Here is a 57671-nt window from a genome sequence, read left to right on the forward strand (position 1 = left end):
CCGCTGGCATGTACCGCATTCAACGCCGACTTCGACGGTGACCAGATGGCCGTCCACCTGCCCCTGGGCAACGCCGCCATTCTCGAAGCCCAGCTGCTGATGCTCGGTTCGCACAACATCCTGAACCCCGCCAACGGTGCCCCGATCACCGTCCCCTCGCAGGACATGGTGCTCGGTCTGTACTACATCACCAAACCGCGTAAAGGCGTCAAAGGCGAAGGCCTCGTCTTCTACTCGGCCGAAGAGGCCATCATCGCCCACAACGAAGGACGTGTGGACCTCCACGCACAGGTGAAACTCCGCCTCGAACCCGGCAAGATCATCGACACCACCGTGGGTCGAATCATCTTCAACCAGGTGGTTCCGAAGCAGGTCGGCTATATCAACATGCTGCTGACCAAGAAGTCGCTCCGCGACATTATCGGCGACGTGATGAAACAGTGCGGTGCCGCTATCACTGCTAACTTCCTCGACGACATCAAGTCGATGGGTTACAAGATGGCCTTCCGCGGTGGTTTGTCCTTCAACCTCGACGCCGTGATCATCCCGAAAGAGAAAGAAGAACTCGTTCAGGACGGTTACAACCAGGTGGCCGAAGTGATGGAAAACTACAACATGGGTTTCATCACCAACAACGAACGTTACAACCAGATCATCGACATCTGGACGCATACCAACTCGAAGCTGACCCAGACCCTGCTGAAACAGCTCACCGAAGACGACCAGGGCTTCAACCCCGTCTACATGATGCTGGACTCCGGGGCCCGTGGTTCGAAGGAACAGATCCGTCAGCTCTCCGGTATGCGTGGTCTGATGGCCAAGCCCCAGAAATCGACCGACTCCGCCGCACAGATCATCGAAAACCCGATTCTGTCGAACTTCAAGGAGGGTCTGAGCGTGTTGGAATACTTCATCTCGACCCACGGTGCGCGTAAAGGTCTGGCCGATACCGCGCTGAAGACCGCCGACGCCGGTTATCTGACCCGTCGTCTGGTGGACGTGGCTCAGGACGTCATCATCAACGAAGACGACTGCGGCACCCTCCGCGGTCTGCAGGCTACTGCCATCAAACGCAACGAAGAGGTCGTACAGTCGCTCTACGAACGTATCCTTGGCCGTACCTCGGTGCATGACATCTACAACCCGCTCAACAACGAGCTGATTGTCAAAGCCGGTGAAGAGATCACCGAAGATATCGCCAAAGCCATCGAAGAGTCGCCCATCGAAACCGTCGAGATCCGCTCGGTGCTGACCTGCGAATCCCGCAAAGGGGTCTGTGCGAAATGTTACGGCCGTAACCTCGCCACCGGACGCATGGTCCAGAAAGGCGAAGTGGTCGGCGTCATCGCTGCACAGTCGATCGGTGAACCGGGTACGCAGCTGACTCTGCGTACGTTCCACGTCGGTGGTGTGGCCGGTGGTTCGGCAGCCGACAACAAGATCGTTGCCCGTTACGACGGTCACATCGAGATCGACGAACTCAAGATGGTCGAACGCAAGGACGACACCGGACGCACCGTTTATATGGTGATCAGCCGAATGGCCGACCTGCGTATCGTCGACGACAATACCGGCGCCATCCTCTACAACGCCAACCTGCCGTACGGTGCATCGCTGTACGTCAACACCGGCGACAAAGTGGCCAAGGGTGACCTCCTCTGCGAATGGGACCCCTACAACGCCGTTATTATCAGTGAGTTCAGCGGTAAAGTCACCTTCGATAGCGTTATCGAAAACGTCACCTATCGCGAAGAGTCCGACGAAACGACCGGTTATCGAGAGAAAGTGATTATCGAATCGCGCGACAAGACCAAGAACCCGATCATCAAGATCCTCGACAAGAGCGGCGACGAGAAGAAACAGTATAACCTGCCCGTGGGCGCTCACATCGTCGTGAAGGAGAACGCCAAGGTCAACGCCGGCGATATCCTGATCAAGATTCCGCGTGCCGTCGGCAAAGCCGGCGACATCACCGGGGGTCTGCCCCGTGTTACCGAGCTTTTCGAAGCGCGTAACCCGTCGAACCCCGCCGTGGTTTCCGAAATCGACGGTGAAGTATCGTTCGGCAAGATCAAACGCGGTAACCGCGAGATCGCCGTTACCTCGCGTACCGGCGAAGTGAAGAAATACCTCGTACCGCTCTCGAAGCAGATCCTCGTACAGGAAAACGACTATATCCGTGCCGGTATGCCCCTTTCGGACGGTGCCATCACCCCGGAAGACATCCTGGCCATCCAGGGTCCGACCAAGGTACAGGAGTATATCGTCAACGAGATCCAGGAGGTGTACCGCATGCAGGGTGTGAAGATCAACGACAAACACTTCGAGATCATCGTCCGTCAGATGATGAACAAAGTGCGCATCGAAGATCCGGGAGACACCAAATTCCTGCCCGAACAGATCGTCGACAAGTGGGACTTCATGGAAGAGAACGACGACATCTACGAAAAGAAAGTCGTTACGGATGCCGGCGACTCGACCGTGCTGCACGCCGGCCAGATCGTTACGCTGCGTCAGTTGCGTGACGAGAACTCCACGCTGCGTCGCAAGGACCTGAAAGAGGTACAGGTACGTGATGCCGTTCCGGCCACCTCGAACCAGATCCTGCAGGGTATCACCCGTGCCGCACTGCAGACCAGCAGCTTCATGTCGGCCGCATCCTTCCAGGAAACAACCAAGGTGCTGAACGAAGCCGCCATCAATGCGAAGGTCGACCCGCTCGAAAAACTGAAAGAGAATGTGATCTGCGGTCACCTGATTCCTGCCGGGACCGGTATCCGCGATTTCCAGGATCTGATCGTCGGCCCCAAAGAATCGGTGGCATCGGCTGCTGAGGCTGCTGCCGACGGGCTGACCGTTGAATAGGACTTTCCCGAAACAGTTGAAATGCCAGCGAGGCGATGGTTTCCGTTACAACGGAACCATCGCCTCGCTTTTTTGCAGTGAGAGAGGGGTGATGCAGGGGATGGTACCGGGAAAATAACTTCTGCAGGCACGGCCTTATTTTTTATACGGGAATGTGGTGTCGGACGAGGGTGAAAAGAACCAGAGGATATGAAAAAAGTATGGGACAATATGCAGTACGGAGAGTATGAAAGGCTTTAAGGGGCATGGAGAGCGTGAAAGGCGAGGAGTCGGGTAAGGTGCGGAGGTAAAACGTTGTTTTAGCTATTGTTGTCCCTTGCCGATTACTCCCGCTGTTGTATATGTTTATCAGTTTTATTACAGATGCAACCGGTTGTTCTGTAACATCCGTGTCGTGCTTTATGCCGGAATGTTGGGATGGAGCTGTGTGTACAATGACCCCGCTTCCCCCGTCAGGAATGTGTCGTTAAAAAAGAGCGCGAGCCAGGTGCGTTTTAACGTACCTGGCTCGCGCTCTTTACAGGCTTATCTATGGACGGGGGATCAATCGCTCGGTGTCCGTCGGGTGGCAGAACGGAACTGTTGTTCCGCAAGATGCAACCCGTACAATTATTCAATCGCACTTTGGCGGACAGGTGGGAGTGATGGGTGTCCTCTTACGGCCCACTGGTTACCGGTCACCGCGTGGAGTCGCGCCCCCTGTCTCTATGCTTTCCCGAAGGTCAGTCGTTTCCCGCGGACAGATTCGTCGATTCCGTTTTCGGCCGAGAAGACCTGCTGGCCGTTGACGAAGGTGGCGAGGACTTTGGCCGTCAGGGTAATGCCCTCGAACGGCGACCAGCCGCATTTCGAGAGCAGTCGTTCGCCCGGAGCGTTGTTTTCACGTGAAACACTCCACGGCTGGCCCAGTCCGACGATTGCCAGATCGGCATAGTAGCCCGGGCGCAGGAATCCGCGTTCCTCGATGCGGAACAGTCGTGCCGGAGCGTGACACATCCGCTCCACGACCTGCGGAATCGTGAAGATTCCCTGTTCGGCGAGTGTCAGCATGGCCGGCAGCGAGTGCTGTACGAGCGGCCCTCCCGAGGGAGCTTCCAGGTAGCGGCGCTGTTTCTCGGCCAGCAGGTGCGGGGCGTGGTCCGTGGCGACCAGGTCGACCTGGCCGCTGCGGACGCCGGCGCGAAGGCTGTCGCGGTCGGCAGCCGACTTCACGGCGGGGGTCCATTTGATGAAGTTGCCCCGTTCGGCGTAGTCGCCTTCGCTGAACCAGAGGTGGTGGACGCAGACTTCGTTCGTGATGCGTTTTTCCGCGAGGGGTTTGTCGCGTTCGAAGAGTTCGAGTTCACGGGCCGTGCTGAGGTGGAGCACATGGAGCCGACCGCCGTATTTGTGGGCCAGTTCGACGGCGTGGGCGGTCGAACGGTAGCAGGCTTCGGCGCTGCGGATCAGCGGGTGCATGGCGATCGGGATGTTGTCGCCGAAGGCTGTGCAGGCCATGGCGAGGTTGGCACGGACCGTGGCTTCGTCTTCGCAGTGGGTGGCTACGAGGGTGGGGCAGAGGCGGAAGATGTCGGCCAGCGTCTCTTCGTTATCGACCAGCATGTTCCCGGTCGAGGAGCCCATGAATACTTTGACGCCGCAGATGCGGGCCGGGTCGACGCGTTCGATTTCGGCGATGTTGTCGTTGGTGGCGCCCAGGTAGAACGAGTAGTTGACGGCCGATACTTCAGCGGCGCGGGCATACTTCTCTTCGAGCAGGGCGAGGGTGGTTGCCGGCGGGCGGGTGTTGGGCATCTCCATGTAGGAGGTGACGCCGCCGGCTGCCGCGGCGCGCGATTCGGTGAGGATCTCGGCCTTTTCGGTCAGACCCGGTTCGCGGAAGTGAACCTGGTCGTCGATGACGCCCGGCAGAACTAGTGCGCCGTGAACGTCGAGCGTTTCGGTGGCCTGCGTGCGTATCTCGTCGGGACATTCGCCCGGGCCGACGGCGTGGATCCGTTCGCCGTCAAGGGTAATCCATCCGTCGAAAGTGAGACCTTCGTTGCAGATTTTTGCGTGATCTATCAGTATCATATCGGGGATCTTGTTTCAGGTGTCTGTCTGTGAAGCGTGTGTATGTACCGGGGGCGGTGCCTGTGACGGCTGTCGCGGCGATCGGCTCCCGTGCTCCCATCTGGTATGGTGCGCGGGCCGGGGGTGGGTATGTCCCCGGGGTTTCCGTCAGAAACTGCGTCCGACCACGTAGGCGGCGTACTCCTGCAGTGCTTTCCGAACCGGAGAGGCGGGATAGGCTTCCAACAGTCCGAGGGCTTCGTTGAGGTACCGCTCCATGGTCTGAACCGAGTAGGCGATGCCGTTGCTTTGTGCGACGAAACTGCGCAGCCACTCGACCGAGGCGGTGCGTTCGGCGGCGCGGCGCAGGTGTTTGAGGACGTTGCGTCGGTCGGCCGGGGCGGCTTCGTCGAGGGCGTGGATCAGGGGCAGGGTCATTTTCCGCTCCCGCAGGTCGTTGCAGAGCACTTTGCCGGTTTTCAACTGGCTGCCGTCTTCCGCGAAGCCGAAGTCGAGAATGTCGTCTTTGATCTGGAAGGCGAGGCCGAGCAGCTCGCCGAAACGGTACATGGCCGTGACCTGCGGAGCATCCGGCCGGTCGTCGCATACGGGTAGCACGCCGCATTCGGCGGCCGAGGCGATCAGGGCAGCGGTCTTGTGGCGGATGATCTCGGTGTAGGTTGCGTCGGAGTTGTCCAGCCTCCGGGCGTGTTCCATCTGCATCAGCTCGCCGTCGACGATCAGTTCGATGGCCCGCGTGGCGGAGCGCATGGCTCCGAAGCTGCCGGCGCGTGAGGCTTGTGAGAGCCCTTTCGAGAAGAGGTAGTCGCCGACGAGCACGGCGGATTTCGATCGGAGCAGGGTACCGGGGGTCCACTGTCCGCGTCGCACGTAGGCTTCGTCGATCACGTCGTCGTGTACCAGCGTCGACCAGTGGATCATCTCGATCAGAACGGCTCCGGCCTGCACCCGGGGATCGCGGGCATCGTCGTGGAGCGCGGCGACGAGCAGGGTCAGCAGCGGACGCATCTGTTTGCCGCCGCTGTGCAGGATGTCCCGCGTGATGGGGCGCATGAAGGGCAACTCGGAGAGGGTTACCTGGTTCAGCAGTTCCCGGAATGCCCGGAATTCTGATTCTACGGGTGCGATAATATCTTCTAATCGGGCCATATACTTTTGGGCGCCTGTTAATGTTATGTCTCCCGGTCTCTGGTCTTCAGTTTTTCCGCTCCTCCGCTCCTCCGGTTTTCTAGTTCTCCGCTCGTCTGGGGCTACCGGCCTGCCGGGCGACGGGGGGGCGAGAGGGACTCCGTGGCGGATCAGACCCGGTTTCGGCCGAAGACCTGCAGGCCGGCGATGATACTGCCAGTCGGACGGGGTGGCGGATGACGACCGGCCCCGGCTATTCGCGGGACTTGGTGTCGATGATGATCGTCACAGGGCCGTCGTTGACGAGCGATACCTGCATGTCAGCCCCGAAGCGTCCGGTGGGGACGGGGCGGCCGGTTTCGAGGGTCAGTTGCTCGACGAATGCTTCGTAAAGGGGTACGGCTGTCTCGGGACGGGCCGCGCCGATGAACGACGGACGGTTGCCTTTCCGGGTCGAGGCGTAGAGCGTAAACTGGCTCACGACCAGTGCCTGGCCGCCTACGTCGGTGATCGATCGGTTCATGGCTTGTGCTTCGTCGGCAAAGATGCGCATGCGTGCGATTTTACCGGCGAGCCACTCTACGTCTTCCTGGGTGTCGCCTTCGGTTACCCCCAGCAGGATCAGCAGACCGCAGCCGATGTGTGCGACCTGCTCGCCGTCGATGGCGACCGATGCCTGGGTTACCCGTTGGACCACTGCTCGCATGGTGAGGTTCGGTTTTGTGTAGGTTTCGTATCGTAAGGTTCCACTGCTGGTTCCGCTGTGACGCGGGAGGATATCGCCCGCCGCAGCGGAAGTTGGGCGGTTCAGGGTTCGATAATCATCAGTTCGACGCCGAGCATCGAGGCCAGGTTGGAGATGAACTCCATGTAGCGCATGTCGGCCTGGGGCGAAATGGTTCCCAGCGAGATCTTGGCCGGATGGAGGGCTTCGATACAGTCTTCGATGGCTGCCCGTACGAGCCGCATGCCTTCGACCGAGAAGTTCGAGTGTCCGAAGGTCGATCGGAAGGTGCTGTTGTCGGAGAGCAGTTCCAGGGTAGGGATGATTTCGATTCGGTTTCGTTGGGCTGCAGCGAGGATCTGTTGCAACTGTTCGGTGCGGTAGTAGCCGTCCGAGGGGTAGAGGGTACCGGCGGTGCAGGCTACTTCGAGCGAGGGGCTCTCCATGCGCCAATGGTTGTTGTCGACCAGTACGAGGTAGATCTCTTTCGAGCGGCTGCCTAGCCGTTTGATAGCGGCTTCGAGGTCGCCGACGCTTCGCAGACTGGTGGCAGCATCGATGATGGCTCCGTGGTCGTGGGCTGCGGTGCGGGCTCCCCAGTCAGCCAGCACACCGCCTTGCAGGCACTGAACGCCGTTCGCATCTTTTACAATTCGGTCCTGAAGGGTGCGGAGGGCGTGTTGGAGCGAGTTTTCGCTCGTGAACGAAACGGTGATGCGGCGGGATTTGATGGTGATCTGCCAGGCGTCGCTGCCCGATGCCCCTTCGATGGAGTGGACTTTCTGTAGAATGATGCGGTTACGGGCCTTGTTGAGTGCGTTCGAGGCGGCCACACCTTTCGAACGGAGCCATTGGGCCAGTTCGGCGGCGGTGTTGCTGTGTTCGAAGTCGGAGGTGACGTAGACGGTTTTGTCCAGCAGAAATTTCTGGCGGGTCTGTACGGCGTGGCGGGGTTGGTGCTGACCGGCCGAACTTTTGGGCTGTGCGGTAGCCGTGAGCGGCCCCCCCAGCAGGACGATGGCGCAGAAAAGGGCGCAGAACCAGTGCGGTATGGCGTGCGCGATGTGTATCTTTTTCGGAAAAATCATTCTCAAAGATACGAAAAAATTTTACCTTTATAGTCCCATATACAATTCCGCATACCGATGAAGAGACTCGTTATCATCCCCACGTACAATGAAATCGAGAATATCGAGGCCATGATCGAGAAGGTTTTTTCGTTGCCCGAGCCGTTCGACATGCTGGTGATCGACGACGGATCGCCCGACGGTACGGCTGCAGTCGTGCGTCAGGCCATGGCTCAACGGTATGCCGGCCGGCTGCATATGATCGAACGCAGCGGCAAACTGGGACTCGGTACGGCTTATATTGCGGGATTCAAGTGGGCGTTGCAGCAGGGCTACGACTACATCTTCGAGATGGACTGTGACTTCTCGCACAATCCGGACGACCTGCTGAGGCTTTACAAGGCTTGTCACGAGGGTGGGGCCGATGTGGCGATCGGGTCGCGTTACGTCACGGGGGTCAATGTCATCAACTGGCCCATCGGACGGGTGATCATGTCTTATTACGCTTCGGCCTACGTGCGGTGGGTGCTCGGCATTCCGGTGAAGGACTGTACGGCCGGTTTCGTATGTTTCCGGGCCGAGGTGCTGCGGACGATCGACCTGGACCAGATCCGCATGAAAGGGTACGGTTTTCAGATCGAGATGAAGTATTCGGCGTGGAAGTTGGGATTTCGGACCATCGAGGTTCCGATTATCTTTACGGACCGGACCAAGGGCAGTTCCAAAATGAGCAGCGGTATCTTCGGCGAGGCTTTCTGGGGGGTACTCCGGATGCGTTTCCGCAAGATTTTGCCCGCGTCGCGCAGTTAGCTTTTGGGTGAGTGCGTGCGGGAGGATGACAAGGAAACCGTGAGGAAGTCGGGATTCGTTGATTCTCCTCTTCAAATTGCTCCGGGTGAGGGTGATTTCTTAGGATTACAATCCTAACCATTATAAAACGCTGGTTTTACAGGCTTTAGTTGAGGAGGTTTCCGTTACGGAACCTCCTCCATTTATTTACACCATTCCCTCAAATGTTTCTCGAAGTATCGAAATGGCGTCGCGGGAGGAGGGACTTGGGGCTTTGTGTGTCGATACGAATGGCGGGTTATGGCCTTCGGAAATAAAGTGGTGGGTGTTGTGAAAACCGGGAAGCGCAGGGGTATGGAAACTGCATGTGTTGATAGCTTCTCGGTGGGGATGATGAAGCAAAAACGCCCTCCGTGCGGTTCCGCAGTTTGCGGAGGGCACGGAGGGCGAGTTCTTATCGGGCTATCCCCGGAGGGGGGAGAGTTATTGTGGCGGCAGGGCCGCTGCCTGTCATTAACAGGTAGCGCCTGGACCCGCACGTTCGGAGAAAATGGTTACAGCAGGTCGATTTCGGCTATGGCGGCGACGTCGCTGTTACCGGCAATTTCGGTCGCTTCGATCTGTACGTAGCGGGCCTTGACCGCATGTTTGAAGAAGAGGTAGCGCTGCGAGGGGTCGTTCACCAGGTTTCCGAACTCGAAACCTTCCACCTCTTTCCATTTCTTTCCGTCGTTGCTGATGCGGATGATGCCTTTGGCGATCATCCCCTGCGGACCGGCGGTCTGGGGCGTGTAGGCAAAGCCGGTCAGTTTCTGTTCGGAACCCAGGTCGAGCGTGAGGCTGTGCGGAGTGGCTCCCGGCTCGGACTGCCAGTAGGTGGCGGGATCGGCGTCGAGGGCCAGTGCAGCGTCGTGGTCGGATGCTGAACTGCTTGCGTTGACAACTTTCCAACCCTTTTTAATCAAACCGAAACGCTCTTCGAGCAGGGCGCCGTTTTCGCCGTTCAGGATTGCGACGGCCGAAAGGTGGCCGTTGGCCATGGTAAAGGGACCGGTGTATTCGGGCGATGCGGCGGTCGGAACGCTTCCGTCCGTGGTGTAGTGGATCTTGAAGCCGGCGCTCAGGTTGGCGGCGATGTCTTCGCCGTGGGCTTTCCACCCGAAGTTCTGTCGCATCGGTTCGATGGTTACGTTACCTTCCAGGTCGCGGCGGGCGCTCAGGCGCGGCGGACGGGCCTTGTAGTGGTGGGCCGTGACGGCGCTGATGGCCGGGGTGTGGCGCGAGCTGAGGATCCGGATTCGCAGACGGTCGGTCGTTACGTCGGGGAAACGCAGGATACGCTTGTAGCCGATGTTCGTGGCCTGGGCAATCTGGGTCCACTGGCCGTTGATCCAGGCGTCGAGGGCGTGTTGTTCGACTCGCTCGCCCTGTGTGGCGACCGCTTCCTGGATGGCCAGCCGGTTGAGGGTGATCGGTTCGGGGGTGGTGATGATGATTTCGGGTGTGGCACCTTCGAGCAGCAGGTAGGTGTCGGCATTGTGGTCGAGCACCTCTTTGGGTCCTTCAGCACGGTCGAGCAGATCGGTGCCGTAGGTCTCTTCGATGCGTTTCCCGGTCTCTTTCAGCACCTTGACGTCGGTGTCCGAGAAACGGCCGTCGCGGTTGGGCGGAATGTTCAGCATGAAGATCGAGTTGCCGCCCACGGCGCGTTCGTACATGTCGAAGACGTCGTCGGTGCTGCGTACGCGCTGGAGCGAGTCGTCGCGGTAGAACCACCCTTCGCGGATCGAGGTGTTGGTCTCGGCGGGTTGGTAGTGGAGGAATTTGCCTTTGCAGAGCTGTTCGCGGCTGCCGAGGTCGAAGTCGGTCAGGTCGGCAAAGTTCGACATGGTGTCGGGATTCTCCTGGTACGGGATGACGTTCCACTCGGTGTGGCGTGTGCCGCCGGCTTCGTTGCCGCACCAGCGGATATCCTCGCGGCCGAATACGACGGCCTGCGGGGCGAGGGTGTGGATCAGCTCTTTCCAGGCGTGGTAGTTGTAGCGCTGGCCTCCCTTGCGTTTGGGGTGGGCGCCGTCGAGCCACACTTCGTGGATGGGGCCGTACTCGGTGAGCAGTTCGAAGAGCTGGTTGAGGTAGTATTCGTTGTAGTCGTCGACGACGAACTCAAAGCGGGTCTTGTTGGCGAACGGACGGCCCGGAACTTCGCGCGGAATGGTCCGCTTGGTGTAGGGGCTGAGGTTGCCGTAGAGTCCTTCGGGATTTTCGATCTGGTAGAGGTCGGCCGGCGAGAGGTAGACGCCGAGTTTGAGGCCGTATTTCTGGCACGAGGCCGAGAGGTCTTTCAGAATGTCGCCCTTTCCGTCGCGGAAGTCGGTGGACATGATGCCGTGGCGGGTGTAGCGGCTCTGCCACAGCACGAAGCCGTCGTGGTGTTTGACCGTCAGCACGACCATGCGGATGCCGGCGGCTTTCATGGCTTCGCACCATTGGTCGGTGTCGAGCTCGCGCAGGGCGAAGATTTTGGGGTCTTCCTTGCCGCTGCCCCACTCCATACGGGTGAAGGTGTTGGGACCGAAGTGGATGAAGGCGATGAATTCGTTCCGGAGGGCTTCCATCTGGTTGGCCGTTGGGACCACGTGGGCAGCCTTTTCGATGATGGTTTCGGGAGTGTCGCCGGGTTCGATGGCGACGGTGTTCCGGTAGGTGACCGGGGGCTCTTGCGCGGCGGCCTGCATAGCAAACAGACCACCCAGCAGTGCTGCGAAGAGTGGTTTCATAAAGATTAGGTAGGGTTAATGGGGTGTTTAGGTAATTTAAATATAAAAACAGGCTAAAGTTAGTAATTAATTCCGGCTTTACAAGAGTGTTGAATCCGAAGCGTGTTGGCCGGACAGTGTGTTGGGATGTAGTCTCCTGATATACGGTGCGTTTACCGATGATGGGGCTGAGAACTTATTGTTTGCGGAGCAGGGAATTCCGAGCAGGGTAGATGGGCCGGTGGTGAAGTCTACTTCTTGTAGGATGGGCGTTGGTTCGTTAAACCGCGGTCTTCCATGCAGAAGATGTGTACGTCTACAGATTTTGCGTCGCCCGTACATAGACCCGTATATAAAAAAGTACCGGTTCTCGAGGGGAGAACCGGTACGGAAATATCGCAATTCTGTAAGCCTGTTTCAAAAATTGCCGATAGGGTGTGTGCGCTTACTTTTTGAAGTAGCGGTTGTAGAGGCCTTCGAAGCCTTTGCCATGACGGGCTTCGTCTTTGCACATTTCGTGTACGGTGTCGTGGATGGCGTCCAGGCCGAGTTCTTTGGCGCGGGTAGCGATGCGTTTTTTGTCTTCGCAGGCACCGGCTTCAGCTTCCATACGGGCTTTGAGGTTGGTCTTGGTGTCCCAAACCACTTCGCCGAGCAGTTCGCAGAAACGCGATGCGTGGTCAGCTTCTTCGAGGGCGTAGCGTTTGAAGGCTTCGGCGATTTCGGGGTAACCTTCGCGATCGGCCTGACGGCTCATGGCCAGGTACATGCCGACTTCGGTGCATTCGCCTTCGAAGTGGGCTTTCAGACCTCCCATACCTCTTTGTCAACGCCTTTGGCTACACCGATCACGTGTTCGTCTACAAAGTGCAGAGCGCCTTCCTGTTCAACGTATTCTTTGAATTTTTCTTTCGGCTGTTTGCACTGCGGGCAGAAGTCGGGAGCTTCTTCGCCTTCGTAGATGTAACCGCAGACGGTGCAGATGAATTTCTTTTTCATGGTGTTTCGTTATTGAAGGTTAGAGTTTTTCGTTTGTCGTTCGGTTTGCCGTTTGCAACACTGGGCACAGGTGCCGCGGTAGTAGATCTGGGTCGAGGCGACGGCATGACCTCCGGGGGGCAGGGGCAGCTGGGGCAGCGGGTCGAAGAAGACGTCGTACAGGGTGCCGCAGGCGGTGCACAGGAAGTGGCCGTGGGGGCTTGTGTCGCCGTCGAAGCGCGACTCGCGCGGGTCGATGGTGATGTGGGCGGCGGCACCGTGTTCCACCAGCAGGGCCAGTGTATTGTAGACCGTGGTCTTCGACAGGGTCGGGATGTGCGGAGCCAGCGCGCCGTATATTTCGTCGGCGGTCGGGTGGGTCCGGTGCGTAAGCAGGTAGTCCATCACGGCGATCCGTTGGAGCGACGGGCGGATGTTGTGTGCCCGGAGCAGTTCACTGGTATTTGCTGGTCTCGACACGATTTTTGTAATGGTTACATTTTTATTTCGGATGCAAATATAACGGCTTTTTTGAATTCTGCAAAATTCGTTCCACAGTTTTGTGTTTTGTCGCTCGGTCCGTGTTTTTTTCGGGGGAGCGGCGAGGTGCCCGGTATTTTGTGTGCAAACGGGAATCGATGCGTGAAAAAGAACGGGAAAGAGGCTCTGAATATTCTGTCGGACAGGGAAAATTGTCCCGAAAAAATGTTATTTTTGAAAGGAGTAGCGGACTGCCGTGCGAGTTTTCTCTTGTCGGACGCTTTCGTGGACATGAGAGAGGGCGGTGCGTAATGGAATATGCCGGGGCAGACGGATAGGTCGAGCGGGCAGTGGGTGCAGGAAAGCGACAGAAGCGGAGAAAACGGTCGGTGCGGTGCGAGTCGGATGAAATGTTTCACCTCAAACTGTCGGATCATGAAAAAAAGGATCGGAATCATCGGACTGTTATTTATTCTGGGGGTATATGTCGCTGCGGCGGAGCCGCGTCTGCCGGAGGAGGCTCCGAAAACGCTCTATCCGCTGAAGCAGTGTGTGGCGGTGCAGGATATTGCGCCGTACATCGACAAGGTTGAGGTCGTGATGCTGGAGGCAACCCCCAAGTCGCTGATCGGCGAGATGAATAAAATGGTGCTGAGGCCCGACGGGGCATTCGTTCTGCTGACCCATACGGGAATCTATGTTTTTGACAAGACGGGGAAATTCCTTTTCCCGGTGGGGCGGATCGGCGAGGGGCCCGGCGAGTATGTCCGGGCTTCGGACCTCTGTCTGAGTGCGGACGGCCGTTCGATACTGGTACTGACGGCTTATCGGCAGGTGCTCCGCTATCAGGCCGACGACGGCAAGTTTGTGAAGACGATCGCCCTGGATCCCGCTCTGCAACACTCCTGCGACGGGATCGCTCCGGCGCCGAACGACGGTTTTTATCTCTATGCCGGCAATCCGGCCGATGCGAATGATTTCGCGACGCCGTTCAACTGTCTGTTGCAGTACGATGCCGAAGGAAAACTGGTGGCCCGGTCGCTGCCGCGCAAGGATTTCGGCATGCAGGTCGCCACGATCACCCAGGCGGCCGGCAACCGCTATATTCTTCGCCCGCAGGAGGGTGATAACCTGGCCTATCGGACGGATGCCCGGGGGGAATTCCATCCATGGTTGAGAATCGATTTCGGGGAGCGGGCCGTGCCCTCCGGATATATCAAAAAGTTGGGCGGCAGCGTGTGGAAACACCTGCAAACCTTCCTGCGCTCGGACTATTACAAAATGCCGGTCTATATCGAACAGACTCGCCAGGCTGTCTACTTCATGGCGTCCGGCCCGGAGGCGAGGTCTTACGAGTTTCTCTATTTTACGGGAGCCGGGCGCGGTATCCAGTGGAAGAGCGAGGCGCTGTCGGTTACGCCCTTCTTGATCGGAGCGTCGGACGACGGCTGGTTCTACGGGGTGTATGACGATGCCAAGAGCTATTCGGCTGCCGAACTGGCCACCTTCTCGCCGTTAAAGCGTTACCTCGTCGAACAGGTCGGGGTGAAGGTGTCGGACGACGGGAATCCGCCGCTGGTCAAAATCCGCTTCAAACCCGGTAAATAACGCCGCGAGGGCGGATCTGTGCGGAGCACGTAATGTGAGGTGGGAGCGGGAGGCAAAACAGGAGGGTTGGTACGGGGTGAAAGTGAGGGGGAAGTTCTCTATGTCGTTGCAGCACGTAGGTAATGGGACGGGAAGCGCTATGCTGGTAAAAGAATCCGTTCGGAGGGTAGCCGCCTGTTTGCGATGCAGTGTGCGGATGGGACATGACGGTCACGAAGCGAAGCGTGAGTTCCTGTTCGTGCGATTCCTTTTATAATTGAAGGGGAAAGTGATCCCCGATGTGGAGGGAGGGGAAGGTGTGCGGCTCAGGGGAGGGCTGTCGTGACGTGCAGTTTCCGACTGGTTCCGACACCCTGAAACCGCTCTCAATCTGTGTGGAAGAGCATGGACCGGATTCTAACCCGGACATTCGGAAAAAAATTTGTGTAATCCGAAAAAGGAAAATACCTTTGTTAACGGAAAAACAGGTGAAAAATACGCCCGTTCCGCAGACGTCGTTCGTGGTCGGCGACCGCCGCGCCGCTCTCGGACACAATGGTAAACCGCACTTACTTCTGGCTTACAAAATAACAATCATCAAAACAACCAAACTTATGAGTAAACTCTGGAGCTCTTCCATCGGGAAGAAGTTAGTGATGAGCCTCTCCGGGCTTTTCCTGGTACTCTTCCTGCTCGTCCACCTGGCCGCCAACCTCTTCTTCTACGGAGGTCCCGAAGCCTACAATGCCATGTGTGCATTCATGGACACTAACCCCTTCATCCGCGTGATGGTACCGGTGCTGGCCCTCGGGTTCATCATCCACATCGCCTGGGCGACCGTCATCACCCTCAAAAACCAGACCGCTCGTCCCGTGAAGTACAAAGTGCAGAACCTCAGCAAATCGTCTGCCTGGGAATCGCGCAACATGTACGTGCTGGGGATCATCGTTCTGGGTATCCTGGCCTGGCACCTCTCCGACTTCTGGGCCTACATGCAGATGCAGCACTTTATCGGCGGTGAAGCTGTCGAAAGCCCCTATGCTCTGTTGGTACAAACCTTTGCCAACCCCGTGATCTCGATCCTCTACATCATCTGGATCATCGCCCTGTGGTTCCACCTGCGCCACGGCTTCTGGAGCGCATTCCAGACCCTCGGCCTCGACAACCAGATCTGGATCAAACGCTGGAAATGCGTAGCCAAAGTCTACGCCTTCATCGTTGCCGTTGGCTTTATCTCGATTCCGGTGGCCGTGCTGCTGATCTCCTGCTTCGGCAAATAACAGAGGCCCCCTTCCGGTCAACCATTCCATTTTCACTTAATTCCGACTGAAAGAATATGAGCATACTCGATTCCAAAATCCCCGAAGGGCCGTTGGCTCAGAAGTGGAGCAAACATAAAGCTGAAATCAAAGTCGTCAGCCCCGCCAACAAACGCAAACTCGACGTCATCGTCGTAGGTACCGGTCTGGCAGGCGCCTCGGCTGCCGCCTCGCTCGGCGAACTCGGATACAACGTCAAGGTATTCTGCATCAGCGACTCGCCCCGTCGTGCACACTCCATCGCCGCACAGGGGGGGATCAACGCCGCCAAAAACTACCAGAACGACAACGACTCCGTTTACCGCCTCTTCTACGATACCATCAAAGGTGGCGACTATCGTGCCCGCGAAGCCAACGTTTACCGTCTGGCCGAAGTGTCGAACTCGATCATCGACCAGTGCGTGGCTCAGGGTGTACCCTTCGCCCGTGACTACGGTGGACTGCTCGACAACCGTTCGTTCGGTGGTGCACAGGTAAGCCGTACCTTCTATGCCCGCGGTCAAACCGGTCAGCAGCTGCTGCTCGGCGCCTACGCCGCCCTGAACCGCCAGATCAAAAAAGGTTCGGTGAAATCCTATCCCCGTCACGAAATGCTCGACCTCGTGCTGATCGACGGCAAAGCCCGCGGGATCATCACCCGTAACCTCGTGACCGGCGAAATCGAACGCTACGGTGCTCACGCCGTGCTGATCTGCTCCGGCGGTTACGGCAACGTCTTCTTCCTCTCGACCAACGCCATGAACTCCAACGGCTCGGCCGCTTGGCAGTGCTACAAAAAAGGCGCCATGTTCGCCAACCCCTGCTTCACCCAGATCCACCCGACCTGCATCCCGAAGCATGGCGAACAGCAGTCCAAACTGACCCTGATGTCCGAATCGTTGCGTAACGACGGACGTATCTGGGTGCCCAAGAAAAAAGAAGACGTCGAAGCCGTTCGCTCCGGTGCCAAAAAACCGTCGCAGATCCCCGAAGAAGATCGTGACTACTACCTGGAACGCCGCTACCCGGCCTTCGGTAACCTCGTTCCGCGTGACGTGGCTTCGCGTGCCGCCAAGGAACGTTGCGACGCAGGCTTCGGCGTGAACGAAACCGGCCTGGCCGTATTCCTCGACTTCTCGACCGCCATCGCTCGTCTGGGTAAGGATGTGATCGCTCAGCGTTACGGCAACCTCTTCCAGATGTACGAAAAGATCGTGGACGTCAACCCCTACGAAGAACCGATGATGATCTACCCGGCCGTGCACTACACCATGGGCGGTATCTGGGTGGACTACAACCTGATGACCACCATCCCCGGCCTCTACGCCCTCGGTGAAGCCAACTTCTCCGACCACGGTGCCAACCGTCTGGGTGCATCGGCCCTGATGCAGGGGCTGGCCGACGGTTACTTCGTGATCCCCTACACCCTCGGCGACTACCTCTCGCACGACATCCAGACCCCGAAGATCGACACCAACCATCCCGCCTTCGACGAAGCCGAAAAAGCAGTGAAAGCGAAGATCGAAAAACTCTTCTCGATCAACGGTAAACGTTCGGTGGACGACCTGCACCGTGCACTGGGTGAAATCATGTGGGAATACGTCGGTATGGCCCGTACCAAAGAGAGCCTCGAAAAAGCCATCGTCGAAATCCAGAAACTGCGCAAAGAGTTCTGGACCAACGTGCGTGTTCCTGGCAAAGGAAACGACTTCAACCAGGAGATCGAAAAAGCGCTCCGCGTGGCCGACTTCATGGAAATGGGTGAACTGATGGCCCGCGACGCACTCAACCGTAACGAATCGTGCGGTGGTCACTTCCGCGAAGAGTTCCAGACTCCCGAAGGTGAAGCACAGCGCGACGACGAACACTACGCATACGTAGCCGTTTGGGAATACAAAGGTCCGGATCAGGAACCCGTCCTCCACAAGGAAGAGCTCCGCTTCGATACCGTTCACCTGGCTCAGCGTAACTACAAAGACTAATTCCGACAACGTTTTTAACCGTTTAACCGTTCGTTCGCATACGCATTGCGCAGCCAGTATCTGCTGCGTTGGGCCGGAAGGCGGCGCATCCGCCTCGTCGGCTCAGGAGGATGCTGACGCGGAAAGGTACCGCAGATGCTGTTCCGCTCTTCTCCCTCGGGGATGAAGAGCGAGCAGCCGTTTCACTGCCCTTCTTCGCGCTGCAAGGCGAAGTGGACGAACAGAAAAATTGAAAAAACTTTATGAACCTGAAGTTAAAGATATGGCGTCAGAAAGACGCTCACGATAAAGGTCACTTCGAAGACTATCACGTTGAGAACGTTTCGGAAGGGAGCTCGTTCCTCGAAATGCTCGACATCCTGAACAACAACCTCATCCACGAAGGCAAGGAACCGATCGCTTTCGACCATGACTGCCGTGAAGGTATCTGCGGGATGTGTTCGCTCTTCATCGACGGCCGTGCTCACGGTCCGGACGACGATGTGACCACCTGCCAGCTCCACATGCGCAAATTCAAGGACGGCGACACCATCACCATCGAACCCTGGCGTTCGAAAGCCTTCCCGGTGATCAAAGACCTCGTCGTTGACCGTTCGGCTTACGACAAGATCCTCCAGGCCGGTGGCTATATCTCGGTCAACACCGGTGGTGTGCCCGATGCCAACGCCATTCCGATTCCGAAGAAAAACGCCGACGAATCGATGGACGCTGCTGCCTGCATCGGTTGCGGTGCCTGCGTAGCTACCTGTAAAAACGGTTCGGCCATGCTCTTCGTGGCTGCCCGTGTCAGCTCGCTCGCCCTGCTGCCCCAGGGTAAAGTCGAAGCTGCCCGCCGTGCCAAAGCCATGGTGGCCAAAATGGACGAACTCGGATTCGGCGGATGTACCAACACCGGTGCCTGCGAAGCTGAATGCCCCAAAGGTATCTCGATCGCACACATCGCCCGTCTGAACCGCGAATTCCTCTGCGCCAAACTGAAAGACTAATCCGTTCGGATTCTCCCGGCCTGTTCATGTGGCCGGAAAATATCGACAGGGAGCCAGGATCTCACATGATCCTGGCTCCCTGCATTTTTATCCGTCCCCAATTCTCTCCGTTAGTGCAGTGGTCGATTGGACGAAAATGTTTATCTTTACAGAAAATGCAACCTTATGAAATCAAAAATCCTGTTGCTGTTCACGGCCCTGCTGCCGCTGGTAATTTTCAGCTGTAAGAAAAAAACGGAGACGCCACCGCCTACGCCCACGGTATTCGAAATACCCGAAGGGACGCTTCCTGTGGTTTTCCACGTGCTGTACGAAAATCCCGGCAGTATGATTCAAAATCCATCGGCCGCGGTGTTTGAAAAACGGATCGAGCAGATGAACCAGTTCTATGCGGCGAGCCTTTTTACGTCGGCCGGCAGCGCAAAGGTTGATGTCAAGTTCATGCTTGCCACCCACGACCCCGACGGCAACGAGATGGCTGAACCCGGTATCCATCGTGTCCAGTACAGCGGTTCGTCCAATATGAGTGCCGAGAAATTTCTGGATCATACCCGTACCTTGAGCACGCTGGATAAAGAGATTCTGTGGGATCCGAATCAGTATGTCAACGTTTGGCTGTTCGGTTTCCTTCAGTCGTCGAATCCCGACGAGGATGAAACCTATGTGACCGGTATCTCCTATATGCCCTATTGTACTTCGTCGAATCCGTTGTTGTTGCTGCCTCAGTGGAACGGAGCTCTCACGCAGCTGCCCGATTACATGCACGGTATTACGCTCAATAACCGGTACTTCCAGCCGACTACCGAACTGATGGCCGACGAGGGTATGTTCACGCTGTGTCACGAGATGGGGCACTATCTGGGGCTTTATCACGCTTTCAGCGAAGAGAACGGGTGTGACGATCCCGACAATGCTAGCGACGACGGATGCAGCGATACGCCGAAATATGATCGTGCGACCTACCAGCAGTTGTTTGAAACCGGAACGTTGCCTTACAATGAGTATTACCGTCAGCCCTGCGACGGCAGCGCGCCCTTCCTTTCGACCAACGTGATGGACTATTACATGAGTTTGCGCACCAACCTGACTTCGCAGCAGAAGGCTCGGGTTGAGCATGTGATGGCTTACAGCCCCTGGATACCCCGAAGCAAGAGCGAGACCAAGGCCATGCTTGAAAACTTTACCGACGAAATTACCGACGAACGTCCGACACCCGTGCTGATGCGCTAAATGCGTAGGTCCGTCCATGTGCCCGGATGCGACTTGCGGCCTCGGGGTCGGCAGGAGGGTGATGTGCGATGGATGGGGCGAGAAGAGGGCTGGGTGGTGCATGGAAATACAGGTGTGTCTGGTGGAGCAGATGGCAAGTGGAGTAGCTGAGAAAGGTGGGGAGAGAAGTGCAAGGGAGAAAAGAGCGGAACGGTGAGGACGAGGATTCTCCAGCCACAAGGGAGTGGAGCGCGGATAGTTAGCGACAGGCCGTTGTCGCTTGAGGCATGGTAGGTACCATGTTGTTAGAACTCTTCGGAGAGTGAATGTTATATCTCGCACGTTAAAAATTTGTCCGTATGAAACATGCCCGATTGAAACATCCCCGTCGAATTGCGCTTCTGCTGCTGGCTGGTCTGATCGCCATTGTATTCTCCTGTCGGAAAGAGGGCGGCGGTAATGGTGATGCCACGACCCGAATCACCTCCGGAACGTACTCCTCGGACCACCATCCGGTCAGTTACGTCTGGAGTCAGATCGAGATCCCCGTCATGACCCGAAATGTATTGAGCTACGGCGTTTGCTGGGGCAGTTCCCGAACCCCTTCCGTCGATGGTGACAAACGGGAATTCAAGGCTCCGGCCGAGCATGCCGGTCGTTTGCGGCTCATACAGGCGTTCCATGCCGACCAGGAAGGAATGGAACCGGGAGCCAGTTATTTTGCCCGATCCTTTGTGCGGTACGACGATCGGGTGGTCTACGGCGAGACGCAATCGTTCACCGTGCCGATCTCCGATGCTGAGGCGGCCGGCGAAGAGTACGAGTTCCCGATGATCTTCCACGTGCTGTATACGTCGCCGACCAACGAAAAGCACAACCCGCACTCCAACCTCTTTTTCACGCAAGTCGAAAATCTGAACCGGGTGGTGCGTATGAATATGGCGGTGAACGGGATGACCGCTTCGGTTCGGTTCCGTCTGGCCGAGACCGGTCCCGACGGGGAGTTTCTCCCCGAAGCCGGGGTCGAGCGCGTCTATTATGAGAAGGCTACCGAAGAGCTGCCGTGGCAGTTCTTTTCCACGCCGATCGACCCGGAGCGACAGGCTCTGCTGTGGGATCCCTATCGCTACCTCAATCTGTGGCTGTTTCCGCGCAAAGGGGATTCCTGGACCGGTACCTCCTGTGACGCATTTGTCCCCGAAGCAAACATGCGGTGCGGATGCGTCCCTGCCGAGGTCTATATGAAATACTACCCCATGCACGGCATTTGCCTGAATACGGTGCATCTCGGAACTGCGGATTTCAAAACCCTGGAGCACGAAATGGGACATATGCTGGGGTTGAGCCACGTCTTTTCATTCGGTGACTGCATGGACTTCGACTGTTGCAGCGATACCCCGAGTTACGACCGCGATGCCTACCTGGCCAATATCCGGCAGTGGATGTATCAGCGGCAAACCTGCGACGGTACCGTTTTTACGTCAGACAATATTATGGATTACGGACTGGGTTATCAGACTACCTTCACGCCGCAGCAGTGCGAAATCATGCAACACGTCCTGCGTTACGGCCTGATGCTGCCTGACCGCACTCCCGAACTCGAAGAGTTCGGACGCCGCCTCGTGGCTGAACCCGAGTCGGCGGTTGCAAAAGCGGCTCTTCCCGAGTCCCTATTCCGATCCCTGCTCCATACCGACTCTTTACCCCAACTTAACCTTTAAATAAATCTAACTTGTGGGACTGATGCCCGTCTGTGCCCACACTATTTTTTGTTATGAACTCTGTTATTGCCTCTTTTCGAACGTTGACCGTTCTTTCTCTGTCCGCCGCATCTTTGTGTGCGGTTCCTGCCGTTGCTCAGGAGACCGTCGCCCCTGCCAGCCACGAGTGGCGGTGGGAAATCGCTGACGATGGAGTGGCCCGAAGGTTGATCTTTGCCGCCACGGACAACCATCCGGCTGACACCATTCCGTTTTTCGCCAACGGTAAATTCCGCGGCCCCTCTTTCTATCTGAAGGATCCCGCCAACGGAATCGACTCGACGGCCGTCTGGACTCGTACCGCTCCCGGCGAATACCGCTCCGGTGCGATTGAGGGTGTTGTCTGTACGCTTGTCTATCGCAGTGATACAGAACGCCCCACGCTGAGCGTCACGCTCCGGAACGAGGGACCGATTGCCGTGCAACCCCAGAAGGCCGGTCTCCGGCTTGGCATCGATACCTATATGGACAGCTGGCCTGCCTGGTTCGGCAAGTATTTCCCGACCCTGTTGCGTAACGAGAAGACCCACTTCTGGGGCTATCTGCAGGCTCCCGGGGTCGATAAACCGCTGTTGGGCATTGCCAGCGAACAACCCGTTGCGTCGTGGAGCGCCGATTTCTCGCTCGGTTACCTCGGTGCGGCCGGGCAGTGGTGGTGGGGCCACCGCGTGGAATCGATCAACCTTGACCTGCTCAACGCTCTGCCCCTGCCCGAACGCCATCCGCAGAACCTCTGGCAGTTGCAGCCCGGCGAAACGAAGTGTTGGGACATCGTGCTGTTTGCCGTAGCGGACCCCGCCGACCTCGAACCGACCGTCACCGCCATAGCGCAGGCCCCGACGCTCCGCATGGAACGCACCTCCTACCGACCCGACGAGGAGGTGCGGCTCGACATCTACTCCCCGTCGGGCAGTGCCCGTCCCAAACTGACGGTCACCAACCGTGCGGGTGAGCAGATCGACGTGTATGCCCGCCACATGGGAAACGGCCATTTCCGTACCGATCCGTTCCGTCTGCCGGCTCCCGGTCTCTATACCGTGCGGGCCGAGGTCGGAGGCAAGGTGGCCGAAGGGGTGGTCAGTGCGCTTCATCCGTGGGAGTGGTATCTCCGTCGCGGCCGCGAAGCCGCGCTGAAACATAACCAGAAAGCCTCGTCGCACATTGAGAGCTGGATGGGGTACTACACCGCCTTCCTGGCTGCGCGGGAGTTCCCCTCCGACTCGATCGACCGGGCGCTCGACGCGCGTTTCGAATTGCTGTTCGACCTGCTGCACGATACCGTGAAGATGGAGCCGCGCTACTTTGCGACCCGCATCCAGAATACGGCCGGTACGATCGGGATGCTCGTCGACCGTTTTGAAGCCTACGGCCGCCGGCTCGATCTCGAACGGGCAGCCCGGCTGGGCGACTGGCTGATTGCCAGTTCGCAACGCCCCGATGGAGCCTATTATAATCAAGGTACGATCTACACCAGTGTGATTTACGTGGCCAAAAGCATTCTGGAACTGGTTGAAGCCGAGAAACGCATGGCCGCTTCGGCTCCCGATTCTGCCCAGTGGCGTGACCGCGCGGAGCGTCATTATGCCTCGGCCAAACGGGCCATCGACCAGCTTGTGGCCGCACGCGGCAACTTCCAGACCGAAGGCGAACATACCTTCGAGGACGGTATGGTCTCCTGCTCGGCCCTGCAAATGGGGCTGATGGGGCTGATGCAGTCCGACACGGCCGAACGGGCGCGATATACGCGTGCCATGCTCGAGGTGCTTAACAGCCACGACTGTCTGGCGCAGTTGCGTGTGCCTGACGCCCGCCGTCGCGGGGGCACGATGCGTTTCTGGGAGTCCCAGTACGACGTGCAGATGCAACCCGACATGTTCAATTCGCCCCACGGGTGGAGTGCCTGGCGCGGATACGCCACCTACTACGCCTATCTGCTGACCGGCGACGAACGCTGGCTGCGCGAAACGTTCAATGCCATGGGAGCCTTTGCCAACCTGGTCGATCCGCAGACCGGCGAACTCTCCTGGGCATTCATTACCGACCCCTATGTCGCTGCGGAGCAGACCTGCGGACCCGATACCACGGTGACGTTCGATACGCCGACCTTCGGCAATCCCCATCCGCGGCTCTATCCCACGCGCCGTCTGGTGGTGGGCGAACAGTATGTTCCGATGATCAGCCATTGGCAACCCGTTAACACCCAAGACAACGATGTTCACGAGGTGTTCAAACTGATTGGCGAGGCCGCTTTGACCCAGGCTTTCGTGGTGGTTCGTCCCGACGGCACGGTGGCCGCCTACAACTGCGACGTGGTGCACCGCGGAAAGAAAAACCTGCTCGTCGTCCCCTCCGAACCGCAGATCCGGGCCGTGCACTTCAACGTGCCCTATCCGATGGAGGCGAGTGTCGAATTCGCCTCGGGTGTGGTCAAGGCTACGGCTGAGCCGATGCAGTGGATTCGGGCCAAGTAAGAGGCAGACGCCCCGGGGTGACGTGCGACGTTTTCCACCGGGGCGTTTTTCTGTCACAGACGCAGGGAACCGAATAATGTATTAGCTTTGTGGCGAGATGAAACGCTCCATATTACTTATATATACCGGCGGTACCATCGGGATGAAGACCAATCCCGAAACGGGATCGCTCGCGCCGTTCGATTTCGACCAGATCGAACTGGAGGTACCCGAGTTGCGTAAATTCGGCGTGCGGATCGAAACCATCACGTTCGACCCGGTGATCGACTCGTCGAACGTCAGCCCCGAGCAGTGGAACCGCCTCGCGCTGGTGATCCGCGATCACTACGAACAGTTCGACGGTTTCGTCGTGCTCCACGGAACCGATACGATGGCCTATACGGCCTCGGCCCTCAGTTTCATGATGGAGAACCTCGCCAAACCCATCATCTTCACCGGAAGTCAGATTCCGATCGGCGTGTTGCGCACCGACGGCCGTGAAAACCTGATCTCGGCCATCGAAATCGCCGCCGCAGGCGAAGTTCCCGAGGTCTGCATCTATTTTCAGAACAGCCTGCTCCGCGCCAACCGCACGATCAAATACAACGCCGAGCACTTCAACGCCTTCCGCAGTCCGAACTATCCTCCGCTGGCCGAAGCCGGCATCACTATTAAATACAACACGCCCTACATCCGGAAGGTGGACAGCTTCCTGCCCTCGCTCAAGGTCAACACGTCGCTCGAGACGCGGGTGGCCGTGGTGCGGATCTTTCCCGGCCTGCGCCCTGAGATCTTCCGGGCCATGCTCGCGATCGACGACCTGCGCGGGGTGGTGCTCGAGACCTACGGAGCCGGGAATGCCCCTACCGAAGATTGGTTTGTCAACACGGTGGCCGAAACGGTGGCGCGTGGCGTGGTGGTCATCAACGTGACCCAGTGTGCGGCCGGCAGCGTCGACATGGCCCTGTACGATACCGGGCGCGCCCTGCTGAAGGCCGGTGTGGTGAGCGGCCGCGACATGACGACCGAAGCCGCCCTCGCCAAACTGATGTACCTGCTGGGCGAAGAGTTACCCAAAAGCCAACTGGAACACTACCTGCACACACCCATCCGAGGCGAAATCTCCCTTTAGCCCCGCCGTGAGAAAAGTGGACAAAAACGATGAATTTTCTTCGGATGTTGTGCACAATAAATATTTATTCTAACTTTAACCCGTAAAAACGGCTTTTGAAAGGTTGATCCGAACTGCCGAGAGTAAGTTAGTGAGAGGGGCAAAAGGTTGTGAATCAGCATAGAATACGTTTCTTTGACAGCCGTTTTTGATCTGTAAGGAGGAATGTCCGAGTGGTCGAAGGAGCACGCCTGGAAAGTGTGTATACCTCAAAAGGGTATCAAGGGTTCGAATCCCTTTTCCTCCGCAAAACCCCGCAAAACGAGGTTAAAAAATTACCGTACTCCCGGATGCGGGATCGATTACCGATGCCCGTTCCGTCCGACAAGAAGTACCCTCTCCCAAAAATGCGAGGGGTGGTTTTTTCGGGATTTGAGGGAGAATGTTCTCTCATGTGGAGTCCGGTCAGGAAACGAGCCTGAAAACGACGGACAGGCCGCCCGGAAACTAATGCACAGGTTCGCCCTGCGCAACCAACACAAAGAACAACACAAACAAAAAACAACTAATCAAATTTTACCGTCACTATGAAAAAACTTCTGACAATCGTGTCCATGGTAGGTCTGCTGACCTTCGGCACCGCGAACCTGTACGCTCAAGATGCCGCTGATTCGGCTGCTGCAGCGCAGACCGAGCAGACTGCTGTTACTCCGGCCACTCCGGCTACGGCAGACGCAGCTGCTGCTGAAGAAGACCTGGGCGGTCAACCGATGCACCAGGCTCTGAAACAAAAATTCATCGAAGGTGGTGTGGGCTGGATGTCGCCGATCCTGCTCTGCTTGATCCTCGGTCTTGCAATCGTGATCGAACGTGTGATCTACCTGAACCTCGCTACCATCAACACCAAAAAACTCCTCGAAAAAGTTGAAAACGCACTGAACAACGGTGGTGTTGAAGCTGCTAAAGAAGTTTGCCGCAATACCCGTGGTCCGGTAGCCTCGATCTTCTACCAGGGTCTCGACCGCGCAGGCGAAGGTATCGACGTGGTTGAAAAATCCGTAGCCTCTTACGGTTCGGTTCAGGCCGGCCACCTCGAAAACGGTATGTCTTGGATCTCGCTGTTCATCGCCCTCTCTCCGATGCTCGGGTTTATGGGTACTGTGGTCGGTATGATCGCTGCATTCGACGCCATCGAAGCTGCCGGTGATATCGCTCCGAGTCTGGTTGCCGGTGGTATGAAAATCGCCCTTCTGACTACCGTTGCCGGTCTTATCGCCGCTGTGATCCTCCAGCTGTTCTACAACTACCTGCTGGCCAAAATCGACAGCATCGTGATCTCGATGGAAGATGCCTCCATCTCGCTGGTGGACATCCTGACCAAATACCTCAAAAAATAATCGCGCCCGATAAGCCAGGCGAAACTTTGGTACAGACAATAATATGAAATACTTACCCATAATCAAATACATACTGCTCATCGTATCGGCCATCCTGATCCTGGTCGGCGCGGTACAGGGTGCAGCCGACAACGAAAGTGCGGCACTGAACACCATGCTCGTATGGTCGTTCATCGTAGTCATCCTGACCATCGCCCTCACCATCATCATGCCTCTGGTAGCAGTATTCCAGAACCCCAAAAGCGCAGTCCGCTCGCTGATCGGACTCGGGGTTATCGTTGTGGTCTTCCTCGTATCGTATGCTCTGTCCAACGACACTCCGATTCCGTTGGCCAGCGGTAAAGTAATCGATGATTCCTTCTCCCTGAAATTCAGTGACACCGCTCTGTATGCAACCTACATTGCCTTCGCAGGCGTAGTCCTGAGCATCCTTTACGGAGAACTCTACAAAGTCTTTAAAAAATAACAAGTCCATACAATGGCTAAAAGAAAAGTTCCAGAAATCAACTCCGGATCAATGGCCGACATCGCGTTCTTGTTGCTCATCTTCTGGCTGATGACAACATCCATGAACGTAGACTCGGGCATCGCACGGAAGTTGCCGCCGATGGTCGACCAAGAGGACGACCCCGGGATGGACGCCCACGAGCGTAACGTGCTCATGGTGTTCGTCAGCGGCAACAACCAACTCCTGGTTGCGGGCCAACGTATGGATATTAGCGGGCTGTGTGAAAAAGCTAAAACTTTTATTACCAACCCCACCAACGACCCCAACATGCCGGAGAAAGAGATGACCGAAATCCCCTTGCTCGGCAACTATCCGGTAAGTAAAGGCTTGATTTCGCTGCAGAACGACCGTGGTACCAGCTACGACATGTACCTCCAGGTACAGAACGAGTTGACCAAGGCCTATAACCAGGCGAAAGACGAGCTCTCACAACAAAAATTCGGCCGGCCCTATTCCGACCTCGGTGACGAACAGAAGAAAGCCATCAACAAGGCTATCCCCGTCAAGATTTCGGAAGCAGAACCGCGTAACCTGACAGGAGGAAAATAGAACATGGCACAAATCAAAAGAAACGGCGGGAAAGATACCCCGGGTATCTCTACCTCTTCGCTGCCCGATATCGTGTTCATGATCCTGTTCTTCTTCATGGCCACCACCACCATGCGTGAAGTGGAATTGAAAGTGCAGGTTGAAGCGCCGAAAGCCAGCGAAGCTCAAAAACTCGAAAAGAAATCTTTGGTAAGTTACATCTACGTCGGTCCTCCGACCAAAGCACTCGCTCCCCAGTTCGGTACCGCTCCGCGTATCCAACTGAACGGTGCTTACAGTACGCTGACCAACATCACCGAGTTCGTTGCCTCGGAACGTGACAAACTCAGTGAAAAAGACCGTCCTGACATGACCGTCAGCCTGAAAATCGACGCCGCTACCAAAATGGGTATGGTGACCGATATCAAACAGGAACTGCGTCGTGCCAACGCGCTCTCGATCAGCTATGCAGCTGCCAAGGATAAAGGCGATGCAAATGCTAGCAAATAGTTTTTGCATGTGAGCCTAAAGTACCCTTGAAAAGGGGCCTCTGATGATTCAGAGGCCCCTTTTTGTGCTGTTACGGGTATGAAATAGGAATGAGAGCTAGTGGGGGTGAGTGTGTGGAAAGCCTAGTTACTGAAACTGGCGTGAATGCCTGTCTTTTGTATTATTGTTTTAGCTCTGAGACTTTGTGCGTGGCAAGCGTTGTTAGGCTATTCTGCCTGTGGCTAGCTTGGTATGTATTGAGTGTATTGTAATACCCGGGTTGGAGGATAAAAATCTTAGGTGAGAAATATTATCACTACCGTAATATTCTTCCGGTAGCGAATCTGAGCGAGGTGAATGGATAGTTGAAAGGAATAAACCGTATCCTTAACGGCAATTTGCTGTATGTTGCGTTTTACAGAGGAACTGAGAATTGAATTTGGCTTTTGAGTAAGTTTCTCCCTGTCGTGAACGTTAAATACATGCGCTTTTAGGGCTTTAGGATGATTCTACGCCCAATATTGCGGACTCAAGGGGTTGGGTTATCCGATATAATTCGGTAGAAATTTGGGCTTATTTTGCCCTATAGCAGAAAAGGCAAAAGGTGAATGACCACTGCGCAACCCATCATCAGCATATACAGAAAATTCGTGACGAAATTGGGCTTGCGGCTATTGAAGTAGGTCGGAATAATCACGGCCAGCGGGATAGCCAAAATCGGCAGTTGGTATAGCGAGCGGCTGGGTACAAAGGCCAAAATCAAGGCCGTGACGACCAGCATCCAGATGAAAAAGATGTAGACTTTGAACGGTTTGAGCTTGTACTCTCGACGTCGTCCCAGGAAGGTGATAATCGAGAGAATGAAGAGGATCACGACGCACCCGATAAAGGTCCATTCGAAGCTGCTGAAAAGTTTGACAGGAGGTAGCGGCGTTGATGTCAGCAGAGCGTCGCGACACTGGACGATCGTGTCCGTGAAGTTTCCTCCAGCGAGCCATACGCCGTATGCGCTGAAAAAGAGTGGCATAAGCCATCCTCCGAGGGCCGCAATCCATTCGCGGAGGTCAAAGAGACGGAAAAGCAGAAGACCGATGGGCAGCAGGATAACGAGGAACAGCGCCGGGGCGTAGATGGCTCCGGCGGCTCCGAGCGTGAAGCCTACGACCATATAGGGACCGGTGGCGAGTGCTTTGTAGTTGTAGCTGCGGAAGATGTTTTCGGCCGCAATCAGCACCAGCAGCGCCACGAGCAGCGGACGGAAACTCATGTAGGAGTTGTAGTAGCCGGAGCTGACCAGCAGGTAGATAATGGCCGGCATGTAGGTGCGCTCCAGAAAGATCACGTTCCGGATAACCAGCCGCGTAACGACGAATGAGTTGATGAAGACGAGAATCGACGAGAGCAGGATCCCGATGCCGGGGACTTGGCGAATCCACTGGTCGAGCAGTGTGCCGAGCGGAGTTCCGGCCGGCGGGGTGAGCATTTGGGTGTCGTGTGCGGCAGCGACCAGACCCGATCTCTCGGGCTGGAACAGTTCGGCTCCCCAGAAGATCACGGCCAGCAACACAAAGTATAATATGGTCTTCAGCAGGCTTTGCCGCGTAAGGTCCAAACTCATCCCCTTGGTTCTCTGTTATAGGTTGTCGACGCCGTGGTGGGACGGCCGTCAATTCGTTTGTTTGTGTGGTGAATCGCAGCGGCTGTGGGTGCGATTCCCGGCGTGCTTTCGTAGCAGCGTCGAGCGTTAGCGTGCGGAATCTGTGAATTACAGCAATTCTTGACCTCACCTCCTGTTATAGGAGGGATACAAACTGCACCGCTGTTTATGGTGCACAGATCCGATTTAGCCTTCTATTTGGTGTGCTGTTTATACAACCTGCCCCGGCTGTCGGAATGTAGCTTCGCGGTGGTGTTTGATCCACGGGAGGACGGCGCGGAGGCTGTAAATTAAAAGTCCTGCGCCTCCGGTCGTTTCGGTTTGCGTGTCTCACCGGTGGCGCAGGATGGGAAACCCGACGGGCGCTTACAGCAGGTCGCGGCCGATGTCGCGGCGGAAATATTTACCGTCGTAGGCGATGCCGGAAATCGTGTCGTAGGATTGCTCCGTGGCTTCGGTAATGGAGTTGCCCAGCGAGGTGACGGCCAGTACGCGTCCGCCGGCGGTCAGCACTTCGCTGCCCTTGGCCGCGGTGCCTGCGTGGAAGACGATGCTGGGGCATGCGGTCGAGGTTGGCAGACCGCTGATCGGCAGCCCTTTGGGGTAGCTTCCGGGGTATCCGCCCGAGACGCATACGACGGTGGCAGCAGTTCTCGGCGTTACTTCCAGCGTCTTTTCGTCCAGCGTCCGGTGGACGATGCCTTCGAACAGGTCGATAATATCCGAGGTGATGCGGGGCATGACCACTTCAGTCTCGGGGTCGCCCATGCGTACGTTGTATTCGATGACCATCGGTTCGCCGCCGCAGTTCATCAGGCCGATGAAGATGAAGCCGGTGTAGTCGAGACCGTCTTCGCGGATGCCGCGCACGGTGGGTTCGACGATGCGGGTGCGTACCTTCTCCATGAATTCGGGCGTGGCGAACGGAACGGGCGAGATTGCGCCCATACCGCCGGTGTTGAGTCCGGTGTCGCCTTCGCCGACGCGTTTGTAGTCTTTGGCTTCAGGCAGAATCTTGTACGATTGGCCGTCGGTGGCCACGAAGACCGAAACTTCGATGCCCGAGAGGAACTCTTCGATCACCACTTTCTTCGATGCGGCGCCGAATTTACCGTCGAGCATGGCCCGGAGTTCGCTTTGTGCTTCTCCCAGGTCGTTCAGGATCAGCACGCCTTTGCCGGCGGCCAGTCCGTCGGCTTTCAGCACGTAGGGCGGGCGGACTTTGGTGGCCAGGAAGATGCAGCCGTCTTCCACGTTGTCGCGGGTGACGGTGAAGTAGGCTGCCGTCGGGATGCCGTGGCGGGCCATGAAGGCTTTGGCGTACTCCTTGCTTCCTTCGAGCTGGGCGGCCTCCTGCGAGGGGCCTACTACCGGGATGTGGCGAATCTCGGGATCGTTCTGGAAGTAGTCTTTCACGCCGTCGACCAGCGGTTGTTCGGGGCCCACGACCACCAGGTTGATGTAGTTATTCTGTACAAACTGCTTGAGGGCGGGGAAGTTGGACGGGTCGAGATCGACATTGATCCCGCAGGCTCGAGTTCCTGCGTTCCCGGGAGCGATATAGAGTTTCTCCAAACGCGGACTTTGTGCGATTTTCCACGCGAAAGCATGTTCCCGGCCTCCGCTGCCCAGGAGCAGAATATTCACAGTCTGTGGTAATTTCATCGGAATGGATTTTTTTAGCACCACAAAGATACGTAATTTTGACGCGGCCGACAATCCGGCCCGTTGAATATTAAACACCTAAAAATACTTTGATGAAAAAACAACTGCTTGGGCTCGCAGCCCTGACCTTCGCTCTGGCGGCACCGCTGCGTTCGCTGGCCGACGAGGGGATGTGGCTTCTGCCCTTCATCGAAAAGCTGAACATCCAGCAGATGAAGGCCAAAGGACTGCGTCTCGATGCCAAAGACATCTATGACCTGAACAACACGTCGCTCAAGGACGCTATCGTGATCTTCGGCGGTGGCTGCACCGGCGAGATCATCTCGCCGAACGGACTGATCGCCACCAACCACCACTGCGGGTACGGCTCGATCCAGCAGCACAGCTCCGTGGAGCACGACTATCTTAAGAACGGTTTCTGGGCCTCCACTCAGGCCGAGGAGCTGCCCACCCCGGGACTGGCCGTGACCTTTATCCGTGAGATTCGCGACGTGACCTCCGAAGTGCTGGCCAAAGTGAAGCCGGAGATGACCGAACAGGAACGCAACGCCGCAATCCGCAAGGCGTCGGACAAGATCGTGAAGGAGAACAGCGATGCCAAAGCCTTCAAAGGGGCACAGGTGGTTCCCATGTTCGGCGGCAACCAGTTCCTGCTCTTTGTGACCGAACGGTTCACCGACGTTCGTATGGTGGGTGCTCCGCCGTCGTCGGTCGGCAAGTTCGGCGGTGACACCGACAACTGGATGTGGCCGCGCCATACGGGCGACTTCTCGCTCTTCCGCGTCTATGCCTCGCCCGACAACAAACCGGCCGCCTATTCTGAAGAGAACGTTCCCTACAAAGCGCCCAAATACCTCGAAATCTCGCTCAAGGGTTACAAGGAGGGCGACTATGCCATGATTATGGGTTTCCCCGGCAGCACCAACCGTTACATGACCACCTATGAAATCGACCAGGTGCTCGAACAGGACAACCCGATCCGCATCTTCGTGCGCGGCGAACGTCAGAAACTGCTCTGGGAAGATATGATGGCCGATCCGAAGGTACGTATTCAGTATGCCAGCAAATATGCCGGTTCGTCGAACTACTGGAAAAACTCGATTGGCAAGAGCCGCGGTTTGCGCAAACTCGACGTGCGCGGCAAGAAAGCGGCCCAGCAGGCCGAGTTTACGGCCTGGGTGAACGCTTCGCCCGAACGTCAGGCCAAATACGGTCGCGCCCTGCCGCTGATCGACAGCGCCGTGCAGCAGCGTCGTGCCGCCGCCCGCATACAGCAGTTCATGAGCGAGGCGCTCCGCACCGGAGTCGAAGGCTATACGCTGGGGATGTCCGTAAACGGCATTCTGACCTCCGAGCAAGACGATAAAAAGGCCGTTGAGTCGCTGCGCAAAACCGGCGAGGCCTTCTTCAAGAACTACAACGCTCCGACCGACCGGAAGGTGACCCTGCGGATGCTGCAAATCTTTGCCGACAGCGTTTCGGCGGCCGACGAACCCTCGTTCTTCGCGGCCGTGCGTTCCGACGTGGCCGGCTATGCCGCCCGTCTGGCCGACCAGTCGTTGCTGACCGATACGGCCCGTTTCTACGCCGCGCTTGAGAACTTCGACCGCGCACAGTGGACCAACGATCCGGCCGTGGTGGCTGCCGCTTCGATCTCCGAAAAGGCCCGCGAACTTTCGAGTCAGGCACTGGCCCCGGCTGCCAAGAAGTTTGCCGAGGGGCACCGCCTCTGGGTGGCCGGTCTGATGGAGATGAACCCCGACAAGGCCTGGGCGCCGGACGCCAACTTCACGCTGCGTCTGACCTACGGCCAGGTATTGCCCTACTGGGCGGCCGATGCCGTGTTCTATAACTACTTCACCACGCTTTCGGGCGTGATGGCCAAGGAAGATCCCGAAAATCCCGACTTTATCGTGCCCGAACGGCTCAAGGAGCTTTACAAGGCCAAGGATTTCGGCCCCTATGCCGTGAACGGCGATGTGCCGGTGGCCTTCCTGACCAATAACGACATCACGGGCGGTAACTCGGGCAGCCCCGTGCTCGACGCCGACGGCCGTCTGCTGGGTCTGGCCTTCGACGGCAACTGGGAGGCTATGAGCGGCGACATCGCCTTCGAACCCGACCTACAGCGCACCATTGCGGTCGATATCCGCTACGTGCTCTTCATGATTGACAAGTATGCCGGTGCGCAGCGTCTGATCGACGAAATGACCATCGTGCGCTAAGCGCGTTCTCTGCCGGTCCGAGACCCCGAAACGCGTGGGGATAAGGATGGCGGACACCATACGTTTTTACCTGCGAGCGACCTGTCCCGTCCGGCGGACAGGTCGCTTTTTTTGCGCCCGGCCGGGGCGTGGGGGTGCGAACGCTTCGCTTTTCTGCTATCTTTGTAACTGTACAAATTTGTCGTCGTCATGAAAAATATAGATACGACGCTGGTCAACAGCAAAATCGAACAGGCCGTGGCCGCGGCGGCTGCCTGGGAAACCGACCGCGAAGGGCTGCTCGGCTGTCTGGCCTGCACCGACTATACGACCCTCCGGGAGACCGACTCGCCCCGCAGCGTGAGCCTCTTTACGAAACATGCCATCGAACTTGTCGATCGTGGCCTGCCGCCTGTGGCCTCGGTGTGCGTCTACCCCTCGCTGGTCGATGCCGTGGGGGTGGCGCTGGCCGAAGTGCCGGCCGGGTCGCCAGCCGAGGAGATCGGGATTACGGCCGTCTGCGGTGCCTTCCCGTCGGGCCAGACCTACATGGAAGTCAAGATGCTGGAGTGTGCGATGGCCATCGAAAACGGAGCCGACGAGATCGATGCGGTCATCAACGTCGGGGCGATGCTCTCGGGCGATTACGACCTGGCCGAGAGCGAACTGGCCATGATGCGCGAGGAGATCGACGGCGATGCCCTGCTGAAGGTGATCCTCGAAACCGGTTCGCTGGCCGATCCGGAGCTGATCTACCGGGCATCGATGCTGGCGATGGAGGCCGGAGCCGATTTTATCAAGACTTCGACCGGCAAAACGCCCATCTCGGCGACGCCCGCTGCGGCGGTGGTCATGTGTCGGGCCATTCGCGATTTTGAGCGTTCCTGCTCCCGCAAGGTGGGGATCAAGGTGGCCGGAGGAATCCGCACGCCGCAGGACGCCATGCTCTATCGTACCATCGTCGCTCAGGAACTGGGGCCCGAGTGGCTCACACCCGAACTGTTCCGTATCGGTGCCAGCCGGTTGGTCGACGCGCTGGTTCCCTGCCTGGTGGAATAGCGCCGGGGACTCCAGGTTTATAACGATATCGAAGGGTCGGTCGTGGAGTGTCGCTCCCCGGCCGATCTTTATTTTTTTTTGGGGGGGGTAGCGGAAATTTTCAGCAGAGGATGGCGGTGTTGGGAATGGGGGAAGACGAATGAAAAGGGGCGGGCCCGATGGAACGCAATCGGTCGTTTCTGGCGAATCAAAGTCGCGTAAATCGGAACCCGAAACGGCTGAATGTCGGGCCGATACCGCATATAAACGAAAAAAGCCGTACTTTTGCAGCTCCGATTTTTTCACTAAACACCTTTTCGGCGCATGACCCAGCGACAACCTACCATTCTGCAATCCGTTATTCCGATTCTCGTCCTGCTGGGACTCATTATGGGCACCGTGCTCGGTACCGATGCCGATGCGCTGGCCGGTGCCAACCAGCTCTCGCTGCTCATCGCCTCGACCGTGGGAGCCGCCATCGCCGTCTACAACCGGGTGCGCTGGAGCGACATCATGCAGGGTATGGTCCATACGATCAGTACCTCGATGCCGGCCATCCTGATCCTGCTGATGGTCGGGATGCTCTCCGGAAGCTGGATGGTCAGCGGTGTGATTCCCACGATGATCTATTACGGGCTGGAGATCCTGCGGCCCGACTATTTCCTGCCGGCCTGCGTGGTGATTTCGGCCGCCGTTTCGGTTGCCACGGGCAGTTCGTGGTCCACCATCGCCACGATCGGAGTTGCGTTGATCGGGATCGGTCATGCCCTTGGATTCGACATGGCCATGACGGCCGGAGCCATCATCTCCGGAGCCTATTTCGGCGACAAGGTCTCTCCGCTGAGCGACACGACCAATCTGGCTTCGGCGGTGACCGGTACGGAGCTCTTCACCCATATCCGCTACATGATGCAGACGACCGTCCCCTCGATTCTGTTGACACTGATCGTCTTTACTGTGCTGACGCTGACCGTAGGCGGCGGACACGGCGGGGTGCTGGGGGTCGATACGTTCCAGCAGACCATCGACGCCACCTATTGCATCCACCCGTTGTTGCTGTTGATTCCGGCGCTGGCCGTATTCATGATTATCAAGAAGGTGCCGGCCGTGCCGGTGCTGATGATCGGTTCGCTGCTGGCCGTGGTGGCCGCGGCGCTCTTTCAGCAGGATCTGCTGGCATCGCTCTCGCCGGACGGACGGCTGACATTCGGCAGCGGTTACGAGGTGCTCACCCGTGCGCTCTACGGGCGGACGACCCCGGTGACGGGCGATGCGGCGGTGGACGATCTGCTGGCAACGGGCGGGATGGCCGGAATGCTGAATACCGTGTGGCTGATCGTCACGGCCATGATCTTTGGCGGGGTGATGGAGGCGGGCCATTTTCTGGAGCGGATTACGTCGGCCATTCTCAGCCGGGTCCGTTCGGCCGGCGGGCTGGTCTCGACCGCGACGGGCAGCTGCCTGCTCTTCAACCTGACGGCGGGCGACCAGTATATGTCGATCGTGGTGCCGGGAAAGATGTTTATCGGCGCGTTCCGGCGTAACGGACTGGAGTCGCGTCTGCTGAGCCGAACCCTCGAGGATGGGGGTACGGCCACTTCAGTGCTGATCCCGTGGAACACGTGCGGGGCCACGCAGGCGTCGATTCTGGGTGTGCCGACCTTCACCTATTTCCCCTTTGCGCTGTTTTGCTGGCTCAGTCCGCTGGTGACGCTGGTCGTTGCCTGGTCGGGATGGGGCATACGGCGCGGGGAGCCGCCTGTGGACGGCGAAGCTGTGGATCCGGCGATCGAAGAGGTGGAGACATATAACGTCCCCCGATAGTCAGGCGGAATACTCGAATGAAAAAGGAACGGCGGAAGATTTTCCATGTGGAAAATCTTCCGCCGTTTTGATTGCGGGCAGGTCCGAAACCTGCCATTGTGGGGGCGGGGAGGCTTAGTAGATGATCTCCATGATCAGTATTTCACCCGCTCCGTTCAGGTCGCGGTATACTTTGGTCACGGAGCCGTCGTTGTCAAACTCGTAACGGAAGACAGCTGTCTGTCGTTCGCCCTCTTGGGTGGTCAGTTCGGCGTTGGTCGGGAGGAAGGCCGGGCGAAGACCGGCCAGGCCGAAGGCCATGCTCCAGTCGCCCGATTCCAGCAGTGCGCTGAACATGTCGAAGTTCGAAACCCCTGCCGGCTGTGTTCCGAATTCGCACGTTGCCGTCCAGTCGTCCGATTCCATGGAGGAGATGCTGGAGGTGGTGGCGATGCTCACCGGGCATCCCTTTTCCCAGGTATAGTCGATGTTGGTCGTGTAGTATTTCGTGACGCTGGTCGGGTCGCCATCAGGTGTAAGGGTCCCGTCGGTATATGCGCCCGGCATGACGAAACGGGTCAGGTATCCCGCGTCGTTGTAACTCCAGGATGCCAGAGGAGTATCCTCGCTGTTGGGCACCTCTGCGGTCAGCCGTCCGTTGCTCATCAGGTACGAAGCGGTCGTAGTGATGGTTTGCGTGGTCGAATTGCCGTCGGAATCGACGTAGGTTTCATAGTCATACGACGTCATGGTCAGTGTGTCGGCCCCGTAGACGAAAGTCTGCTGTATCCGCGCTTCGGGCTCCTCTTCGTCCGAGTAGGTCACTTGGGTGATGCGTCCTTCGGCATCGTTTTCGAACCATACGTGGGTGTCGATGGTTCCGGCTACTTCGTCACCGTAGGTGATGATCTCTTTGGCCACTTTGCCGGCTTTCGGGTCGGGAAGCGGGGTTTCGCCCGATTCGGTGGTCCCTTTCTGTACGATGGTGATCGTAATGACGCTTTCGCCACAGATGATCCGGATCACGGCCGTACGGTCTTCACCCGAATAGTTGATGCTGAGCGTGATGTCCAGGGTGTATTCTCCGGCAGCGTCTCCGCTGGTTTGGCTCAGGGTCACCCAGTCGATGGTCGAGTCGGCTTTCGAGGCGATGCTTTCCGATACTTCGGCGTGCCACGGTCCCTGGGTCGAGAATTTTACCTGTTGTCCGGTTCCGGTTGAGGTCTGGTCGGCATAGACCGTTTGGTTGGTTGAACCCGACGTCAACTGGATGGACGGTTCGGTCGAGGTCTCTTTTTTGCAGCTGAAGAAGGTCAGGGCTGCCAGCAACACGATGAAAATTCTGTTCATCTATACGTTTTTTAGAGGCCTTCACACAGTACCTTGAAAAGGCGGGGTAATAAAAAACGAAAGCGTGGTACTGCGATGCCGTCGCCGGATTGCGGGTGGGTTGCAGGACGACGGGCATGACGCTTCCCTGTGGGGTGTCTTTTGACCGCAAAAATAGCTAGAAATGGAGTAACTCCCGAGGTGTGCGACGATGAGTGCCCGAATAAAACATGATTCTGTCCGGATTTTTCGTCGGCAAAAGCGGACGATTGGTCGGCAGATACCCTCTTCAGGTCTGATTTATTCGTGCGAGGCCCGATGCTGAATGTAGTTTTGCACCGGATGAATCATGTAACGCTATGAACAAACTACGCATCCTGATCGGAACGCTTCTGCTGTGTACGACCGGCCTGACAGCCGAAGCCGCTCCATGGACCCTCCGGGCATGTATCGATTATGCCCGTTCGCGCAACATCCAGGTGCAGTCGGCACAAGTGTCGGACAGCAGCGCCGGGGTGAACCTTTTGCAGGCCAAGGCACAGCAGACACCGACCCTCTCGTTTGCGACCGGTCAGGGCGTCTCGCACGGCAAGGAAGACGGTACGGCCTATTCTGGGAGTTACTCGCTCAATGCCGGGGTGACCATCTACCAAGGAGGTCAGCTGGTCAATACGGTCAAGAAACAGGAGATCCTGACCCGCACGGCCGAACTGAACGTGGCCGTGGCCCGGAACGACATCGAGATTTCGGTGACGCAGGCCTATCTGACGATCCTGTACGCCCACGAGAATCTCAAGACGATGCAGCAGACCGTCGAGTCGTCCGAGGCGCAGATGAACCGTACCAAGGCCCTGTTGGAGGCCGGTTCCGTGTCGGAGAGCGACTACGCGCAGATCGAAGCCCAGTACTGGAGCGATGTCTATGACTGTACGGTGGCCGAAAACACGCTCGCACAATCTATCCTGAAGCTGAAACAGCTGCTGGAACTGGGGCTTGAAGACGAGTTCGAGATCGATTTCCAGGAGATTGATGACGCGGATGTGATGGCTGCCATTCCGGATCTGGCCGAGGTCTATCACACGGCGCTGGAGGTGATGCCGGAGGTCGAGAGCAGCCGGCTGGAGGTTGAGGCGGCGCAGGTGAACGAAAAGATTGCCAAGGGGCAAAAAATGCCGACTATCTCGCTGAACGCGGCCGTCGGAACCGGTAACTTCTCGAATGGCGGTTACTCGTTCTTCAACCAGTTGAGCAACCAGCTGAACGAGAGCGCCACGATCAATATCAGTGTCCCGATTTTCAACCAGCGTTCTGCCCGTTCGGCCATCGAGCAGGCTCGGCTCGACACCCGTTCGTCGGAACTGACCCACGAACAGACCCTCAAAGACCTGCTCTCCGAGATCGAATCGCTGTGGCAGGATGCCAAGTCGGCCCAGAGCCGTTACGAAGCGGCTGCCGGCAAACTCAAATCGGCCGAGCTGAGTTATCGGTTGGTTCAGGAGCAGTTCAACTACGGGATGAAGAACCCGGTCGACCTGCTGACCGAAAAGACCAACTACCTCTCGGCACAGCAGGAGTTGATCCAGGCCAAGTACCAGTCGGTGCTGTCGCTCCAGTTGCTGGAATTCTATCGCGGCGGTCAGATCGAACTGTAGCCCGGTCCCACACCGAGGCCGAGAGTTCCCGTAGCGGGCCGCAGTTTCCTCTGCGGAGGGGGCGAATCTCTGTACCCGAAGCCCCTCCGGTGCGCGGTTCACGGAAAAAGAGTGGTTAATGTCATTGGTTTTTCATCTTCCGGAACCACGTTTGCGGCCCGCAGTGCGGGACTCACTCCATCGAACCACACTGCGGATAAATCACGAGTCACAAAAAAGTCAAACACTCAATATGAAAAAGAATCAGAAGATAGCCGGACGGTCTGTAGTGGCGGCAGCCCTGGCCGCCGGTTTGGTTGTCGCCTGCTCGCCCAAGCAGTCCGGCATGAGCTACGAAACCGTCGCCGTCGAGCGGGATACCATCAGCAACAGCGTCACGGCCACCGGAACGATCGAAGCCCTTACCGAAGTCGACGTGGGTACGCAGGTCTCCGGTAAGATCACCAAGCTCTACGCCGATTACAATTCGATTGTCAAGGCCGGTCAGCTGCTGGCCGAACTCGATACCGTTGAACTGCGGGCCACGCTCGATTCGCGTATCGCCAGCCTCGAGGCTGCCCGTGTCAAATATGAATACCAACAGAAAAACTATAACCGAATCAAAGGGCTTTTCGAAAAGGGGATGGTCAGCGAGACCGATTTCGAGGATGCCGAATATGCCTACGAGACGGCCCGCACCGATTACGACCAGGCGCGTTCCAACCTGGTGCAGGCCGAGACCAATCTGGGCTATGCGCGTATCTATTCGCCTATTGATGGGGTGGTGATTTCGCGTGAGGTCGAAGTCGGGCAGACCGTGGCCTCCAGCTTCGAAACCCCGACCCTCTTCACGCTGGCCGAGGACCTGCGCGAGATGCGTGTGATTGCCGACGTCGACGAGGCCGATATCGGACAGGTGCAGGAGGGACAGAGCGTCAGCTTTACGGTCGACGCCTATCCGAACGATGTCTTCACCGGGAAGGTGACCCAGAAACGTCTGCAGGCTACCGAAGAGTCGAGCGTGGTGACCTACGAAGTGGTGATCTCGGCAGCCAACCCCGACATCAAACTGATTCCGGGTCTGACGGCCAACGTTACTATCTATACGGTGCAGAAACCCGACGTGCTGATCGTTCCGTCCAAAGCGCTGCGCTTCTCGCCCGAAATGGGACCGCAGACCGCTTCGACCACGGGTCCGCGTCGCGTCTATGTCAGCCACAACGGCCAGTTGACCGAAACCCCGGTACAGACCGGCGTGACGGACGGTATCTATACCGAGATCACCAAAGGGCTCTCCGAAGGCGATTCGGTGGCCGTGGGATTCAAGATGCAGCTTCCGGCCGACGGGATGGAAGAGGAGATGGGCGGCGAACAGAGCCCCTTCATGCCGACGCCTCCCGGAGGGAACAAGAAAAAATAGTTATGCGCAAGGGAGCCTGACCGGCCCGGAAACAGTGTGTTGAGTGGTGGAAAGGCAGCTGCTCCGGCAGAGAGCAGGCTCCGATTTGCGCTATCCGTCGCAGAGACGGCTAGATCAACGAACAATTATGGAAAAGGAGATCATTAGAATCGAGAATATCCGTCGCGACTTTACGGTCGGCAGCGAGACGGTCCATGCCCTTCGGGGGGTGTCGTACACGATCCGCGCCGGAGAGTTCGTGACCATCATGGGGACCAGCGGATCCGGCAAATCGACCATGCTGAATATCCTGGGATGCCTCGATACCCCCACCTCCGGCGAGTACTATCTCGATGGCATCTCGGTCCGGACGATGGGCAAAAACGACCGGGCGACGCTGCGTAACCGCAAGATCGGATTCGTTTTCCAGAACTATAACCTGCTGCCCAAAACCACGGCCCTCGAGAACGTCGAGCTGCCGCTGCTCTACAATCGTGAGTACTCGGCCCGTCAACGCAAGGAGAAGGCCGAACAGGCACTGGTTGCCGTTGGGCTGGCCGAGCGGATTAATCACCGTTCGAACCAGATGTCCGGCGGTCAGCAGCAGCGTGTGGCCATTGCGCGTGCGCTGGTCAACGATCCGGTGATTCTGCTGGCCGACGAGGCCACCGGGAACCTCGATACGCGGACGTCGTTCGAGATCCTCACCCTCTTCCAGCGGCTCCATGCCGAGGGGCGGACGATCATCTTCGTGACCCACAACCCCGAGCTGGCCCAGTTCAGCAGCCGCAACATCACCCTGCGCGACGGCCGCGTGGTGGCCGATACGGCCAACACCAACATCCGGTCGGCCCGCGAGGTGCTGGAGTCGCTGCCCAAGGAGAATGACTAAACCTGACACACAGAACGATGAACTACAAGAATCTGGTGCGCATCGCCCTGCGAGCGCTCAACAACAATAAGTTCCGGGGGTTCCTGACCATGTTGGGGATCATCATCGGGGTGGCGTCGGTCATCGCGATGCTGGCCATCGGGCAGGGCTCGAAACGGAGCATCCGGGCCCAGATTTCGGAGATGGGATCCAACATGATCATGATCCATCCGAAATTCGACCGTGGGGCCGGTGTCCGGCTCAGTGCCAGCGACATGCAGACCCTGAAGATTGCCGACTACCAGACCCTGCTCAACGAAGCCACCTGGGTAGCCGCCATCTCGCCCACGGTGAACTACAGCGGCCAGGCGATCTATGGGGCCAACAATACCCCTACGACCGCCTACGGGGTGAGCCCCGAGTACCTCGACATCCGTAAGTACGAGGTCGGACAGGGCGAGATGTTCACCGACAGCGACATCCGTACCGCCGCCAAGGTTTGTGTGGTGGGGCAGACCGTGGTGGACGAGCTCTTCCCCAATGGCGAGAATCCGCTGGGCAAGACGATCCGGGTCGACAAAATACCTTTCCGCATCATCGGGGTGCTGGTTTCGAAGGGCTACAACTCGATGGGGCAGGACCAGGACGACCTGATTCTGGCCCCCTACACGACGATCATGAAGCGTATGCTGGCCGTCACCTATTTCCAGGGGATCTATTGTTCGGCCATCAGCGAAGAGTTGACCGACCAGGCGGTCAATGAGTTGACCGAGATCCTCCGCCGCAGCCACAAACTCGGCGAGAATGACGATGACGACTTCGAAATCCGCTCGCAGGAGGAGTTGAGTTCGATGATGAGTTCGACGACCGAGATGATGACTGTCCTGCTGGCCTGCATTGCGGGCATCTCGCTGCTGGTCGGCGGTATCGGGATTATGAACATCATGTACGTGTCGGTGACCGAACGTACGCGTGAGATCGGTCTGCGTATGTCGATCGGGGCCAAAGGACGCCACATTCTGTTGCAATTCCTGATCGAAGCGGTGATTATCAGTGTGATGGGTGGTCTGATCGGAGTGCTGCTCGGTATTGGAGCCTCGGCGGCGATCAAGTATTTCGCCGGGTGGCCCGTCTACGTCCAGCTCTATTCGGTCGTGCTGTCGTTCGCGGTTTGTACCGTGACGGGGATCTTCTTCGGGTGGTACCCCGCTCAGAAGGCCTCGAGGCTCGACCCCATCGAAGCGATCCGGTACGAGTAAAAACAGCCGGCACTCAAAAAATAACTCGTACGAACCGTCTTCCGCTCCAGCCGGCGAAAGGCGGTTCGTATGTGGCTTTTAATGGGATAGAGAATGAACAAAAATCCGTACCTTGCAGATGAAATGGAACGCATGAATAAAAACCGTGGCCTGATGATCGCCATCCACACCATCGGATGGGGGTTGATGTTCGGTTTCCCGCTGCTGTTCACGCAGGGCCGGGCGACGATCGACTGGGTGGGCTATGCCCGTTACTGCATGGTTCCCCTGTGTTTCATGATCGTCTTCTACGTCAACTATTTCGGGCTGATCGATCGTATGCTGTTCCGGCGGAAAATCCTGCCTTTCGTCGTGGTCAATGTCGTGTTGATCCTGGTGGTCATGCTGGTCATGCACTTGTGGTTCGAATTTTTCCGGATTCATGTGCAGGGCGAGGTGCCGCCCCCACGAGGCCGAGGACCGCGAATGCCGGCTTCGGTATTCATGTTGCGCGACATGCTGTTGCTGGGGCTGACCGTGGCCCTGAGCGTGGCGATCCGGGTGACCGGCAATTGGTATCGTACCGAAACTGAACGTCGGCAGGCCGAGCAGGCCCGGACACAGGCCGAATTGCAGAACCTGCGCAACCAGCTCAATCCGCACTTCCTGTTCAATACGCTCAATAACATTTATGCGTTGATTGCGATCGGACCCGACCGGGCACAGGAGGCGGTGCTGCAGCTGAGCGGATTGCTGCGCCACGTGCTTTACGAAAAGAACGGGGAGCGTGTGCCGCTGGCCAAGGAGCTGGCCTTCATGCGCAGCTATGTGGAGCTGATGAGCCTGCGTTTGCCGTCGAGCGTACGGTTGAAAGTCGACATGGTCGATGCTGCTGCGACACAGGGGCTGACCATCGCGCCGCTGCTGTTCATCACACTGATCGAAAACGCCTTCAAGCACGGAGTCTCGGCCGATGCGCCTTCGTTTGTGGATATTTCGCTGACCGTTACGCCCGACGGAAACGGGGTGCACGGTCGGATTGTGAACAGCTATTTCCCGAAACGCGACAACGACCGCAGCGGTTCGGGCATCGGGCTGGAGAACCTGAGACGGCGACTGGGACTGCTTTATCCCGGGCGCTACTCCCTGCGGACCGAACGCGAGGGGGATTGTTTTGTTGCAGAGATGACCGTAAATTGTCGGAATTGATATGATGTTGAATTGTCTGATTGTGGATGACGAGCCGTTGGCGCTCGATCTGCTGGAGAATTATGTGGGCCGGACGCCGTTTCTGCAGTTGGCGGGGCGGGCCGGGAGTGCGCTGGAGGCGTTGGAGTATATCGAACGGGCCGGCGATGGTACGCACGAGGAGATTCACCTGCTGTTTCTGGATATCCAGATGCCGCAGTTGAACGGGATAGAGTTCTCGCGGTTGTTGTCCGAACGCGGGAACGGCCAGACCAAGGTGATCTTTACGACCGCTTTCGGTGAGTATGCGTTGGAGGGGTTCCGGGTGGATGCGCTGGATTACCTGCTCAAACCGATCAGTTACACGGAATTCCTGCGGGCGGCCATGAAGGCGCAGGAGTGGTTTCTGCGTACTTCGGCCGGCGGACCCGAGGCCGAAAACGTCAAGCGTGACAGCATCTGGGTTCGGGCCGATTACCGGCAGGTGCGGGTGCGGCTGGAGGATATTCTGTACATCGAAGGGGTGAAGGATTATGTCCGGATCTGTCTGGCCGACGGTTCGCACGTGATGACCCAGATGAGCCTGAAAACCATGGGAGAACAGTTGCCCGCCGACGAATTTGCCCGCGTTCACCGCTCCTATATCGTGCATATGCCCGAGGTGAAAACCATCGAACGGGGGCGGATTGTCTTCGGAAAGGTGCGCATCCCGATCTCCGATTCGTTTCGGGACGAGTTTATGCAGCGGTTGGCCCAGCGGGCGTTTATCGCTCCGCGTGCCGGTGCTGCCGACAGCGAGGCTTCGCGCGAGAAAAATTAGCGGGGGGCGGCGGCCTGTGCGGATAGTGGTTTTCCCCTCTCTGCTGTTGCCGCATGGGCGTGACGTCGCGAAATTTGTATTGATTGACGGGTCCCGCAGTTGATAAAGTATGTCCGCCGACTCCTAATGAAGAGAGCCGGCGGATGTTTTTTGTGGGGAGGTGGAGGCAGGGAGACAACAAAAAGCGCCTCGGTCGAATCACCGAGGCGCTTTCATTTGAGAGAGCCACAAGCCAGGCTCGAACTGGCGACCTTTTCGTTACGAATGAAATGCTCTACCGACTGAGCTATTGTGGCAATCGTTTACGGCCACAAAGATAATCATTTTTCTTTTATTCCCAACTCGCCCTCCGATTGAAATTCCCGATCGCGTTTTTCGGACCTTGCCGGAGCGGGATGATACAGAGCGAGAAATTGCCTCTCTGTTCGTGGGGAAAGTGTTCGGTTGGGCGTTTATACCGACAGGTTTTGCGTCGGTAGGCGTGTGCCGTCGAAGCGCCGTGGCCGGTGAGGAAGGGATCCGGTGAGGAAAATCGAGGGAGAAAAGAATCGAAGGGAAGAATGGGAAAGGAAGAATCGAGGGTGGAAGGGATCGGAAAGGGTCTGTTTGATTTTGAGAGCAAGGTAGAATAAGAATCGAGACCTTTCGGGTGACTGCTCCTCAAAAAAATCGACTTCGGAAACGCGCTACAAGGCGCATCCGAAGTCGGGGAATATGGCGTGCAGACCGATAACGGGTTAGCCTATTCGGCCGGGGCCGTTGTTTCGGTGGTCCCCGTTGCAGTCGTTTGGGTAGTATCGGCAACTGCCGTCTCGGGAGCGGTCATCTCGGGACGTTCGAAACCGTCGTTTGTGGCCATTTCGGTCATGCGCTTGATGCGGTTGGCCAGATCGGGGTGGGTCGAAAAGAGCTGCTGCACCTTGCTCGTCTTGTCGGCACCCATCTCAGCTTCCATCTGTTGCAGCTTCTCGAAAGCGAGTGCCATGGCCCACGGGTTTTCGCCGTGCGACTTCAGAAAGTTATAGCCGTATTCGTCGGCGGCATACTCCTGCTTCTGCGAGAATTTCGAGTTGGCCACTGCCTCGCCCAGCGAACCGAGTTGCGACTCCGACAGTTTGGCCACGATGCCGCCAGCCGAGCTGATTCCGTCGCGCAGGGCCGAGGTCAGCAGGGCGGTCCGGAAGGCATCTTTGCTGTCTTTGTTCATCACGTGGCCGATTTCGTGGCCGATCACTCCGAGAATCTCTTCGTCGGTCATGATGTCCATCAATCCGGTAAATACGCGGACGCTGCCATCGGCACAGGCAAAGGCATTGACGTCGGTGACCCGATAGGCCTTGATGTTCAGACCTTCGGTGTTGATCTTTTCGGTGATCCGGGCCAGGCGCACCGCATACGGGTCGTCCCCTTCGCAAACTGGATTGCTTTTGTCCATCCCGTCGATGTACTCTTTGACGTAGGCTTCGAGTTGAGCGTCGCTCAGCGTGGCGGCCTGAATTGCTTTAGCGCCGGCACCGAGGGCTTTCACGAGTTTGAATTGGGCATTTGCTGTCCCTACGAGTGCCAGTGCGACGACAAGCAGGGCATAGATTCGTTTCATCGTGTTGTGGTTTGTTATGGTTTTTCGGCGGTAAAATTAAATCAAATACCGAAAAGTTTACAATTTTTTCAGTAGGCGGCCGGAGAAACGAAGTGCGGCGACCTGTCGGAACAGGCCGCCGCTCGGACATAACAAACGATGAAAAAGAGATATAAGGAATGAAACGTAAATGAAATTAGACTGCCTGCAGCGTGGCGGCCCGCAACTTGCGTTGGCAGAAGCGTTCGCACTGCTGGCCGATGTCGTAACCGAGCATGGCCCCCAGCATGAAGTCCTCTTCGGGGGTCAGTCGGTTGAGGGGTTTATCGACGAACGAGCGGACGGCCTCCAGGCAGGCCTGTTTGCCGAAATAGAGGTTTACCTTTTGGTCCGAGACCGGTTGGCAGAGGTAGGCGATATGCTGGCTTTCGAGGCGGCGGATCATGAAGTCGGCACAGGTCGGACACATCGTGCAGAGGATCAGGCTGCGGATCCCTTTCTTGAATTCGTAGATGTGGTGCATGAACACCTTCATGTCCGAAAAATTGGCGCAGTCGGGGCGGCTCATGACAGTTCGGTTTTGAGTTGTTCCGTCCAGCGGTCGATGCGTTCGGCGGTCAGGTGGCTTTCGTTGTTTTCGTCGATGGGCAGCCCCACGAAACGACCCTCCTGCAGGGCGATGGAGCTGTCGAAGGTGTAGCCCGACGGATCGCAGGCGCCGATGAAACGGCATCCGCTTGCGGCCAGCGAGTCGTGCAGCAGTCCGATGGCATCGCAGAAGGTGTCAGAGTAACCGGCCGAGTCGCCGCAGCCGAACAGGGCGACGGTTTTACCCGCGAGGTCCATCTCCTTGAGGCGGTCGATAAAATTGCACCAGTCATCCTGCAACTCGCCGCTTCCCCAGGTCGAACTGCCCAGGAGCAGTGTGTCGTATGCCTGAACGGCCGACGGATCACTGTCCGCCACGTTGTGGATGTCGGCGGCGCCGACGCCGAGTTTCTCTCCGATTTGGGTGGCGACGGCCTCGGTGGTCCCGAGGGTGCTGCCGTAGAAGATACCTGTTTTCGTTCCCATGGCTTTGTGTTTTTGTTTGATGCAAAGCTATGGATTCCGTCGTCCGGCGGGAATCCCTAAAAATGGGGAAATTGGAGCAGACGCATCCCATTCCCGAGGGGTGCCCGAAAAAGGTGTGTTACGGAGAGGAGTCTGGACCGCTTGGTTGCCCGGCTGCACGGTCTCGTTCGCTCGGCTGTTCGACCCGGTTACTCGGGCTGTGTAGATGGCGTATCATTCTGCGGGAAGAGAGGCGTGCGACGGCCACTGTAGCAAAAATGCCCCGTCCGGGAAAGGCGGGGCATCGTCGGGATACGTTGTATAGGAAGAAACGATGGGGTGTTTTGCTATTTGGGCGGTGTACCCGGAACGGGGGTGATGTCCCCGGGTAAAACGGCTGCGGCCTGACGAAATCCCTATCGGGGGATTTTGATTTTAGCGGTGCGTCCGGCCTTGACGGTCACCTTGTCGTTCCACTGCAGGAAGGCGTTGTCGCCCAGCGGCTGTGCGGCCTGTTCGGCATTTTCGGCCAGTACGGTGACGGTGGCATCGAATGCCGTGGGGTTGTGGAGGGTCAGGGTGATGTGACGGTCGTCCCGTTCTGTCTTCTGGATGGTGACGTGATCGAAGACGTAGCAGCGGTCGAGGTCGGTGCGCAGGTAGATGCCGGGAATCTCGACGGCCATCAGGGCGCCGTTCGTCTCGTTCCAGCCGGTTTGACCGCCATCACCGCGCGATCCGCGGCTGTCGGCATCGCAATAGGTGAGGCGCTCGGTAATCTTCCCGTTGGGCTGAACTCCTTCGGCGTGGGCGTGGATGATGTCGCGCAGCAGAGCGGCATAGAGGGTGTCGCCGGTGGCACGGTAGAGCTTGAGCAGCGCGTCGCCCGACTGGGTGCAGAATCCCGGGGCGCCGTGTTTGTTCTGGGTGCTGGCCCAGACGGCACCGGTCAGGTCGGCACCGAGTTTGGCCAGCGGGGTTTCGGCCGGCAACCGGTAGCGGAACGAGACGGTCCAGGTGGCGCACAGGTTGGCCAGGTCGCGGCATTGTTCCAGGTAGCATTTCTCGCCGGTGGTTTCGTAGAGGGTCATCAGCGAGGTCATCAGGGCTGCTGCCGTTTCGGAGTCGGCATTCTGAAGAATGTCGCCGCAACCGCCCGAGGTGAAGCCTCGCCGGGCGAAATCATGGTAGTAGAAATCGGCAGCTTTGCGGGCTACGTCGAGGTATTCCGGGTTGTTGTAGTATTTTGATGCGAGGGCCAGACCTCCCACGGCCATGGCGCCGCCGGTAGTGTTCCATACAGCGATGTCGCCGGTTTTCAGGTCGAGGTAGTTCCCCCACGTGCCTTCGGTCTGCCAGGTTTTGACAAAAGCATCGGCCAGTTTCTGAACGCGTTGGGTCCATTCGGGGCGGATGGCGTCGCTGCGGCCCTGTTTCCGGAGCAGGTCGAACTGTTTGACCAGCCAGTAGAGCAGATCGGCGTTCTTGCGGGTCAGCCCGATGCCGGGATTCTCCTTGGCCGCGTCACGCAACAGCGGTTTGCCGTCGGCTCCGAGAACGTCGTAGTAGTAACCGCTCTCGCCATAGCCGCGCAGCAGGGCGAAGTCGAAGGTGTTGGCAACGCGACGCAGGTGCATCGTGTCGTCCAGTGCCAGCATTGGCCAGGTGTTCATCAGCCCGCCGATCCAGCCGTAGGACATCCAGTCGGCGTTTTCGGGACAATAGTATTCGCCGACGGGGCTGACGTGGTAGCGCTCTTCGATGTTGCGGATCATGCGCTGGTGCACTTCGCTCATGGGCATCAGGTTGCGTGGTGTGGTGGGTGCCGTGTGGCGTTTGCGGTCGTGCATGAAGCGGGCCAGCAGCTGGGGAACGTCATTGGCCGGGAAGTTCAGCCGGGTCACGCGGATCACGATGCTGTCGCCGGGCTGTACGCTGATTCCCCGGTCGGGGCTGGGGCTGAAGCCGATAAATTCGGGTTTGAGTTCCCGCACGCCGGGGGCGCTGATGACGAACGAGGCGATGTCGCGGTCGAGCGACTCCTGTACGATCAGTGCGTGGTCTTTCACCTCTCCGTCCCGTTCGATGCCCTGATCCGTGAGCAGGATGGTCGCATTATGGTTTTTTCGGTCGAGCCAGGTGATGGCCGGGGTGGCGGCGTTGCAGACCAGCACTTCGAGCCGCGAGGGGGCACCGAATTCGGGCGAAAGCTGCGGAATGGGGTTGGAGGTCAGGGCCAGATCGCGTCGGTAGTAATCCGTGGCGTCGAGCCCTGTGGCGTACTGCCGATTGACGATGCGCTGACGGTTGCCGGCATAGACTACCGATGGGATCATGACGTAGTTGTCGCTCGACCATCCGTACTGGTCGAAGGCGACGGCGACGCCGGCATCCCGGAGGGCCTGACGGGCACGGAATGTGAAGACGTAGGAGGAGTCTCCGCTGTTTTGGACGTCGACTGTCCATGCTGCGGAGTTCGGGGTGATTTCAGTGGCGCTTTGCAGGCGGGCTTTGTCGTAGCGGCAGTCCAGCAGACGAAACGTACGCGAAGGGTCGGGTGTGCGGGGCAGCCAGTCGCTCTGTGCGGCGGCGGTGCTGATCAACAGGCTGGCCAAGCAGGCCAGGGTCCAGGGTTTGTTCATTGTCTGAGTTTTTTCGTAGGGGTAGAAATTCGTAGGCTGATGGGGTCGGGGGGTGAGTCCAGACAGGTGATGTTTTATCGGGGGATTTTGATTTTAGCGGTGCGTCCGGCTTTGACGGTTACTTTGTCGTTCCACTGCAGGAAGGCATTGTCGCCCAGCGGCAGTGCGGCCTGCTCGGCGTTCTCGGCCAGTATGGTGACGGTGGCGTCGAATGCCGTGGGGTTATGGAGGGTCAGGGTGACGTGGCGGCTGCTCCGCTTGATCTCCTGTACGGTGACGTGGTCGAAGACGTAGCAGCGGTCAAGGTCGGTGCGCAGGTAGATGCCGGGAATCTCGATGGCCATCAGTGCGCCGTTGATTTCGTTCCAGCCGGTCGCGTCTCCTTCGAGACGGTCGCCACGGCTGTCGGCATCGCAATAGGTGAGGCGTTCGGTGATCTTGCCGTCAGGTTGCACCCCCTCGGCGTGAGCGTGGATGATGTCGCGCAGCAGGGCGGCATAGAGGGTGTCGCCGGTAGCTCGGTAGAGTTTGAGCAGCGCGTCGCCCGACTGGGTGCAGAACCCCGGGGCGCCGTGTTTGTTCTGGGTGCTGGCCCAGACGGCGCCGGTCAGGTCGGCCCCGAGCCGTGCCAGTTGGGTCTCGGCCGGCAGTCGGTAGCGGAACGAGACGGTCCAGGTGGCGCACAGGTTGGCCAGGTCGCGGCACTGTTCCAGGTAGCGGCTTTCGCCAGTGGTTTCGTAGAGGGTCATCAGTGAGGTCATTAGGGCCGCTGCCGTTTCGGAATCGGCATTCTGAAGAATGTCTCCACAACCGCCCGAGGTGAAGCCTCGCCGGGCAAAGTCACGGTAGTAGAAATCGGCTGCTTCGCGCGCTACGGCGAGGTATTCCGGGTTGTTGTAGTATTTCGATGCGAGGGCCAGTCCTCCCACGGCCATGGCGCCGCCGGTGGTGTTCCAGACGGCAATGCCTCCGGTCTCCAGGTCGAGGTAGTTTCCCCATGTGCCTTCGGTCTGCCAGGTTTTGACAAAGGCGTCGGCCAGTTTCTGAACGCGTTGGGTCCATTCGGGGCGGATGGCGTCGCTGCGGCCCTGTTTCCGGAGCAGGTCAAACTGTTTGACCATCCAATACAGCAGGTCGGCATTTTGTCGGGTCAATGCAATGCCGGGATGCTCTTTGGCGGCATCGAGAAAGTAGGGTTTCCCTTCCGGACCGATGACGTTGTAATAGTAGCCGCTGGCAGCCTGACCGTTGAGTAGACCGAAGTTGAAGGTGTTGACAACGCGACGCAGATGCATCGTGTCGCCCAGTGCCAAGATGGGATGGGTACTCATCAGCCCGCCGACCCAGCCGAAAACGAACCAGTTAGCGTTGGATACATTGTAGAATTCGTTAACGGGGCCTGACAGATAGCGTGTGTCGATTCGTCCGATCATGCGCTGGTGCACCTCGCTCATGGGCATCAGGTTGCGTGGCGTGGTGGGTGCCATGTGGCGTTTGCGGTCGTGCATGAAGCGGGCCAGCAGTTGGGGAACGTCACTGGCCGGGAAGTTTAGCCGGGTCACGCGGATCACGATGCTGTCGCCGGGCTGTACGCTGATTCCCCGGTCGGGGCTTGGACTGAACCCAATGAACTGGGGCTTCTTTTCCCGCACGCCGGGAGCGCTGATGACGAATGAGGCGATGTCGCGGTCGAGCGACTCCTGTACGATCAGTCCGTGGTCTTTCACCTCTCCGTCCCGTTCGATGCCCTGATCCGTGAGCAGGATGGTCGCATTATGGTTTTTTCGGTCGAGCCAGGTGATGGCCGGGGTGGCGGCGTTGCAGACCAGTACTTCGAGCCGCGAGGGTGCACCGAATTCGGGCGAGAGCTGCGGAATGGGGTTGGAGGTCAGGGCCAGATCGCGTCGGTAGTAGTCCGTGGCGTCGAGCCCGGTGGCATACTGCCGATTGACGATGCGCTGACGGTTGCCGGCATAGACTACCGATGGGATCATGACGTAGTTGTCGCTCGACCATCCGTACTGGTCGAAGGCGACGGCGACGCCGGCATCCCTGAGAGCCTGTCGGGCCCGGAATGTGAAGACGTAGGAGGAGTCTCCGCTGTTTTGGACGTCGACTGTCCATGCCGCAGAGTTCGGGGTGATTTCAGTGGCGCTTTGCAGACGGGCTTCGTCGTAGCGGCAGTCCAGCAGACGGAACATGCGCGTAGGGTCGGGTGTGCGGGGCAACCAGTCGCTCTGTGCGACGGCGGTACTCCCCCACAGCATGACGAACCCGGCCAGTATCCATTTCGTTTTCATATGGTGCGGCAAGGATTACAAAGTGTTCGTGTCGTCGGCGCAACGTTGCTGGCTGGCGGTGAAGGTGCCCCGAAGCGGGGTGTCCTGGCAGGAGCGGCCGACGTGGATTTCGAATTCACCGGGCTCGAGTACCTGGCGCATCTCCTTGTTCCACAGCATCAGCTCTTTTTCGGGAATGGTGAAGCGGATCTCCTGCTCTTCGCCGGGTTGGAGCTGCACTTTCCGGAACCCTTTTAGTGCGCGTACGGGAGTGGTCACGCTGCTCACCACGTCGTGCAGGTAGAGCTGAGCCACTTCGGCACCGGCACGCGAACCGGTGTTTTTGAGGCGGCAGCTCACTTCGACGCAACGGTCAGGGGTGTCGAGCCGGTTGTCGATCTTCAGGTCGCTGTATTCGAACGTGGTGTAGCTCAGCCCGTAGCCGAAGCAGAAGAGCGGGTCGGGGGCCGAGAAGACATAGTCGCGGCCGGGTTTTTCGACCGATCCGCGCTGGTGGTAATAGCCTTTGGCCGAGGGTTTGTAGTTGGCGTACATCGGGATGTGGCCGGTGGTCGGCGGGAAGGTGACCGAAAGACGCCCCGACGGGTTGACATCGCCGAAGAGAATCCGGCTGACGGCATCGCCGCCCCGTTCGCCGGGATACCATGCCTCGAGGGCCGCATCGACCCGGTCGATTTGCTGGCCGACCGTGTAGGGACGGCCGTTGACCATCACCAGTACAACCGGTTTGCCCTGCGCGACGATCGAGTCGAGCAGTTCGGCCTGTACGCCGGGGAAACCCAGTTCGTTGCGGTCGTATCCTTCGCCGCAGGTATTGGCCTCTTTCGAGTTGGGGTCGCCCCAGCCGATGCCGGAGTAGATGACGCTGGTGCCGCCCAGCACCAGTACGACCACGTCGCTTTCGCGGGCGGCCTGCATGGCTTCGGCAAAACCCTCTTTGGAGAGTTCGGTGATGCCGCACCCTTCGGCGTAGCGGACGGTAATCCGGTCGCCGACGTAGTCGCGGATGCCCTGGAGCACGGTGGTGCCGTAGTCGTTGTTTTTGGTGACGCTGTAGTCGCCGAACTGAACTTTATCGGCGTTGGGGCCGATGACGGCGATCGAGCGCAGGCTCTCTTTGGCCAGGGGCAGGGTGGCATTATCGTTTTTGAGCAGCACGATCGACTCTTCGGCGATCCGCTGCGAGAGGGCTACACTGGCCGGGAGGTGGACTTTGCGGGCGAGACCGGCCGGTTTGGAGTAGGGACGGTCGAAGAGCCCCATCTTGAATTTGGCACGCAGCACGCGGGCCACGGCGGTGTCGATCACTGCTTCCGGCAGGGTCCCTTCCTCGACGAGCCGTTCCAGCTCGCCGTAGGCATATCGGCCGGGGGCTTCGAGGTCGACGCCGGCGGTGATGGCCTGCACGGCCGATTCACCTTTGTCGCGGGCCGTGCGGTGGAACTGGTCGAGCATGCCGATGGCTCCGTAGTCGGAGAAGACGTAGCCGTCGAATCCCCACTCACCTCGCAGAATATCGGTCAGCAGTTGGCGGCTGGCGTGGACCGGTATGCCGTCCACCTCGTGGTAGCCGGGCATGAGGCTGTAGAGGTTGGCCTCCTTGACGGCGGCTTCGAACGGCGGGAAGTGCAGCTCGCGCAGGTTGCGTTCGCCCATCAGAGCGGGGGCCAGGTTGATGCCGGCTTCGGGTACGGAGTAGGCGACGAAATGTTTGCCGGTGCAGGCGAGTTTACCTTCGGCCAGTCCGTGGCGGGTCTGTGCCGGGTCGCCCTGCATGCCGGTCACGAAAGCTACGCCCATGCGGCTTACCAGATAGGGGTCTTCGCCGTAGCACTCCTCGACGCGGCCGTAGCGCGGGTCGCGGGCCAGGTCGAACAGCGGCGAAAGGGCCTGGTCGACGCCCGACAGGGAGCCCTCTTCAGCGATCACGGCTGCCATCTGTTGGATCAGTTCGGGATTCCAGGTCGAACCGAGGCCGATGGCCTGCGGGAAGATCGTTGCTCCGAGGGCCATCTGGCCGTGGAGACATTCGGCGATCTGGATGGCCGGAATCCCCAGCCGGGTGTGTTCGCGCAGGTAGCGGTCGGCGGCTTCGGAGTAGGCAGCCACCTTGTCGTGTTCGACGAAGGGGCTCTCCAGACTACCGATGCTGCGGCCTCCGAATAGGGCGTTCAGCGAACTGTCGGTGACGTTGCCGCGGGCGTCGGTCTGGAGGGCGTTGAGGCTCTTCATGTTCAGCTGGTCGACCTTCTCCTGGAGGGTCATGCGGCTCATCAGGTCGCGGACGCGGCTCTCGACGGGCAGTGAACTGTCTTTGTAGGGAGGTTGGGCGGCGGTTGCGGCAGTGAGTGTGCTGCCCACGGCCAGCAGGGTGCAGAGCAGGGTTGTAGTGGGTTTCATGGTGGTTTGGGGTAGAGTTGGTCGGGCTTGGGCAGGAAAAGAAATCCCTGTCTAACAAATGTAAGGGACGAAAAATGATTTTGCAAACTTTATAATAGATTATTAATCAGTTGTTAAAAAGGTGTTTTACAAATAGTATGTGATACAGCAAGAGAGTATGCCGCTGATTGATAGGGTATTTTACGGGCAGGGTCTGTTTCCTTCGGGAAATGAAAAACACAATATTACCAATAGTGGAGGGAATTTGTTTGTTTTCAGGGGGTTGAATGGTTCTTGAGATTATGTTATATTTGTCAGAACCGATACCTGAACCTTAAACTCCCGATCGATGGCAAAGCCGTTTTTCAAATGGGTGTTGTTTCTCGGAGTCCTCTGTTGGAACAGCGCCCCGACGCTTTGGGCTCGTGGTGACGGGTTGACCTATGTGCTGGATATGGTGCACAACAACCCGGGCGAGCAGCCGACCCAAACCCGATATACCGATCCGCAGTACGTTGAATCGCTCGGATACAACGGGATTGTCCCGCAGTGGCACGTGCAGTGTGCCCTGACCTACGACTCCTTCGCCCCGGGGATTCTGCCCGAAGGTACGTCCGAACGGAAGTGGGTGCTCGACCGTCAACGCGAAATCCGCACCCGGCTCCGCGAAGCCAAGAAGGCGGGGCTGGCCGTCTATCCCTTTACCGACATGCTGGTGCTGCCGACGCTCCTGTTGCAACGCTATCAGGACCAGATCGTCCGGCCGCAGGATGCCGCCAGCGGGTTCAGTGCCATCCACGGCAAACTGGTGCCCGACATCAGTCAGCCGCTGACGCAGGAGTTGATACGTGCACAGGTACGCGAACTCTTTGAAACCTTCCCCGAACTCGACGGGCTGGTGATTCGTTTCGGCGAGACCTATCTGTTCGATACGCCCTACCATTCGGGCGGGAACCCCGTGCGTGCCGGCGGACAGGAGGGAATCGACGGACACGTCCGGCTGATCAACCTGCTCCGGGAGGAGGTGTGCGAGAAATACGGACGCAAACTCTTCTATCGCACCTGGGACTTCGGCTTTTTCCATACCAATGCCGACATCTATCGTCAGATTACCGACCGGGTCGAACCGCATCCCAATCTGCTCTTCTCGATCAAATATTCGCGGGGAGATTTCCATCGGTTGACCCAGTTCAACCCGACCCTGGGGATCGGCCGCCACCCCTACATCGTTGAATTTCAGGGACAGCCCGAATACTACGGCAAGGGGGCACATCCGGTCTATGTCTTCGGCGGGATGCTTGGCGGCTTCAGCGAGTATGCGCAAAACATGCCCCGTGACGCGGTGCAGAGCGTGGCCGCGCTGAAGGGCGATCCGAAATTTCAGGGATTGTGGACCTGGTCGCGCGGGGGCGGATGGCGCGGACCCTATATTACCAACGAGTTGTGGTGCGATGTGAACACGCAGGCCGCAGCCAACTGGGCTCTCGATACGACCCTGACCGAAGAGCAGGTGTTGCGCAAAACGTTGCGGTCGCTGGGTGTGGCACGCCGGTCGATCGACCCGTTCATCTCACTGCTCCATAAGGCCGACGAAGCGGTGTTGAAGGGACAGTGCTCGGCGATCGATGTTACAAAAGCCGGATTCAACGTCTGGTGGAGTCGCGACCAGTACTTCTCGGACGAAAGCGCCCTGGCCGGCTTCATGAATTATGTGGTGAAAAACGGTCGGCAGGCCGAAATGCTCGCCGAAAAACAGCAGGCCGTCGACCTGTGGCGCGAGATCGAGACCCTCGCCGGTACGATCCGCATGGCCGATCCCCGGGACGAAGAGTACCTGCGCGTGTCGGCTGCTTACGGTCGGATCAAACATGAACTGATCCAGCAGATATTCTCCATCTGTCTGTACGGGCGGGAGGCTGCTCTCTCCGGACAGTTCGACCGGGAGGCCATGCGTCGGGCCATCGAACGGTACGACGCGCTGTGGGCGGAGTGGCGACAGTTGAAGGAGAGCTCGTCGCAGTGTGCCACCCTTTACGAGCCCAACGCCTTCAGTCTGACCGACCTTTCCGGTGTCTCCGGCGACCCGGCCCGGGGAATCGGTGCCACGGTGGACAAATACCGCTCGATGCTCGAATAGCTGTAGTTGGGAGCAGGCAGGCGGGCACAGTGTCGCAGTGAGTTGTGTCTGATGGAGACGGGTGATGTGTGGCTTATGTCGGACAGTGCCTATCCGGTTGTTGAGGAGTGCCCTCCATTTCGTATGGTGGATTAAATTGATACGTTTATGATAAAATGGTGTATGGCCGGTTTGCTGGGCCTGATCGGGGCAATGTCGTGCCCGACCGTTGCCGGCGCGTCCAAAGGGAAAATGCCCGATGTGAAAGAGATCGTCTCGTCGTGCCGGGTGCGTTTTACGGCACCCCCGGCGAATATTCCGGCAACGACTTCGGTCGATGCGCCGTTGCTGGGAAACGGTTATACCGGTGTGGCGCTGGGCGGAACGCCCGACAATCTGATCTTTTATGTGGCACGCAACGACTTTTGGCGACTGAAATCATCGTACAACGAGTCGTTTCCGGCCGTGCTCGGCAAGATACGGCTCTCGTCCGAAGCGTTGCGCGGGGCGACCTATCTCGTGGAACAGGACCTGTATACGGCTACGACTACGGCCACCTTCGAAAAGGAGGGTCTGAAGCTGGTCTGCCGT

40 protein-coding genes, 2 tRNA genes and 1 pseudogene (2 of these 43 only partly in view) are annotated in these 57671 nt (G+C 58.1%); 26 read left to right on the forward strand and 17 right to left on the reverse strand.

The window, feature by feature from the left end:
- On the forward strand, window positions 1-2865 hold the 3' portion of the coding sequence (rpoC, locus tag BQ5379_RS07835; protein WP_071134918.1) for a DNA-directed RNA polymerase subunit beta'. The gene continues 1380 nt to the left of window position 1, outside the view; the window shows 2865 of its 4245 coding nt (coding positions 1381-4245); the start codon falls outside the window, past its left edge; the stop codon is at window positions 2863-2865.
- Between the two features lie 705 nt (window positions 2866-3570).
- Here rpoC and BQ5379_RS07840 read toward each other — a convergent pair.
- The 4 genes from BQ5379_RS07840 to BQ5379_RS07855 all read right to left on the reverse strand — a co-directional run bounded on the left by BQ5379_RS07840 (window position 3571) and on the right by BQ5379_RS07855 (window position 7878).
- A complete protein-coding gene (locus BQ5379_RS07840) occupies window positions 3571-4938 on the reverse strand; it encodes a dihydroorotase (RefSeq protein WP_071134919.1) in 1368 nt (455 codons plus the stop codon).
- A 147-nt stretch (window positions 4939-5085) separates the two neighbouring features.
- Window positions 5086-6087 carry a polyprenyl synthetase family protein gene (locus BQ5379_RS07845; RefSeq protein ID WP_071134920.1) on the reverse strand — a complete coding sequence of 334 codons (1002 nt, stop codon included), beginning with the start codon at window positions 6085-6087 and terminating at the stop codon, window positions 5086-5088.
- 232 nt (window positions 6088-6319) lie between these two features.
- Window positions 6320-6772, reverse strand: a complete 453-nt coding sequence (dtd, locus tag BQ5379_RS07850; RefSeq protein ID WP_071134921.1) for a D-aminoacyl-tRNA deacylase — start codon at window positions 6770-6772, stop codon at window positions 6320-6322.
- 101 nt (window positions 6773-6873) lie between these two features.
- Window positions 6874-7878, reverse strand: a complete 1005-nt coding sequence (locus BQ5379_RS07855) for a glycoside hydrolase family 20 zincin-like fold domain-containing protein (protein ID WP_071134922.1) — start codon at window positions 7876-7878, stop codon at window positions 6874-6876.
- Window positions 7879-7935: 57 nt separating this feature from the next.
- On the opposite strand from BQ5379_RS07855, the gene BQ5379_RS07860 reads away from it, so the two are divergent.
- Window positions 7936-8667 (forward strand): polyprenol monophosphomannose synthase, encoded by a 732-nt coding sequence (locus tag BQ5379_RS07860; RefSeq protein WP_071134923.1) that lies wholly within the window; start codon window positions 7936-7938, stop codon window positions 8665-8667.
- A 533-nt stretch (window positions 8668-9200) separates the two neighbouring features.
- On the opposite strand, the gene BQ5379_RS07865 is transcribed toward BQ5379_RS07860, so the two are convergent.
- The 3 genes and pseudogenes from BQ5379_RS07865 to BQ5379_RS07875 form a co-directional block, all read right to left on the reverse strand.
- Window positions 9201-11426: an alpha-L-fucosidase gene (locus BQ5379_RS07865; protein WP_071134924.1), complete on the reverse strand. Its 2226-nt coding sequence runs from the start codon at window positions 11424-11426 to the stop codon at window positions 9201-9203.
- Between the two features lie 424 nt (window positions 11427-11850).
- Window positions 11851-12404 (reverse strand): annotated as a pseudogene (locus BQ5379_RS07870) (NADH peroxidase).
- 9 nt (window positions 12405-12413) lie between these two features.
- The gene (locus BQ5379_RS07875; RefSeq protein ID WP_071134925.1) at window positions 12414-12863 is read right to left on the reverse strand and encodes a Fur family transcriptional regulator; all 450 of its coding nucleotides are present in this window, start codon (window positions 12861-12863) and stop codon (window positions 12414-12416) included.
- A 435-nt stretch (window positions 12864-13298) separates the two neighbouring features.
- On the opposite strand from BQ5379_RS07875, the gene BQ5379_RS07885 reads away from it, so the two are divergent.
- From BQ5379_RS07885 to BQ5379_RS07945, 13 genes are all read left to right on the forward strand, one after another.
- Window positions 13299-14471 carry a 6-bladed beta-propeller gene (locus BQ5379_RS07885; protein ID WP_159431233.1) on the forward strand — a complete coding sequence of 391 codons (1173 nt, stop codon included), beginning with the start codon at window positions 13299-13301 and terminating at the stop codon, window positions 14469-14471.
- A gap of 593 nt (window positions 14472-15064) precedes the next feature.
- Window positions 15065-15730: a succinate dehydrogenase cytochrome b subunit gene (locus BQ5379_RS07890; protein WP_071135593.1), complete on the forward strand. Its 666-nt coding sequence runs from the start codon at window positions 15065-15067 to the stop codon at window positions 15728-15730.
- Window positions 15731-15786: 56 nt separating this feature from the next.
- Window positions 15787-17730: a fumarate reductase/succinate dehydrogenase flavoprotein subunit gene (locus BQ5379_RS07895; protein WP_071134928.1), complete on the forward strand. Its 1944-nt coding sequence runs from the start codon at window positions 15787-15789 to the stop codon at window positions 17728-17730.
- Between the two features lie 242 nt (window positions 17731-17972).
- A complete protein-coding gene (locus BQ5379_RS07900) occupies window positions 17973-18716 on the forward strand; it encodes a succinate dehydrogenase/fumarate reductase iron-sulfur subunit (protein WP_071134929.1) in 744 nt (247 codons plus the stop codon).
- Between the two features lie 165 nt (window positions 18717-18881).
- Window positions 18882-19946, forward strand: a complete 1065-nt coding sequence (locus BQ5379_RS07905) for a M43 family zinc metalloprotease (RefSeq protein ID WP_071134930.1) — start codon at window positions 18882-18884, stop codon at window positions 19944-19946.
- Between the two features lie 338 nt (window positions 19947-20284).
- Window positions 20285-21646 (forward strand): M43 family zinc metalloprotease, encoded by a 1362-nt coding sequence (locus BQ5379_RS07910; protein ID WP_071134931.1) that lies wholly within the window; start codon window positions 20285-20287, stop codon window positions 21644-21646.
- Between the two features lie 53 nt (window positions 21647-21699).
- Complete coding sequence (locus BQ5379_RS07915) at window positions 21700-24156, forward strand: hypothetical protein (protein WP_143039423.1); 2457 nt, start codon at window positions 21700-21702, stop codon at window positions 24154-24156.
- Window positions 24157-24253: 97 nt separating this feature from the next.
- Window positions 24254-25267, forward strand: a complete 1014-nt coding sequence (locus BQ5379_RS07920) for an asparaginase (RefSeq protein WP_071134933.1) — start codon at window positions 24254-24256, stop codon at window positions 25265-25267.
- 198 nt (window positions 25268-25465) lie between these two features.
- Window positions 25466-25553, forward strand: a tRNA-Ser gene (locus BQ5379_RS07925).
- Window positions 25554-25833: 280 nt separating this feature from the next.
- On the forward strand, window positions 25834-26643 hold the full coding sequence (locus BQ5379_RS07930; RefSeq protein WP_071134934.1) for a MotA/TolQ/ExbB proton channel family protein: 810 nt from the start codon (window positions 25834-25836) through the stop codon (window positions 26641-26643).
- A gap of 43 nt (window positions 26644-26686) precedes the next feature.
- Window positions 26687-27109, forward strand: coding sequence for a hypothetical protein (locus BQ5379_RS07935; protein WP_071134935.1), 423 nt, complete (start codon window positions 26687-26689; stop codon window positions 27107-27109).
- Window positions 27110-27121: 12 nt separating this feature from the next.
- On the forward strand, window positions 27122-27700 hold the full coding sequence (locus BQ5379_RS07940; RefSeq protein WP_071134936.1) for an ExbD/TolR family protein: 579 nt from the start codon (window positions 27122-27124) through the stop codon (window positions 27698-27700).
- Between the two features lie 3 nt (window positions 27701-27703).
- The gene (locus BQ5379_RS07945; RefSeq protein WP_071134937.1) at window positions 27704-28189 is read left to right on the forward strand and encodes an ExbD/TolR family protein; all 486 of its coding nucleotides are present in this window, start codon (window positions 27704-27706) and stop codon (window positions 28187-28189) included.
- Window positions 28190-28751: 562 nt separating this feature from the next.
- Here the strand turns inward: BQ5379_RS07945 and BQ5379_RS07950 are convergent.
- Window positions 28752-29786, reverse strand: a complete 1035-nt coding sequence (locus BQ5379_RS07950; protein WP_143039424.1) for a hypothetical protein — start codon at window positions 29784-29786, stop codon at window positions 28752-28754.
- A gap of 405 nt (window positions 29787-30191) precedes the next feature.
- Entirely contained in the window at window positions 30192-31472 is a 1281-nt protein-coding gene (gene purD / locus BQ5379_RS07955) for a phosphoribosylamine--glycine ligase (RefSeq protein WP_071134939.1), read from the reverse strand.
- A gap of 110 nt (window positions 31473-31582) precedes the next feature.
- Here purD and BQ5379_RS07960 point away from each other — a divergent pair, with 110 nt between their 5' ends.
- The 3 genes from BQ5379_RS07960 (at window position 31583) to nhaC (ending at window position 36556) form a co-directional block, all read left to right on the forward strand.
- Entirely contained in the window at window positions 31583-33715 is a 2133-nt protein-coding gene (locus tag BQ5379_RS07960) for a S46 family peptidase (RefSeq protein WP_071134940.1), read from the forward strand.
- Between the two features lie 189 nt (window positions 33716-33904).
- Complete coding sequence (gene deoC, locus BQ5379_RS07965) at window positions 33905-34753, forward strand: deoxyribose-phosphate aldolase (protein WP_071134941.1); 849 nt, start codon at window positions 33905-33907, stop codon at window positions 34751-34753.
- A 303-nt stretch (window positions 34754-35056) separates the two neighbouring features.
- Window positions 35057-36556 (forward strand): Na+/H+ antiporter NhaC, encoded by a 1500-nt coding sequence (nhaC, locus tag BQ5379_RS07970; RefSeq protein ID WP_071134942.1) that lies wholly within the window; start codon window positions 35057-35059, stop codon window positions 36554-36556.
- A 114-nt stretch (window positions 36557-36670) separates the two neighbouring features.
- Here the strand turns inward: nhaC and BQ5379_RS07975 are convergent, their stop codons facing one another.
- Window positions 36671-37885, reverse strand: a complete 1215-nt coding sequence (locus BQ5379_RS07975; protein ID WP_071134943.1) for a BACON domain-containing protein — start codon at window positions 37883-37885, stop codon at window positions 36671-36673.
- A 338-nt stretch (window positions 37886-38223) separates the two neighbouring features.
- Between BQ5379_RS07975 and BQ5379_RS07980 the strand changes: the two genes are divergently transcribed.
- From BQ5379_RS07980 to BQ5379_RS08005, 6 genes are all read left to right on the forward strand, one after another.
- A complete protein-coding gene (locus BQ5379_RS07980) occupies window positions 38224-39516 on the forward strand; it encodes a TolC family protein (protein ID WP_071134944.1) in 1293 nt (430 codons plus the stop codon).
- A 232-nt stretch (window positions 39517-39748) separates the two neighbouring features.
- A complete protein-coding gene (locus BQ5379_RS07985) occupies window positions 39749-40915 on the forward strand; it encodes an efflux RND transporter periplasmic adaptor subunit (RefSeq protein WP_071134945.1) in 1167 nt (388 codons plus the stop codon).
- Window positions 40916-41042: 127 nt separating this feature from the next.
- Entirely contained in the window at window positions 41043-41786 is a 744-nt protein-coding gene (locus BQ5379_RS07990) for an ABC transporter ATP-binding protein (RefSeq protein WP_071134946.1), read from the forward strand.
- 17 nt (window positions 41787-41803) lie between these two features.
- Window positions 41804-43024 (forward strand): ABC transporter permease, encoded by a 1221-nt coding sequence (locus BQ5379_RS07995; protein WP_071134947.1) that lies wholly within the window; start codon window positions 41804-41806, stop codon window positions 43022-43024.
- Between the two features lie 132 nt (window positions 43025-43156).
- Window positions 43157-44212, forward strand: a complete 1056-nt coding sequence (locus BQ5379_RS08000) for a sensor histidine kinase (protein ID WP_235846046.1) — start codon at window positions 43157-43159, stop codon at window positions 44210-44212.
- 1 nt (window position 44213) lies between these two features.
- A complete protein-coding gene (locus BQ5379_RS08005) occupies window positions 44214-45011 on the forward strand; it encodes a LytR/AlgR family response regulator transcription factor (protein WP_071134949.1) in 798 nt (265 codons plus the stop codon).
- 223 nt (window positions 45012-45234) lie between these two features.
- On the opposite strand, the gene BQ5379_RS08010 is transcribed toward BQ5379_RS08005, so the two are convergent.
- From BQ5379_RS08010 to BQ5379_RS08040, 7 genes are all read right to left on the reverse strand, one after another.
- Window positions 45235-45307 (reverse strand) — tRNA-Thr (locus BQ5379_RS08010).
- 446 nt (window positions 45308-45753) lie between these two features.
- Window positions 45754-46611 carry a M48 family metallopeptidase gene (locus BQ5379_RS08015; protein ID WP_071134950.1) on the reverse strand — a complete coding sequence of 286 codons (858 nt, stop codon included), beginning with the start codon at window positions 46609-46611 and terminating at the stop codon, window positions 45754-45756.
- A 175-nt stretch (window positions 46612-46786) separates the two neighbouring features.
- On the reverse strand, window positions 46787-47158 hold the full coding sequence (locus BQ5379_RS08020; protein ID WP_071134951.1) for a DUF2023 family protein: 372 nt from the start codon (window positions 47156-47158) through the stop codon (window positions 46787-46789).
- A complete protein-coding gene (locus BQ5379_RS08025) occupies window positions 47155-47664 on the reverse strand; it encodes a flavodoxin (protein ID WP_071134952.1) in 510 nt (169 codons plus the stop codon). The genes BQ5379_RS08020 and BQ5379_RS08025 overlap by 4 nt, the downstream gene beginning before the upstream one ends.
- A gap of 395 nt (window positions 47665-48059) precedes the next feature.
- Window positions 48060-50285 carry a YyaL domain-containing protein gene (locus BQ5379_RS08030; protein WP_071134953.1) on the reverse strand — a complete coding sequence of 742 codons (2226 nt, stop codon included), beginning with the start codon at window positions 50283-50285 and terminating at the stop codon, window positions 48060-48062.
- Window positions 50286-50359: 74 nt separating this feature from the next.
- On the reverse strand, window positions 50360-52585 hold the full coding sequence (locus tag BQ5379_RS08035) for a YyaL domain-containing protein (RefSeq protein ID WP_071134954.1): 2226 nt from the start codon (window positions 52583-52585) through the stop codon (window positions 50360-50362).
- A gap of 15 nt (window positions 52586-52600) precedes the next feature.
- Window positions 52601-54985 (reverse strand): glycoside hydrolase family 3 N-terminal domain-containing protein, encoded by a 2385-nt coding sequence (locus tag BQ5379_RS08040; protein WP_071134955.1) that lies wholly within the window; start codon window positions 54983-54985, stop codon window positions 52601-52603.
- Window positions 54986-55313: 328 nt separating this feature from the next.
- Between BQ5379_RS08040 and BQ5379_RS08045 the strand changes: the two genes are divergently transcribed.
- Both BQ5379_RS08045 and BQ5379_RS08050 read left to right on the forward strand, forming a co-directional pair.
- The gene (locus tag BQ5379_RS08045) at window positions 55314-57101 is read left to right on the forward strand and encodes a hypothetical protein (RefSeq protein WP_071134956.1); all 1788 of its coding nucleotides are present in this window, start codon (window positions 55314-55316) and stop codon (window positions 57099-57101) included.
- Window positions 57102-57248: 147 nt separating this feature from the next.
- A protein-coding gene (locus BQ5379_RS08050) for a glycosyl hydrolase family 95 catalytic domain-containing protein (RefSeq protein WP_143039425.1) crosses the window boundary here: on the forward strand, window positions 57249-57671 show its 5' portion. It continues 1851 nt past the right edge of the window; only the first 423 of its 2274 coding nucleotides appear in the window; it begins with the start codon at window positions 57249-57251; its stop codon lies off the right edge, out of view.

Source organism: Millionella massiliensis, assembly GCF_900104655.1.
Classification (GTDB): domain Bacteria; phylum Bacteroidota; class Bacteroidia; order Bacteroidales; family Rikenellaceae; genus Rikenella; species Rikenella massiliensis.

What these genes read in the sequence shown, in the direction of transcription:
- BQ5379_RS07840 (WP_071134919.1), bottom strand. Translation starts at nt 4,938, where the DNA reads ATGATACTGATAGATCACGCAAAAATCTGCAACGAAGGTCTCACTTTC.
- BQ5379_RS07845 (WP_071134920.1), bottom strand. Translation starts at nt 6,087, where the DNA reads ATGGCCCGATTAGAAGATATTATCGCACCCGTAGAATCAGAATTCCGG.
- dtd (WP_071134921.1), bottom strand. Translation starts at nt 6,772, where the DNA reads ATGCGAGCAGTGGTCCAACGGGTAACCCAGGCATCGGTCGCCATCGAC.
- BQ5379_RS07855 (WP_071134922.1), bottom strand. Translation starts at nt 7,878, where the DNA reads ATGATTTTTCCGAAAAAGATACACATCGCGCACGCCATACCGCACTGG.
- BQ5379_RS07860 (WP_071134923.1), top strand. Translation starts at nt 7,936, where the DNA reads ATGAAGAGACTCGTTATCATCCCCACGTACAATGAAATCGAGAATATC.
- BQ5379_RS07865 (WP_071134924.1), bottom strand. Translation starts at nt 11,426, where the DNA reads ATGAAACCACTCTTCGCAGCACTGCTGGGTGGTCTGTTTGCTATGCAG.
- BQ5379_RS07885 (WP_159431233.1), top strand. Translation starts at nt 13,299, where the DNA reads ATGAAAAAAAGGATCGGAATCATCGGACTGTTATTTATTCTGGGGGTA.
- BQ5379_RS07890 (WP_071135593.1), top strand. Translation starts at nt 15,065, where the DNA reads ATGAGTAAACTCTGGAGCTCTTCCATCGGGAAGAAGTTAGTGATGAGC.
- BQ5379_RS07895 (WP_071134928.1), top strand. Translation starts at nt 15,787, where the DNA reads ATGAGCATACTCGATTCCAAAATCCCCGAAGGGCCGTTGGCTCAGAAG.
- BQ5379_RS07900 (WP_071134929.1), top strand. Translation starts at nt 17,973, where the DNA reads ATGAACCTGAAGTTAAAGATATGGCGTCAGAAAGACGCTCACGATAAA.
- BQ5379_RS07905 (WP_071134930.1), top strand. Translation starts at nt 18,882, where the DNA reads ATGAAATCAAAAATCCTGTTGCTGTTCACGGCCCTGCTGCCGCTGGTA.
- BQ5379_RS07910 (WP_071134931.1), top strand. Translation starts at nt 20,285, where the DNA reads ATGAAACATGCCCGATTGAAACATCCCCGTCGAATTGCGCTTCTGCTG.
- BQ5379_RS07915 (WP_143039423.1), top strand. Translation starts at nt 21,700, where the DNA reads ATGAACTCTGTTATTGCCTCTTTTCGAACGTTGACCGTTCTTTCTCTG.
- BQ5379_RS07920 (WP_071134933.1), top strand. Translation starts at nt 24,254, where the DNA reads ATGAAACGCTCCATATTACTTATATATACCGGCGGTACCATCGGGATG.
- BQ5379_RS07930 (WP_071134934.1), top strand. Translation starts at nt 25,834, where the DNA reads ATGAAAAAACTTCTGACAATCGTGTCCATGGTAGGTCTGCTGACCTTC.
- BQ5379_RS07935 (WP_071134935.1), top strand. Translation starts at nt 26,687, where the DNA reads ATGAAATACTTACCCATAATCAAATACATACTGCTCATCGTATCGGCC.
- BQ5379_RS07940 (WP_071134936.1), top strand. Translation starts at nt 27,122, where the DNA reads ATGGCTAAAAGAAAAGTTCCAGAAATCAACTCCGGATCAATGGCCGAC.
- BQ5379_RS07945 (WP_071134937.1), top strand. Translation starts at nt 27,704, where the DNA reads ATGGCACAAATCAAAAGAAACGGCGGGAAAGATACCCCGGGTATCTCT.
- BQ5379_RS07950 (WP_143039424.1), bottom strand. Translation starts at nt 29,786, where the DNA reads ATGAGTTTGGACCTTACGCGGCAAAGCCTGCTGAAGACCATATTATAC.
- BQ5379_RS07960 (WP_071134940.1), top strand. Translation starts at nt 31,583, where the DNA reads ATGAAAAAACAACTGCTTGGGCTCGCAGCCCTGACCTTCGCTCTGGCG.
- deoC (WP_071134941.1), top strand. Translation starts at nt 33,905, where the DNA reads ATGAAAAATATAGATACGACGCTGGTCAACAGCAAAATCGAACAGGCC.
- nhaC (WP_071134942.1), top strand. Translation starts at nt 35,057, where the DNA reads ATGACCCAGCGACAACCTACCATTCTGCAATCCGTTATTCCGATTCTC.
- BQ5379_RS07975 (WP_071134943.1), bottom strand. Translation starts at nt 37,885, where the DNA reads ATGAACAGAATTTTCATCGTGTTGCTGGCAGCCCTGACCTTCTTCAGC.
- BQ5379_RS07980 (WP_071134944.1), top strand. Translation starts at nt 38,224, where the DNA reads ATGAACAAACTACGCATCCTGATCGGAACGCTTCTGCTGTGTACGACC.
- BQ5379_RS07985 (WP_071134945.1), top strand. Translation starts at nt 39,749, where the DNA reads ATGAAAAAGAATCAGAAGATAGCCGGACGGTCTGTAGTGGCGGCAGCC.
- BQ5379_RS07990 (WP_071134946.1), top strand. Translation starts at nt 41,043, where the DNA reads ATGGAAAAGGAGATCATTAGAATCGAGAATATCCGTCGCGACTTTACG.
- BQ5379_RS07995 (WP_071134947.1), top strand. Translation starts at nt 41,804, where the DNA reads ATGAACTACAAGAATCTGGTGCGCATCGCCCTGCGAGCGCTCAACAAC.
- BQ5379_RS08000 (WP_235846046.1), top strand. Translation starts at nt 43,157, where the DNA reads ATGAATAAAAACCGTGGCCTGATGATCGCCATCCACACCATCGGATGG.
- BQ5379_RS08005 (WP_071134949.1), top strand. Translation starts at nt 44,214, where the DNA reads ATGATGTTGAATTGTCTGATTGTGGATGACGAGCCGTTGGCGCTCGAT.
- BQ5379_RS08015 (WP_071134950.1), bottom strand. Translation starts at nt 46,611, where the DNA reads ATGAAACGAATCTATGCCCTGCTTGTCGTCGCACTGGCACTCGTAGGG.
- BQ5379_RS08020 (WP_071134951.1), bottom strand. Translation starts at nt 47,158, where the DNA reads ATGAGCCGCCCCGACTGCGCCAATTTTTCGGACATGAAGGTGTTCATG.
- BQ5379_RS08025 (WP_071134952.1), bottom strand. Translation starts at nt 47,664, where the DNA reads ATGGGAACGAAAACAGGTATCTTCTACGGCAGCACCCTCGGGACCACC.
- BQ5379_RS08030 (WP_071134953.1), bottom strand. Translation starts at nt 50,285, where the DNA reads ATGAACAAACCCTGGACCCTGGCCTGCTTGGCCAGCCTGTTGATCAGC.
- BQ5379_RS08035 (WP_071134954.1), bottom strand. Translation starts at nt 52,585, where the DNA reads ATGAAAACGAAATGGATACTGGCCGGGTTCGTCATGCTGTGGGGGAGT.
- BQ5379_RS08040 (WP_071134955.1), bottom strand. Translation starts at nt 54,985, where the DNA reads ATGAAACCCACTACAACCCTGCTCTGCACCCTGCTGGCCGTGGGCAGC.
- BQ5379_RS08045 (WP_071134956.1), top strand. Translation starts at nt 55,314, where the DNA reads ATGGCAAAGCCGTTTTTCAAATGGGTGTTGTTTCTCGGAGTCCTCTGT.